Annotated in this window: 52 protein-coding genes and 1 pseudogene (2 of these 53 running past the window's edge); 5 read left to right on the top strand and 48 right to left on the bottom strand. The window is 43.7% G+C overall.

The features are described 5' to 3' along the window. The 7 genes and pseudogenes from WMO38_RS06680 to WMO38_RS06710 all read right to left on the bottom strand — a co-directional run. Positions 1-1,014 carry the 5' portion of a zinc-ribbon domain-containing protein gene (locus WMO38_RS06680; protein WP_329980356.1) on the bottom strand. The gene continues 387 nt to the left of window position 1, outside the view, so 1,014 of the gene's 1,401 nt are visible here — the first part of the coding sequence; it begins with the start codon at positions 1,012-1,014; its stop codon lies off the left edge, out of view. Between the two features lie 254 nt (positions 1,015-1,268). Next, positions 1,269-1,751: pseudogene (locus WMO38_RS06685) on the bottom strand (lysine--tRNA ligase); the annotation flags it as partial. A 173-nt stretch (positions 1,752-1,924) separates the two neighbouring features. Beyond that, positions 1,925-3,163, bottom strand: coding sequence for a site-specific integrase (locus WMO38_RS06690; RefSeq protein WP_055196097.1), 1,239 nt, complete (start codon positions 3,161-3,163; stop codon positions 1,925-1,927). 14 nt (positions 3,164-3,177) lie between these two features. Continuing rightward, positions 3,178-3,372, bottom strand: a complete 195-nt coding sequence (locus WMO38_RS06695) for a hypothetical protein (protein WP_055196093.1) — start codon at positions 3,370-3,372, stop codon at positions 3,178-3,180. Between the two features lie 96 nt (positions 3,373-3,468). Further along, entirely contained in the window at positions 3,469-3,663 is a 195-nt protein-coding gene (locus WMO38_RS06700) for a DUF6462 family protein (protein WP_172678263.1), read from the bottom strand. A gap of 186 nt (positions 3,664-3,849) precedes the next feature. Next, complete coding sequence (locus WMO38_RS06705) at positions 3,850-4,011, bottom strand: hypothetical protein (protein ID WP_172704766.1); 162 nt, start codon at positions 4,009-4,011, stop codon at positions 3,850-3,852. Positions 4,012-4,188: 177 nt separating this feature from the next. Continuing rightward, positions 4,189-4,518 (bottom strand): helix-turn-helix transcriptional regulator, encoded by a 330-nt coding sequence (locus tag WMO38_RS06710; protein ID WP_055196094.1) that lies wholly within the window; start codon positions 4,516-4,518, stop codon positions 4,189-4,191. A 658-nt stretch (positions 4,519-5,176) separates the two neighbouring features. Between WMO38_RS06710 and WMO38_RS06715 the strand changes: the two genes are divergently transcribed. The 3 genes from WMO38_RS06715 (at position 5,177) to WMO38_RS06725 (ending at position 7,440) form a co-directional block, all read left to right on the top strand. Continuing rightward, positions 5,177-5,518: a MobC family plasmid mobilization relaxosome protein gene (locus tag WMO38_RS06715; protein ID WP_055196095.1), complete on the top strand. Its 342-nt coding sequence runs from the start codon at positions 5,177-5,179 to the stop codon at positions 5,516-5,518. Beyond that, on the top strand, positions 5,467-6,870 hold the full coding sequence (locus WMO38_RS06720; RefSeq protein ID WP_055230559.1) for a relaxase/mobilization nuclease domain-containing protein: 1,404 nt from the start codon (positions 5,467-5,469) through the stop codon (positions 6,868-6,870). Before WMO38_RS06715 ends, WMO38_RS06720 begins: the two co-directional genes overlap by 52 nt. Before the next feature lie 222 nt (positions 6,871-7,092). Then, a complete protein-coding gene (locus WMO38_RS06725) occupies positions 7,093-7,440 on the top strand; it encodes a helix-turn-helix transcriptional regulator (RefSeq protein WP_055195751.1) in 348 nt (115 codons plus the stop codon). A gap of 82 nt (positions 7,441-7,522) precedes the next feature. Here the strand turns inward: WMO38_RS06725 and WMO38_RS06730 are convergent, their stop codons facing one another. The 22 genes from WMO38_RS06730 to WMO38_RS06835 all read right to left on the bottom strand — a co-directional run bounded on the left by WMO38_RS06730 (position 7,523) and on the right by WMO38_RS06835 (position 29,787). Then, positions 7,523-9,235, bottom strand: coding sequence for an ABC transporter ATP-binding protein (locus WMO38_RS06730; RefSeq protein WP_055230558.1), 1,713 nt, complete (start codon positions 9,233-9,235; stop codon positions 7,523-7,525). 7 nt (positions 9,236-9,242) lie between these two features. Further along, positions 9,243-10,601 carry a S8 family serine peptidase gene (locus tag WMO38_RS06735; protein ID WP_055195755.1) on the bottom strand — a complete coding sequence of 453 codons (1,359 nt, stop codon included), beginning with the start codon at positions 10,599-10,601 and terminating at the stop codon, positions 9,243-9,245. A gap of 142 nt (positions 10,602-10,743) precedes the next feature. Then, on the bottom strand, positions 10,744-11,022 hold the full coding sequence (locus tag WMO38_RS06740) for a hypothetical protein (protein WP_055195757.1): 279 nt from the start codon (positions 11,020-11,022) through the stop codon (positions 10,744-10,746). Between the two features lie 7 nt (positions 11,023-11,029). After that, positions 11,030-12,091: a P-loop NTPase family protein gene (locus tag WMO38_RS06745; protein WP_055195759.1), complete on the bottom strand. Its 1,062-nt coding sequence runs from the start codon at positions 12,089-12,091 to the stop codon at positions 11,030-11,032. 1 nt (position 12,092) lies between these two features. Next, entirely contained in the window at positions 12,093-13,529 is a 1,437-nt protein-coding gene (gene ccpM, locus WMO38_RS06750) for a Cys-rich peptide radical SAM maturase CcpM (RefSeq protein WP_055195762.1), read from the bottom strand. 146 nt (positions 13,530-13,675) lie between these two features. After that, complete coding sequence (locus WMO38_RS06755) at positions 13,676-13,855, bottom strand: CLI_3235 family bacteriocin precursor (protein ID WP_055195764.1); 180 nt, start codon at positions 13,853-13,855, stop codon at positions 13,676-13,678. Positions 13,856-13,970: 115 nt separating this feature from the next. Then, on the bottom strand, positions 13,971-14,762 hold the full coding sequence (locus tag WMO38_RS06760; protein ID WP_055195766.1) for a DUF6033 family protein: 792 nt from the start codon (positions 14,760-14,762) through the stop codon (positions 13,971-13,973). A gap of 227 nt (positions 14,763-14,989) precedes the next feature. After that, entirely contained in the window at positions 14,990-15,238 is a 249-nt protein-coding gene (locus tag WMO38_RS06765; RefSeq protein WP_055195769.1) for a hypothetical protein, read from the bottom strand. A gap of 13 nt (positions 15,239-15,251) precedes the next feature. After that, complete coding sequence (locus tag WMO38_RS06770) at positions 15,252-16,280, bottom strand: TIGR04066 family peptide maturation system protein (protein ID WP_055195771.1); 1,029 nt, start codon at positions 16,278-16,280, stop codon at positions 15,252-15,254. A gap of 16 nt (positions 16,281-16,296) precedes the next feature. After that, positions 16,297-17,727 (bottom strand): Cys-rich peptide radical SAM maturase CcpM, encoded by a 1,431-nt coding sequence (gene ccpM, locus WMO38_RS06775; RefSeq protein ID WP_055195774.1) that lies wholly within the window; start codon positions 17,725-17,727, stop codon positions 16,297-16,299. A 57-nt stretch (positions 17,728-17,784) separates the two neighbouring features. Then, positions 17,785-17,973 carry a hypothetical protein gene (locus tag WMO38_RS06780; protein ID WP_055230557.1) on the bottom strand — a complete coding sequence of 63 codons (189 nt, stop codon included), beginning with the start codon at positions 17,971-17,973 and terminating at the stop codon, positions 17,785-17,787. A 30-nt stretch (positions 17,974-18,003) separates the two neighbouring features. Next, positions 18,004-18,153, bottom strand: a complete 150-nt coding sequence (locus WMO38_RS06785; protein ID WP_070098685.1) for a CLI_3235 family bacteriocin precursor — start codon at positions 18,151-18,153, stop codon at positions 18,004-18,006. A 114-nt stretch (positions 18,154-18,267) separates the two neighbouring features. Then, positions 18,268-19,149, bottom strand: coding sequence for a hypothetical protein (locus tag WMO38_RS06790; RefSeq protein ID WP_070098684.1), 882 nt, complete (start codon positions 19,147-19,149; stop codon positions 18,268-18,270). Positions 19,150-19,163: 14 nt separating this feature from the next. Then, positions 19,164-20,009, bottom strand: a complete 846-nt coding sequence (locus tag WMO38_RS06795; protein ID WP_055230556.1) for a FlxA-like family protein — start codon at positions 20,007-20,009, stop codon at positions 19,164-19,166. 156 nt (positions 20,010-20,165) lie between these two features. Further along, a complete protein-coding gene (locus WMO38_RS06800) occupies positions 20,166-21,509 on the bottom strand; it encodes an ATP-binding protein (RefSeq protein WP_055230555.1) in 1,344 nt (447 codons plus the stop codon). After that, positions 21,506-22,291 carry a LytR/AlgR family response regulator transcription factor gene (locus WMO38_RS06805; protein ID WP_147581272.1) on the bottom strand — a complete coding sequence of 262 codons (786 nt, stop codon included), beginning with the start codon at positions 22,289-22,291 and terminating at the stop codon, positions 21,506-21,508. Before WMO38_RS06805 ends, WMO38_RS06800 begins: the two co-directional genes overlap by 4 nt. Before the next feature lie 257 nt (positions 22,292-22,548). Further along, entirely contained in the window at positions 22,549-22,776 is a 228-nt protein-coding gene (locus tag WMO38_RS06810) for a transposon-transfer assisting family protein (protein ID WP_055195780.1), read from the bottom strand. 3 nt (positions 22,777-22,779) lie between these two features. After that, a complete protein-coding gene (locus tag WMO38_RS06815) occupies positions 22,780-27,489 on the bottom strand; it encodes a YodL domain-containing protein (RefSeq protein WP_147581273.1) in 4,710 nt (1,569 codons plus the stop codon). Positions 27,490-27,631: 142 nt separating this feature from the next. Continuing rightward, entirely contained in the window at positions 27,632-28,246 is a 615-nt protein-coding gene (locus tag WMO38_RS06820) for a GNAT family acetyltransferase (RefSeq protein ID WP_349161962.1), read from the bottom strand. Continuing rightward, positions 28,230-28,439 (bottom strand): hypothetical protein, encoded by a 210-nt coding sequence (locus WMO38_RS06825; protein WP_055195782.1) that lies wholly within the window; start codon positions 28,437-28,439, stop codon positions 28,230-28,232. The genes WMO38_RS06820 and WMO38_RS06825 overlap by 17 nt, the downstream gene beginning before the upstream one ends. 104 nt (positions 28,440-28,543) lie before the next feature. Continuing rightward, a complete protein-coding gene (locus tag WMO38_RS06830) occupies positions 28,544-29,386 on the bottom strand; it encodes a DUF6674 family protein (RefSeq protein WP_055195783.1) in 843 nt (280 codons plus the stop codon). Positions 29,387-29,463: 77 nt separating this feature from the next. Continuing rightward, positions 29,464-29,787 carry a hypothetical protein gene (locus WMO38_RS06835; RefSeq protein WP_055230553.1) on the bottom strand — a complete coding sequence of 108 codons (324 nt, stop codon included), beginning with the start codon at positions 29,785-29,787 and terminating at the stop codon, positions 29,464-29,466. A gap of 111 nt (positions 29,788-29,898) precedes the next feature. Between WMO38_RS06835 and WMO38_RS06840 the strand changes: the two genes are divergently transcribed. Continuing rightward, complete coding sequence (locus WMO38_RS06840) at positions 29,899-30,120, top strand: helix-turn-helix domain-containing protein (RefSeq protein WP_055195787.1); 222 nt, start codon at positions 29,899-29,901, stop codon at positions 30,118-30,120. A 108-nt stretch (positions 30,121-30,228) separates the two neighbouring features. Here the strand turns inward: WMO38_RS06840 and WMO38_RS06845 are convergent, their stop codons facing one another. The 16 genes from WMO38_RS06845 to WMO38_RS06925 form a co-directional block, all read right to left on the bottom strand. Beyond that, positions 30,229-40,194 (bottom strand): helicase-like domain-containing protein, encoded by a 9,966-nt coding sequence (locus tag WMO38_RS06845; protein WP_055195789.1) that lies wholly within the window; start codon positions 40,192-40,194, stop codon positions 30,229-30,231. A gap of 47 nt (positions 40,195-40,241) precedes the next feature. Further along, positions 40,242-40,589: a helix-turn-helix domain-containing protein gene (locus WMO38_RS06855; RefSeq protein WP_055195791.1), complete on the bottom strand. Its 348-nt coding sequence runs from the start codon at positions 40,587-40,589 to the stop codon at positions 40,242-40,244. Between the two features lie 17 nt (positions 40,590-40,606). After that, a complete protein-coding gene (locus WMO38_RS06860; RefSeq protein WP_227064068.1) occupies positions 40,607-40,924 on the bottom strand; it encodes a hypothetical protein in 318 nt (105 codons plus the stop codon). Positions 40,925-41,004: 80 nt separating this feature from the next. After that, positions 41,005-43,119, bottom strand: a complete 2,115-nt coding sequence (locus WMO38_RS06865) for a type IA DNA topoisomerase (RefSeq protein WP_055195793.1) — start codon at positions 43,117-43,119, stop codon at positions 41,005-41,007. Further along, positions 43,110-43,676: an MT-A70 family methyltransferase gene (locus tag WMO38_RS06870; protein ID WP_055195795.1), complete on the bottom strand. Its 567-nt coding sequence runs from the start codon at positions 43,674-43,676 to the stop codon at positions 43,110-43,112. Before WMO38_RS06870 ends, WMO38_RS06865 begins: the two co-directional genes overlap by 10 nt. A gap of 71 nt (positions 43,677-43,747) precedes the next feature. Further along, positions 43,748-44,245: a hypothetical protein gene (locus WMO38_RS06875; protein WP_349161963.1), complete on the bottom strand. Its 498-nt coding sequence runs from the start codon at positions 44,243-44,245 to the stop codon at positions 43,748-43,750. A gap of 22 nt (positions 44,246-44,267) precedes the next feature. Continuing rightward, on the bottom strand, positions 44,268-45,926 hold the full coding sequence (locus WMO38_RS06880; protein WP_055195799.1) for a CD1107 family mobile element protein: 1,659 nt from the start codon (positions 45,924-45,926) through the stop codon (positions 44,268-44,270). After that, positions 45,913-46,185: a hypothetical protein gene (locus WMO38_RS06885; RefSeq protein ID WP_055230552.1), complete on the bottom strand. Its 273-nt coding sequence runs from the start codon at positions 46,183-46,185 to the stop codon at positions 45,913-45,915. Before WMO38_RS06885 ends, WMO38_RS06880 begins: the two co-directional genes overlap by 14 nt. A 41-nt stretch (positions 46,186-46,226) precedes the next feature. Further along, the gene (locus WMO38_RS06890) at positions 46,227-48,866 is read right to left on the bottom strand and encodes a CD1108 family mobile element protein (RefSeq protein ID WP_055195805.1); all 2,640 of its coding nucleotides are present in this window, start codon (positions 48,864-48,866) and stop codon (positions 46,227-46,229) included. A gap of 113 nt (positions 48,867-48,979) precedes the next feature. Then, positions 48,980-49,942, bottom strand: a complete 963-nt coding sequence (locus tag WMO38_RS06895) for a DNA-methyltransferase (RefSeq protein WP_055195813.1) — start codon at positions 49,940-49,942, stop codon at positions 48,980-48,982. A 16-nt stretch (positions 49,943-49,958) separates the two neighbouring features. Beyond that, complete coding sequence (locus tag WMO38_RS06900; RefSeq protein ID WP_227733632.1) at positions 49,959-52,319, bottom strand: VirB4-like conjugal transfer ATPase, CD1110 family; 2,361 nt, start codon at positions 52,317-52,319, stop codon at positions 49,959-49,961. Between the two features lie 49 nt (positions 52,320-52,368). Continuing rightward, a complete protein-coding gene (locus WMO38_RS06905) occupies positions 52,369-52,773 on the bottom strand; it encodes a PrgI family protein (protein ID WP_425599169.1) in 405 nt (134 codons plus the stop codon). 54 nt (positions 52,774-52,827) lie between these two features. Beyond that, on the bottom strand, positions 52,828-53,700 hold the full coding sequence (locus WMO38_RS06910) for a VirB6/TrbL-like conjugal transfer protein, CD1112 family (protein ID WP_055230551.1): 873 nt from the start codon (positions 53,698-53,700) through the stop codon (positions 52,828-52,830). A gap of 3 nt (positions 53,701-53,703) precedes the next feature. Further along, on the bottom strand, positions 53,704-53,790 hold the full coding sequence (locus tag WMO38_RS06915) for a Maff2 family mobile element protein (protein ID WP_118672908.1): 87 nt from the start codon (positions 53,788-53,790) through the stop codon (positions 53,704-53,706). A gap of 88 nt (positions 53,791-53,878) precedes the next feature. Further along, positions 53,879-55,549: a recombinase family protein gene (locus tag WMO38_RS06920; protein WP_158403629.1), complete on the bottom strand. Its 1,671-nt coding sequence runs from the start codon at positions 55,547-55,549 to the stop codon at positions 53,879-53,881. After that, positions 55,550-55,747 carry a hypothetical protein gene (locus WMO38_RS06925; protein WP_069432593.1) on the bottom strand — a complete coding sequence of 66 codons (198 nt, stop codon included), beginning with the start codon at positions 55,745-55,747 and terminating at the stop codon, positions 55,550-55,552. It abuts the gene before it with no gap. Between WMO38_RS06925 and WMO38_RS06930 the strand changes: the two genes are divergently transcribed. Further along, complete coding sequence (locus tag WMO38_RS06930) at positions 55,721-55,960, top strand: hypothetical protein (protein ID WP_021682886.1); 240 nt, start codon at positions 55,721-55,723, stop codon at positions 55,958-55,960. The genes WMO38_RS06925 and WMO38_RS06930 overlap by 27 nt on opposite strands. Here the strand turns inward: WMO38_RS06930 and WMO38_RS06935 are convergent. From WMO38_RS06935 to mobQ, 3 genes are all read right to left on the bottom strand, one after another. Next, positions 55,874-56,914: a VapE domain-containing protein gene (locus tag WMO38_RS06935; protein WP_435391000.1), complete on the bottom strand. Its 1,041-nt coding sequence runs from the start codon at positions 56,912-56,914 to the stop codon at positions 55,874-55,876. The genes WMO38_RS06930 and WMO38_RS06935 overlap by 87 nt on opposite strands. Then, positions 56,883-57,527, bottom strand: a complete 645-nt coding sequence (locus tag WMO38_RS06940; RefSeq protein WP_069432591.1) for a CHC2 zinc finger domain-containing protein — start codon at positions 57,525-57,527, stop codon at positions 56,883-56,885. The genes WMO38_RS06935 and WMO38_RS06940 overlap by 32 nt, the downstream gene beginning before the upstream one ends. Before the next feature lie 65 nt (positions 57,528-57,592). Next, on the bottom strand, positions 57,593-57,671 hold the 3' end of the coding sequence (gene mobQ, locus WMO38_RS06945) for a MobQ family relaxase (protein ID WP_349161965.1). 1,502 nt of this gene lie beyond the right edge of the window; 79 of the gene's 1,581 nt are visible here — the last part of the coding sequence; its start codon lies beyond the right edge, outside the window; it ends in the stop codon at positions 57,593-57,595.

Raw genomic sequence — 57,671 nt, forward strand, 5'->3', positions numbered from 1 at the left:
GCCTTTTTCCTCAATCGATCTTTCTGAAATTTTAGCTTTCCAAGAATGTCCGAGTGAGCATTTCCACCACACACTCCGCATTGAGTTCCTTGATACTTTATTTGGGGAAATGCCTTTGTTCTTTTCATAATCCCATTCTGAAAGAAGATATGCGTCCGTTGTTGCTAAATCATTATATCCTGTCATAACTGCCCGATCTGCACAAACGGGGCATATTGTTCCTCTTATCCGAGCATATACAACCGACTGCCATTCGTTCCCGCACTCTCTGCATTTCCACCAAACATTTTTACGGGATTTCTCATTTATCATATCAGGAGTAAGCGGAAGATTCCGGTCTGACCATTCCTGTGCAAGCTGCGGGTGCGTTGTGGCAAAATCATTAAATCCTTTCAGCAGGATTTGCCCACTGCAATAAGGGCACTCACTGCCACCTGAACGAGTGGAAATAAGGGTATTCCATTCGTGACCTTTGCTGCACTTCCACCATACCTTTCGATTCGCAAAAACTGTAACCATATTAGGTTTTAATGGGTAATTTCTCTCAGACCACTCAGAAGCGATTTGAGGGCGTTGTGAAGCAAGGTCGTTAAATCCCACTAAGATTTTATTATGAGAGCAATACGGGCAGCCTGTGCCGCTTATCGCCCTACTCTTAACCGTAGCTACCCACTCGTGACCGCATTTGCCTTTCCAAATTACTTTTTTATGTGAGCCTACTGTTACCATTGTCGGCTTTAACGGATCATTCTTACTCGACCATTCAGCAGCCAGTTCCGGCTTCAGCGTTGTCAAATCATTGATACCCGCTATCACTCTTGCTCCTGAGCAAATTGGACAGCTCTCGCCTTTTGAGCGAGCCTTAACGCTGGTCTGCCATTCGTGACCGCAAGAGCCTTTCCACCAAACAACTTTGTTTGATCCGTATGTAATCTTATCCGGCGTAAGCGGCAAATTCTTCTCCGACCATTCCGCAACAAGCTCAGGGTGTACCTCTGATAAAAGATTACTCATATCGAATCCCCTCCTTCCTCTGTGATTACATTATATTGGGGGAGGGGTTTTTTTATAGTTTGCGAATATCCCCCTAAACGAAAAAAGACCTTGAAAGAGGTTGCTCTCTCAAGGTCTAAATTCAAAATTATGCGATTTTTTTGCCCCTGCACACTTTCCTGCACAAAATGATGTAAATTTGATGTAGTAGTGTACTTTCAGGGCGTCTTCCGGATATAAAGTACATCCCGTTTTAACAGGCAAAACGATACATCTTAATAGAGCTTTGCACCTGCCGGAATATGGTCATCTACCATCAAAAGATGGAGCTTTTCTTCGCCTTCCTCGTGGTGTACTGCACTAATCAGCATACCGCAGGAATCAATGCCCATCATCGGTCTTGGCGGAAGATTGGTAATAGCGATACAGGTCTTGCCGACCAGTTCTTCCGGCTCGTAATATGCGTGAATACCGCTTAAAATCGTCCTATTTTCGCCTGAGCCATCGTCTAAGGTAAACTTCAGAAGCTTCTTAGACTTTGGTACTGCTTCGCAGGCAAGTACCTTGACTGCTCTGAAATCAGACTTGGAGAAAGTCTCAAAATCCACAAAATCCTTGAAAAGCGGCTCGATCTCCACCTTGGAAAAGTCGATTTTCTCCGGCTCAGCTTTTACATCATTTGAGACGCTTTCAGGAGTATTTTTTACTACATCATTTCCCGCATTTACATCTTTCAAGGGTTTCATTGTGGGGAATACCCAAGAGGATAAAGTATTATTCCACATTATCAGGTATTATCCCATATTTGCTGCATTTTCAAAACGTATTATAAGGTATTATTCCGTACCATGCAAGCAAAATTCGTAGTAACTTTGTAGTATATCAGTTATTTTGTTGTTATAATTCACACATTTAATCTTAGGACTCTCTCCTAAAATATATCAAGATTGTGTGATAAGTTTTCGATTGCTTCTTTTTTCTTTGCGTCTGTGACCTCCGCATATATATCCATTGTTGTTTCGATATTAGCGTGTCCCATGACAGCCTGAATGACTTTTACATTTGTTTCCTTTTCGCAGAACCTCGTGCAAAAAGTATGCCGCAGGTGGTGGCAGGAAAAGTTTGGAATAATGACAGGTTGCCTTCTCTCTTTTTTGGCATTTATCACTTCTTCCGCATTGTAATTCTCCAAAATCCTTTTGATTGTTCGGTTGACTGTTTGAGGATTATGGATATTACCGAAACGGTTACAGAAAATGAAGCCCGTCATACCATCAATTACAGTACTATTAAAACCATTTTCTTTCTGCACCTCGTATTCCTCTTTGAAAGCCTCATAAACCGCATCCATCATTGGAACAGTCCGAATACCCGCTTCTGTCTTTGGAAGTGACACCGCAAACTCTGACTTTCGTGTCTTGTTCCCTTCTCTTGCATAATAAGTCACGCTATGATTGATACTGATAAGACGTTTTTCAAAATCTAAATCGTCCCACCTCAGTCCAATAACTTCTCCAATTCTACACCCAGTTCCTAATAATACTGTAAATAACGGGTGCCAGTGATAAAATACCGGATTGTTTGCGGTATAATTCATAAATGCTCTCTGCTGTTCTACCGTCAAAGCGTGTCTAATGCCTTTATTCTTTCCTGCTTTTCTTTTGATTTCTGCCATAACACCGTCAGAAGGATTCATGCGTATTATTCCATCACGCACTGCCAACTGAAATGTAGGGTGTAAAACCGTATGGATTGTGTCAACCGTGTTTGCCTGCAAATCCTTTTCATTCAACAGGTAATAGTAGAAATACATTACATCGGAATACTTAATCTCTCCGATTTTACGCTGTCCAAACCCCTCCCTAACAAAATGGTCATACATATATAGGTAATTAGAGCGTGTTGTCCTGCGTAAGTCATACTTCGTTGACATATACCTGTCAAAAACATAATTCAAGGTTGCACTTCCAGCCACATAGACATCCAATCCGTCAAGCTGATTTTTAATCAAATCTGCTTCTTTCTCCCTTAGTGTCTGTAAATCTCTGGCATATACAAATCTGCGTTTCTTGAACGGATCAGTGTATGTATATACATAAGTGTTATCCGTTCTTTGGGATTCCCCCTTTCTTAAAGCTCTGCCTTTGTTATCTTTTCTTGCTTTTGCCATCTCTGCTCCTTTCTTCAAGGAAAGAGATTTTGCACCTCCGCATCCGGTGTCTTAAGCAATAAATCAACACCCGTATGCAATAATTGAGTTATGGTCATTCCGTGACTGTCCGCATAATCTTTCAGCTCTCGCAGCTCGCTGTCCGTTACCCTTAAACTTAATGTGTTCAATTTCGGGGCATCAGACTTTGGTCTACCCATTTTAGCCATCTGTATGCACCTCCAATCACTTCTATCTACCATTATACTTTCCGTATACGAAAAGTCAAGTGTTTTTACTGCAAAATCTCTCAAACCCCAAAATTGTCACACATACAATCTGAACGTTTCCAAATATTGCTCAAAAATATCACAATTTACAAGTACCAGCTTATCGACCTTATATATTGCCTTTGCATCTTTCGCCATCTGCTCAAATTTACTCTGACACATACTATACATTTCTGCACCTTCCTTGTAACGAACAAATCTCTTTCCGTTTTTCATTCGCTCCACTATCATCACCTCTTTCCGACATAAAATATGTAGCTTATTATCTGCCCATGACAGCCGCAAACTCTTTCCGGCTCTCATCAGCAGACAAATAATCTTTTCAAAAAATCCATACAGGTGGCAGCTCATTACACCGCCCACATCGGTATCGCACCGTCAATCAAATTTGACCGGAAATCTCCGGAAGTATCATTATCAAAAATATGTATCCTCGCCCCACACAACTGCTGTGCATTTTGCCAGACATTCATCGCTCCTTACCTTAACTTCAATATCAGCAATCAATATTCCCTCGTATGCACTTTCACAAAATAATGAAAGCAGGTATCTCATGGCGTGTCCGCATAGTGGCTCCACATATCTCACACGTCCTGTATGTATTTGTCTATGAAATTGTCAAGGTACACTCGCAAGCTGACGCCTGCATTTTGGATAAAATCAAATCGGACTTATCAGCCCAAAAAGCACATAAACACTCTCCCGTCTGCTATGAACGGTTCTGTAAAAATTATGTGCTTTACAAGAATGACAAGTTTAGAGTTTCAGCTTATCCGGTCCATACTTACGGATAATCTGCAACAGCACCTTCTTATGCACCCCTTCCGTCTGCTCATACATTTCACGCAAATTTTCCAGCTCCATCGGAGTAAGTGAATTGATATGCGGATTGTAATCTTCCCTTATAAAAAGCCCTCCGTTTTCTCCCGGCTTCGTGTAAATCGGATACTGTGGAGATAAAGCCTGAATATCGTACTGTATCGTGCGAATAGAAACGCCAAGCTCCTGCGCCAGCTCATTCGCTGTTGTATGCCGTCTGATAATAAGAATGTTGATAATCTCTATTCTGCGATTCATCGTATTCATGCTTCACCTCCTCTCTGTTAGTCCTCCAAATTTATTGTAAAGGCAGACCCCGCAAGAACTTTGCTTATTGTTAAAAGTTTCTTTTGCAAATTTTTTTCACTGAAATTTCATCTGCCTGTCCGTATGTTCCGGCTTATTATTTTTCTCCCTCTCCCCTGCTTTCTTTGGTTGACTTTCTCCCCTCCGCTTGCTAAAATCTTTTATGGATAAAATCACAACTTTATAAAAACACTCAAACTGCTATGAGCTTTTGCGGGCATTCCATGTCTTTGCAAGCCGTAGCAGTTTTTTATTGCTTCTGCAAAACTACGCAGCCGGACAGCCTAAAGGCTATCCGAAAAACGGGCGGTAACGCCCTTATGTGTTATAGGACACTCGCCTAAGCTCGTACAACACGCAAATTCCCTTCGGGCAATTTGCAGAAGAATAGCAAGCACTGCCTGTGTTCCCTCACAGGCACCATTTTCCCAAGTTTCTTCCGAGTGGAAACTTGAGAAAACTGGCTTGCAAGGGGCATATCCCCCTGGCCCCCTATGCGCTGCAAAAATCAGTAATTACCCCACCGGGATTTCTGATTTTTTTACGCTTATAAAAACACACCGCCGGAAACGGCATATCAAAAATTTTCTATTTAAAAAGGAAAGGGAAGGATTAAGCAATGGCAAAAAGAGAAAGACAAAATGAATTGAAAATCTATCTAAACAATGATGAACAATACATACTCGAACAGAAATTCAAAATCTCCGGTATGAAAAGCAAGTCATCCTTTATACGGCACCTGATCCTGTACGGATATGTCTATGACGTGGACTACGAACACCTGCGGGAATACAACACAATCCTCGCCCGTATCGGCAACAATCTGAACCAGATTGCAAAGCGTATGAACGCCACGGGCAATGTCTATGAAGCCGATGTAAAAGAAGTAAAGGAGCTGATGAAACAGGTATGGCAATCACAAAAATCCATGCTATCAAAGCAACCGTCCATAAAGCAGTAGACTACATCTGCGATCCGGCAAAAACTGATGAAAGTATCCTCATTTCTTCCTTTGGGTGCAGTCCTGAAACCGCAGCTTATGACTTCAAATTTGCCCTTTCAAAAACCAGTCAGGCAGACACAAACAAAGCCTTTCATCTGATACAGTCCTTTATGCCGAGCGAAGTATCTTACAAGGAAGCCCATCAGATCGGCGTGGAGCTTGCCGACAAACTACTGGAAGGAAAATACTCATACATTGTGTCCACCCACATTGACAAAGGACACGTCCACAACCACATCATTTTCTGTGCTGCAGATAACGTCAATCACGAAAAATATCACGACTGCAAAAAGAGCTATTACCACATCCGGCACTTAAATGATGAGCTGTGCAGCGAGCATCAGTTATCGGTCATTTCTCCCTCCGACAATCGTGGCAGAAAATACAAAGAATGGCTTGCCGACAAAAATAGTTCTTCATGGAAAACCAAGCTCAAGAACGATATTGACGAAGCCATACAGACCGCCGATACCTACGAGGATTTTCTTGATCTTATCCGTGCAAAGGGCTACGAAATAAAAGGTGAAACCTTTGGTGAGAATGACTTAAAATATATCTCTTTCCGTCCCCTTGACAGAGAGCGTTTTGCCCGTGGCAGCGTCAAATCTTTAGGTGCGGAATACACCAGAGAAAGGATTAAGGAACGGATTGAAGCGAAAGCTCTGGAACAGTCCCAAAAGCGTGTTCCTTTTCCCCGAAAGGCAAAACCTATTATCAAAGATTATTCCTCCAAAAAGCTCATTGACACCTCAGAGGAGAAGTTTACACAAAGTCCCGGTCTGAAACATTGGGCTGATATTCAAAACCTCAAAATTGCAGCCGCAAGCTACAGCGGAGCAGGCTCCATTGCCGAGCTTGAAAAGCAGCTTGCTGCCAAGTCTGCCCTTGCCAAAACCGCACGAAACAGCCTTGTGGAAACCGAGCATCAGCTTAAGAATTTGGGACAGATTTTAAAGTATGCCGAGCAGTACAAAGCCAATCATATCTATCATGTCCGTTATCAGAAGTCAAAGGATCAGGACGCATACCTGCGCCGACACGAAACCGAGCTGCTGCTCCATGACGGTGCCGAAAATATGCTAAAACGATTTGGCATTGACTTAAAAAACCTTGATGTCGAAAAACTCCGCAGCGATTACAACGCCTTGTATTCCAAGAAAGAAACCTTGCAGAACACTTATAAATCTGCGGAAAAGGAAATCAATGCCTTAAACAGAAAACTTGATAATCTAAAGCAGTATCTTGACCGGGATTCACAAGACCATCAGACCTCTGACCGCAAAGCAGAACGGAACCAGAATACCCTCTGATCAGGCATTAAAAAAGGTGTATTGTATTGAGGGTTTTTACCTCATTGCAATACACCACAATATGTGCAGTAAGTCATATTTGATTTTGTTTTCAATATGTAATACCTGTCTTTTTCTCTCTTTCTTCTTTTTATCATGTATTCTACTCCATATAAAATCTGTATTCTACTGTAATTCATTCCTGACGATGTGTATTGTAAACTACTAAGGAGGTGAATTATAATGCAGGACATAAAACAAAATCTTGCCGATGCAATACGGAAATCCCGTACAGAACTTGGGCTTTCGCAAGAAAAGCTGGCTGAGATTTTAGGCTTTGACAGCCGTACTATACTCAATATTGAAAACGGGCGTGGTAATCCAAAATTTGAAAAACTGTATCCCCTTGTCAGGCATCTGAATATTTCCGCAGACAGAATTTTTTATCCGGAAAGCGTAACTCCACAGCCTAACCTTCAGAAACTCTTTATCATGCTAAATGACTGTACGGAACAGGAAGTTGCCGAGCTGCTCCCAGCGGTTCACTATCTGCTTGCGCTGATGAGAAAACGGGACAATTCAGAACAATAAGAAAAACCAATAGAATCCCATTTGCGGAGCTATTGGTTTTCTTCTTTTCACAACTTCTACATTATCCCTTATATACATCTTTTTAAATATCTACATAATCATCCCTTAACTGCAACCAATATTTACTCTTTTTTACTGCCTCATATCCGCCAACTATATCTATCTTTCCATCGTCTAATACCACAATCTGATCCACCTCACTTAATACTTCTTTTTTATGTGTAATCACTATTACCGTTTTATCTCTAAGCCCAGTGTGCAGTAATGCATTAATCTGTTGCTCTGAATATGCATCGGTGTTGGAAGTAGCTTCATCAAATATAATGATAGGTTTATCATGGATCAATGCCCTTGCAAGGGCTATCTTCTGTTTCTGTCCGCCAGAAAGCATTGCACCATTTTGACCTACCACATAATCTAAGGATACTTCTTTTATAAAATCTTCTAATCCACTGTCTCTACAAGCTATTTTTAGCATAGCATCGCTTACCTGCTTATAAAGACAGATATTATTCCTTATGCTGTCATTAAAAAGATATATCTGCTGGCTGACGATGGAAACCATTTCTCTATATGCCTGTAACGACATATCCGCAATATTTGTTCCATTCAGTAATATCTGCCCATTTTCTGGTTCATAGAGCCTCGTAAGTAGGTTGATAATAGTAGTCTTGCCAGAACCATTCCTGCCTATAATAGCCGTTTTGCTTCCTTTTGGAAATATAACGCTCACACCGTCTAAAATAGGCTTTCCCTCCTCATAAGCAAATGATATATTCTTTAACTCTATATCTCCAAACTGTGGGGATGTTGTTATCTTCTGGTTACTGTTTTCTTCGTCTAGTTCCATAAACATATAGTATCTTTTTGTCGATGGAATAATCCCTGACAGCAAGTAACCGATGTTCAAGATGGCAGAAATTGGTCCTGTCACATATGAGCTGTATGTAATAAATGCAAAAATACTACCAACCGAAAGCTGCATATTGAATACTAGATTAGAGCCAACTATATATATCAGCGTTATCAACAAATGTACTAATACATCATCCGCCGCACTATTCCACTGACTAAGCATATTCATTTTCTTCTGCTTGCGAATCACTACCCTTTGTTTTTCATCAAACTCTCTGTGCTTGTTGTCTAGTATATCAAAGAGCTTTACCTCCTTTACACCGCCCACCGTATCTCCAAACCAACTAGAATATTTTTCACTGTCAAGGATAAATTCATCCATGACTTTCTTACGGTATTTTGCAAAATATTTCATAACAACAGCCTTGATTGGAATAAACAGCAATACTAAAATCGTCATACGGTAATCCAATATAAAAAGACCAATAACCCCTCCAACCATGCTGAATGCCTGTGTCACAACAAAAAATGCACTTTCATCCGCAACGGATACCATATTTGCAATATCTACACTAAGATTATTAAATATTTCCGCAGCATTTCTATCATCAAAATAATTTATTTTCATCCTCATCAGATGTTCATATGCCTGATGCCATAATGAATACTGTACTTTAGCAACAATTTCCACACGCACTTTCTCTTTGATAATATTCAAAGCTGATATGAGCATATATATAGCAAAAGAGCCTACTACCAAATATAACAAAATATTTTTATTGCCGCCAATAAATCCCTCATCCATAATTTCTTTACTAATAAACGGAATACATAAATTTAATCCGGTAGATATTAAGAGACATCCAAATATTATGAAAATTTTTCTTCTGTGCCCATGTAGCAAATATGTTAATTTATGAATTATATCCTTTTCTGTCATTCAATCATTACTCCCTTGTAAGCAGTTCAATAATATACTGCTCTGGTATACCTTTAATTTTCTTAAACACCTTGCTTTCTTCTTCACTATAAACAGAGATTTCTGCATCATCTGCATATATATATACATCAGGCTCTATACAAATTTCCGTTTGAATATCCTCTTTTGAGTAATTACCCAAATCGCAGATTAAAATATCATATTGTCCATAAAATATTTCACTGCAAATATATTTTTTTATATCAGTTCCTTTTTTCTTCTCTACCGGAATATATCTAAGTCCAATGAGTTCCCCAACAATTTTGTCAGTTATACCATATGCGTTGTAATCTTGCTCAATCATTTTGCGGCATAGTTCCCGAACCTTATTTAGCGAATCACAGCCTTTAACAAAAATTACTGGTATTTCAATATCTTCATTATCAGTATATGAGTTCAGTTCTATTTGCCTTTCCCTATTATATCTTGACCAAATATAACAATGATCGCTTGTCATTTCCAACTTATCATTTCCCAAGTATATTATATTTTTCCCTGCATCAAGATAATGCTCAATATTATCCATTTCTCCAAGAATAACCGTATCAGAACTGTCTAAATCATCTGAAACACAAAAACTGCATATTCTAGAAGGCAACTGCACATGACTAAGATACGCTGTTCTAATCCAATCAACATAAAAACAATTTATATCTATTTGCTCCTGTGAAAAAAATCGTCTAATATAAAATGGAGTAATACCCTTAAAATAAATATCAGCAATTTTAGAAGTTACATAAGGCGTTGCAATACTATTACTAGCTCTTGTCTGATGCATTTTACCATCAACAAGAACTGTATCGCTCCCATATGTTTCAACAATGCCAAATCCAAGCCCTGCACTATAATTTACTTTATATTCCCGCCTTTTTAATACATCGGATTTTCTCACTGCAATCACGTTCGTAAATCCGGCAGGATATGTTGCAAATCCTGAATTAGACAGGGCAGCCACAATAATCAAACCTGAATACGCACACTCGTTAATGATTTCTTGCAGCAATCTTCTGTCTTTGAAGTATGTGCTTCCCAAACTCAGATTGATAATATCAACAGCATTATTTTTACACCATTCCAGTGCCAAAAGCAAACTCCCTACTTCACCCTTCCCATATGAATCCAAAATAGTGATACTGCTCAGTTCATATGATTTTTCTATGTTTGCTTCTATTACTTTGGCACAGGATGATCCATGCGACAATTTATCACTTTCAGATATAACCAATCTGATTTCATTACCAACAACTTCCATATTTTTATATAAATGAACTTGTCCGCAAAATACTCCGTTATCTATAATGCATACATGTACTTTATTGTTTACCATTAAAATCACCATATTCTTTTACGTATCCAATGATACAACTTTATTTATCAAAATTTCTCTGCAATACTAAAACCTTAAAGCATATATTAAATTCGTTTTTCGGTTTAATATTCCGTCATCAATGACATAAATATGAATCTTCTTAATTGACATTCTTCTCTCCGGTTTTTCTTACAATATATCCTAATAGGCAATCATATTTATCAAAGTTTCCGTCTAATACAAGTGGATTAAAGTCAATATGAAATTCGTTTTCTAATTCCATATAAAGTTTCAATAAATCCCTTGCCTGCATACCAGCACTATCACTCAACAAACTCTTTGAACGCTGATCGTTTGTAAGTCTATTAACTAAGTAACCCATTTTTTCTATAAAAATATCATCTAACCTTTTCTTTATGCTTGTTCTGTTATCTTCCATATGCACCTCACATAAAATCTAATGAACCATATTCTTCCAATATCTCCATAACCCGCTCAAAAAATAGACCATTCATCACATCTGCTTCATTAAACAGCTTGTTTTTTGTCAGTAAATCATCATATATTTTATCTCCATGATAATATTGTATCCATGCTTCCTGTAAAGACGATTCAACAATTCCTGTATATGTAGCATAAAACAAATCCGGAACTGCACCAAAACGGTATTTACAATAACTCTTCTGTTCTTCTAAAAATTCATCTGTATATTTCAGATTATATAAATTTAATATGGATACATCTGGCTTGATTGCGGAAAAAACAATGCTGGCTAAGTACCCGAAATCCAATTTATGTTTTTGGCTCAATTCCATTGTTTCACCAGGAACACTAATCAATACAACATCCGGCTGTTCTTCCCGGCATAATTTTTCGATGTAGTGATTAATTCCATAAATTTTTTCTGAAAAACTCATGCCATTCTCAAAGAGAAACTCTGGAAATATCCTAGCTCCAAATAACACACCTTCCCTACGGGAGCTTATATATAAGGTTTTGTATCCAGCACTCACGAAGTCATTTCTAAGTTTGAGTCCTACCTGAAACTTCTGAACATATGGACCAACCCCCGCTATGCTTACAATGGGTATATCAAAGTTATGTAACACTGTACTTATATCAGCAGCGACTTCATTGCAAATAAACGATGTACACACCTTTAATTCGTCCGACATTTCCTCTATAGCCTGTCTGTCTACATCTCGATCATCCCTAGCCCAATAAATCTCTATGTTATTCTGTGCTGCTATTCTAATAATATCTTCAATAACCCTATGTTCTAAGAAATGGTAGGAATTAACAAGAACAAGCACATCTAACTGGCTGAAATCAAACTTATCAATAACATTTATAATATGATTGGGACTTGAAATATTCCAGCCACCCAATGTCAAATAATATGTTATTTTTTGTTGCCTTCCTTCCAGTTGTATCACATCATTATTCGGCAAGCGCATGAAATCCTCATCTACAGGAAAAACTGCCGCACATGGCTCATTCGTATTCATATCAATTCCCCCTCAATCCTTCTCCAAATTTTGAATGATATTCTTTTAGTACAATATAATCCTTTATACTTTCCTCTGCATTCATTTTTGAACTTTTGCATTTAGCTAATCTTTTTTCTTTTGACAGTTTATCACCATCCACCGCTGAGCGGAAACATTGGATACAGAATTGAAATGCCCAACAGTTCTTACATTCATTCTCCGTTAATTTACCAATGTTTAGCAGTTCCCTGATTCTGTCAAAATCAAATCCACTCTTAATATTACCTATCTTCGTAACATTTGCACTTTCATCAACACGCTCGCATGGGTAAAAATTACCATCCGCATTTACAAAAAATTTATGCACTCCGATTAAACAGGGTCCTCCAGGATGCGCAAATTTCTTATTTTTTTCAATTCCTACTTCCCTTTTTGCAACTAGCTTTTCCAACTGTTCAATATAGGCAACAGACAGCTTGCTTCCTATCTTATCTAATTTACCACAACTACATAAAAAATTCTTGAACATTTCATATTCATAAGCTATGGAAAATGTTTCATCCTTTTCTAATTCCTTCTTTAATCCATCTGTACTGACCAACACTCCATTTGCTGTTATACTTTTTACCGTTTCAAAGTTCATAAAGAAATCATTTGAACAACTAAAATCATTCGTTGGGTCCAATACTGCATTGAAACTGACATGCCAAGAAAAATCAGGATACTTATTTAAAAACATTTCTACATTTTTCATAACTGTCTCAAAAGAACCACTTTTTCCGTCTGCCATAACCCTATTCTTATCTTGTATTACTTGAGGACCATCAAAGCTAATGGTGACAAAAAAGTTATTTTTTACAAAAAATTTCATAATTTCTTCTGTCAATAATGTAGCATTCGTTGTCAGTGTAAAACTTAAATCTTTGCCAATAAATTTCATTTTCGCATACTCTACACATTTCTTTAATAAGTCAAACTCAAGTAGAGGTTCTCCTCCATAAAAACCAATGCCTATTGATGTAGTCATACTGCTATGTGCATACAAAAAATCAATGGCACTTTTTGCCGTTTCAAATGACATTCGTTTATTACTGTGAACCCGGTTGGAATAAGAACCCGAATAGACACAATATTTGCAGCGCAAATTACAATTCTGCGTTACCTGCAATGTCATAATCCTCATACAGTTATTTAAAATTTCTTCTAAATTCGTACCTTGCGGATATTCTATTTCATAGCCAGTATCTGTTTTACTGAACAAATCATATTTCAAAAGCCTACGGACTTCATCTTCCAATTTATGAGGAATTTCAATTTCTGCTTTTATATTTTCATTACTTTTGAAAAAATCAAATAAATCATTGCTTATATTTACAATCATTTTTGAATTTACATCATACAGATAATACTTCGTATGTAACTTAATCAAATGGATAAATGGTGCTTCTACTTTCATTTGTACCTCCTATTATTAAAGGGAGTTAAATTGTCAAAAACAAGCACAATCTAACTCCCTTTGCACATTGTAGCAAAAGCACTGAAAAAGTCATTTTTTCAACAATCTACCTATTCATTGAAAAATGACTTTACCAGTAACCTGCATTACAGCCATACAATTGTACCTGCTGAATCAGCCTTTACATCTCCCTGAAAATAGTTTCCAGTCGGATCATGACTTGTGCTTGAACATGTACATGTAATTGTAAGACAGGTACATGCCGAAGAACAATACGCAGACAAGCTATTTTCATGTACTTTTGCCTTCTTTCCTAATTTTTTCATCTTTTTCACCTCCTCTTCTATAAATTTATGGTCATAATACCTGACAAAAGTCAAGCCTTTACCATCTGCTGTTTAATTATTTAAGCATAATCAGAAAATCAAATTTCTTCCTCTATTAGATTTTAAAATCAAAATTTTTTCCAACTTCTGAAGATGTGTTGGTTGTAACAGCTTCTCTATTTTGGGCTGCATCAATAATTACCTGCATATCTTCATTGTCAAGGTACACTTCCCCATCAGTCGCATTTTCCAACTTCTCGGAAAGCAGTTTTTCCGCCCTGTCCTTCACAATTTCATTTTCATCCTGAATACCTTCAGATATTGCTATTTTTTCACCATCTTCTTTAGCTTCTTCAGCTTTTTCTTCCAGCTTTTCCGCAATCTGTTCTGCTTTCTTACGTGCATTTTCACGGGTTTTTTCAATCTGCTTTTCGGCATTTTCCTGCGCTTCTTTACGGAGTCTTTCGTTCATCTCATCTTTTCTTATCGAAACAGAAAAATGAGAAAGATTTCCGTTTTCATCAATATAATCATGCCTTACAATTACAGTGGACCCTACTGATTTTTTATAATTATCGAGCCATTTTAAAGCAGATTCTACATCCTTTAATCTCTGTGTATACTCCTTTGCTGCTTTCGGATCATTCTGCATTTTCTCCACAAGCTTGGGGTTGACATCTACAACATTCACTTTGCCGTCATTACTTGTATTAAGCCCATATCCAATTTGCAACTTCATATAGGGCACTTGCTTTTGCAAACTTTTGAGATATTCTTCATTGTTACTCTTCTTTGTGGTTTCCGTTTTTACCTCAGATATCTCGCTTGTTTCACTTTTTTTAGTCTGATTATAAGTATACAAGTTTTCATAACTATTTGTATAACTTCCTACACTAGAAATTGCCATAAAAAATTCCTCCTATCTTATAAATTTTCAATATACTTTAAACTTTTATATCAACATCCATAAATGGATGTTGAAACATTTCTCATAGTCAAAGTCTACACTTTCCAGCTTCCCCAAAAACATATCCGTTAAAAAGTGAAGAAGTGCTTGTGCCACTTGCACTCACTATATCATAATCACAATTTTCACAGAATTATTGTATTTCTCCGAAATCTTAAAAAAACTGGTCAGCAATTTTTCAATTCCCTTTTCGCTAATAGTTCATTTGAAATATTTTTCAGAGTAAAAAAATCCGGATTATTTATTTTTTCTTTATCGAATACTACACCATATCGTTCTTCTATTTCGACTAGAAAATAAACAATATCTCTTGCATTCATTGCATACTTTCTGGAAAAAAGGCATTCATCATCACACAATTCGTCTAGTTTCTTTCCCGAAATATTTTCCAACATTGGTTTCAATTCTTCCACCATATACTTTTCCTCCTTAGAGTGTCGGATAGTTGTCATATCCCACCAATGTATTAATTAATTGCTCGCTAAACTGTTTAATACTATCTGAATCATACACAGAGTAAGCATTACATTTCCTTACTTCTTCATCAATAAAATTTTTATCCAGTGTTACATAAGTAAGAGTATCCAACGATTCTGTTACATCCCAATTAATAGAACTATTCCCAATAAAAACCGCATCCACATCATATTCATATTTATACCGCAACGAATCAACGATAGCATTGATATAATCCCTATTATAATCTACATACGTTGTCGCCAATACAACATAATCGGGAACAACAGCGTTTGATACCATAAAATTCAAATAGCCAAAATCATTATTATATTTCTCGCTGTAGGGCATTAATCCACCAGGCACACCTATAATGATAACATCAGCATTTTCAGACTTAGACAGCTCATAAATATAATGATTGAACCCAAGTATCCTGTCCGTCACCTGCAAATTGGAATACATAAAATTGGGGAAACTGTGGAAACCTAAATATTCACAATATCCTTTTGTTCCTATTTGCGAAACAGTATATCCTTTTTTTTGAAAGCACTCTCTTACAATCAACTGGATGTCAAACTTATTTGTCCTGTCCCCAGTTCCAATCACAAGGACAACAGGCTTATCTATTTTCTTAATCTCTGTTCCATACAGCTTATCATCTCTTTTTAAGCAAACGTCATTTCCATTATTCCTCATATCAATAATTTCAATATTCAAACTTTTTGCTTTATCAATAATTGTTCTGAAACATTTATCGTCTAATGATATAATTGATGGCATAAGGAACAGCTTTTCAATCTGATTGAATTCTATTTCCTGTTCATGCTTCACTATAATACCTGTTTCTATTCCTATCTTACTTCCAGCATCCTTGCCTACATACCCCCAGCCATTTGGTGATGCCACTTCAATAATTTCAAAATCTGGAAATTTGTGCATAATCATATGTAATAGCGATATATCATACGGATACATCAGTGCCCTGCTTGCAGCTGCCATCTATTTCACTCCCTTCTCAGTTCAAATAGATCACATCATCGTCCAATCCACTCATTTCATGCAAAAGACAATAATCTTTAAAATCATTTTCTATGCTTTTTCTTACTCCAGCACAATGTTTTTGTTTTAATTCTCTTGATAACCCATCGCCCTGATCCAAATGTGCAGTACATATATAACAATATTTTGCACACCAACAGTCCCTACACTGTTCCTCAGTCAGTTTTCCAACATTCAAAAGCGTCTCAGCCTTATCTAAATCAAATCCCTTATCTATATTCCCTATGATTGTATCTGCCGAACACTCACAAACTTTCTCACATGGATAAAAATCACCCTTTACATTGACAAACAGCTTATGTGTACCCGGAATGCATGGTCCTCCGGGATGCGAAAAATCTTCAACAAAACTGCTCATTTTTCTCTGTGCATACACAGTTTTGATTTGCAAATAGTATGACTCCACAACCTTTGATACATCTATTCCTTCTATTTTTTCTGATTTGGAATAGAACATCTTAAACAACTCATATTCGAATTGTTCAAGATAATCTTTATTAGGAACAAATTTATCATTATCCTTAATCCCTTCCCTCGAAAGAGAATTGAAAAGAACCCTATATTCCTTAAGCATATCTTCATTCATAAAGAAATCATTTATACACTTTATATCTGATGTGGGATCAAGCACACAATTAAACTGGACATTATCTTTTTTCTCAGGATATCGTTTATATAATCTTTCAATATTTTGCATTACTATATCAAACGAACCGCTATCATCAATTCTGTGCCTATTGCGATCATGATAATTCCTCGGTCCATCCAAACTTATTGATAAATTAAATTCATTCTCCATTAAAAAATCAATTACTTCTTCTGTAAGAAGAGTCGCATTTGTAGTCATAAAATACATTATTTTTTTGCCAAAACATTTTTCTCTACAATATTCAACAATTTTGCGAATCAAATCATATTCTATTAAAGGTTCCCCTCCATAAAATCCAATATGAGCAACAGGAATATCAAAAGAATGTGCAATATAAAAATCAATTGCTTGTTTAGCTGTTTCAAATGACATATGCCTGTTACTATGCTCTCTATTATAATAACTCCCTGAATAGGGACAATAATTACACTTTAAATTACACTGCTGTGTTACCTGTAAAGTAATTGATTCCACAGAACTATGCAAATATCTATCCAACATCTTAGTTGCAGGATGTTCAATCTTGGTCCAATGACGTTCCGACAGAAAACCCGCTCTTTTTAGTTCATCTATTATATTTCCACATTCGGATTGCGAATTAGGACAATCCTTGTTTTTTTCCCATTCATTCAGAAAATCATATACACTTTTATTAATTCGGACTATTGCATTGGTATTAAAGTCATAAAAATAATATCCTTTCGGAGTATAAAAAGTATGAATATAAGGTACTGACATTTATTTTTTCTCCTATAGCATTGCGGCATCCAAGATTAGATGCCGCATGTTTTAAACTTAATTTGTTGGTGTCTTTCTTTCTGAATCAGATGCCTTTGCATTATAGCTACTCGTGCCTGAAGGACATGTCCCCCTAGCTTGCTCATCTTTGTCATCTTCTTCCGTAATCAGAAACCTCCGCTCTATCATCGCTCCAAATGCCATACGCATAGGTACTGAATATATGCTTCCCTTCACATATGGCATCTAGAGTTTAGATGTCGCCTACTTCAAGCCCTAATTCGTTGGTGCTTTTCTTTCTGAATCAGATGCCTTTGCGCTATAGCTGCTCGTGCCTGAAGGGCATGGGCAATTTGAACATACGCAGAACTTGTATGCCTGCAAGGACCTCTTATCCAGAGTAACCTTTTTTCCTAACTTCCTCATCTTTGTCACCTCCTTCCTACTACAATATATTTATGGTTAATATATATTGTATATCAAGCCATTGTGATTAGCGCAAACTCAATCTTTCTCATCGCTTTTTTATCTGTCTTGGATTTAAGAAGTTTTATCAGAACTCTTATCTTTCTCTTTATCCTTGTTTTTGTCCTTGACCGTATCTTTATCTTTGAACTTATCACCCACTTTTTCATCCACGGTACTACCAAACAGCTTCGACAGCGTGTCGGAATAAGCCCCGCTCTTATTGTAGGTTTGATCCACTCCCTTTGTCCTCGCCGCAGCGCTGGATATCGCCGAAGCTTTCTGCTCAATCTGGCTAGCAAATGAGCCATACCCTGTAAACAGGGATTTTAAAGTAGAAATATTGTCAAACTCAATACCGCTTTCTCCTAACGTTGTTTTTTTCTTCAAGCCTTCCTCATCAAACTCCAGCTTATTGCCCTTTCCAATGGTAATGCCTACTTTCGAGAGCAGATTGCCCGCCTTCTCCGTTATACCGGTCATCCATGCCGCATTGCGCAGCACATTCTTCGTTTCTGAATTTCCTGCCTGTTCTACCACCGAATTGTAATCGTCAACAAAGGTTTTAACCGCCTTTGTGATCGCATCCCAGTCATAATCCTCGACCTCGATTTCTTCTCCGGTTTCCTCGTCCTTTTTCTTGAATTTCTTTTTCTCATAAAGCGAGACATCGCCCAACACTTCCGCAGACTTTTTCAGCGAGTCCGCACTGGAACGCATCAGCGTCAGTGTTTTGGAAGAATCACCGAACTGTGACAGCTTATCCGCATCCTGTTTCGCATAATAAGCCTTCATCAGTTTTCCATAGCTTCCGTTTTTAATCATGGCATAGTCCGACACATTGATCCCGCCCATGCCATTATCTATATAGGGAGCACCGCCGCCAAATAACGAAGAATAATCCATATTTGTGTTATATTTACTTGCGTAGTCGCTGAAACTGTTTATTTCTGACATAAGCCTTACCTCCTTTACAAACGGACATCAACATGGGTATAAACTGCTGGCTGTGCCGCCGGAGTTTCTGGAACGGCTGTTTGGGCAGGCTGTATGTTCTGTGCCTGTGCGCCGTTATCCTGCTGCACATTTTCTATATTTCCTGTCTGTGCATCTGCACCTGATATGCCATCCTGCGCTTTCTCTCCTATTGCACCGCTGTCTGCTGTCTTTTCGGTCTTGCCTTCTGCCTGTGCCTCTTTTTCCTCTTTTGCATCAGAAGTTTTCTTCTCAGTGCGTTCTGCTGCTGCAGCTTCGCTGACAGCCTTATTAGCCTCTGCAAGTGTATTCATCTGTGAGGCTGTTGCATTTACGGCTTTCTGTTCCAAATCCGCCAGCTCCGCTTCCTTAGCCTCTGTACTTCCACTCTGCTTTATTTCTGCCTTTAAAACATTCGCTCTGCCCTGCATCTGTGTTGCCACGCTGCCCTGCACTTTTGCCTGCTTCATGGAAGAATCTGCGGAAATCATTGCCTGCATACTTGCCTGTGACAGCCCGCTTCCCTTATTTCCCGACTTTGCTGCTGTTCGATTTCCGCCGAGCATATCGTCCATAGATGCACCCTTAGACTGCTGTTCTTTTCTCTGCTCAATCTGATGCTGTCTAAGCTGCATATTCAAGTCGCTGATCTGCTGTTGAATCTCCTGACGCTTCTTCATCTTTTCTTCTAACGTCATTTCCTCGTTGGAAGAAAGCTCCTGTAACTGTTTCTGTGCATTGGCAATCTGGTTCTGAATGTTCTTGCTGTAAGAATCCATTGCCTGATTCATCCCTATCTGCGCTGCCTGCGTATTTGCTCCACTAATTCCGTTAATTGTCATTGTTTCGTCCTCCTTGATAAATAAATTTGAAATTCCTTTCCCAAGTAGCCTATAATTAATGTTATAGATTTTCTATTCTCTAACAAATTTATCGGAAAATTACTTGTGCTAATCAACCGATATGTTGTGAACCGCCCTTATTTCGTTGTAAACCATTTATACAATCTGGAGCATGATTCCCACCGTCACCTCATCCCCATTCTGCTCAAATGACAAGTCACCCATATATTTTTTTGCCACTCTACGCATATTTTTCAAGCCGATTCCATGCTCACCATTCTTCTTGGCAGTATACGGAATTCCCTCTGCCGGGTCAATCCGAAGCCTGCCCTTAAAACTATTGCTGATGATCAACATAAAAATACTGTTTTTACGGAACGCATGGACTTTGATATAAGGTTTTTCTCCATTTACCGATTCCATGCAATTATTTAATGCATTATATAAGATAATGCAGACATCAAAAACATCCAGCTTTGTATTTTCCGGATAACGGAAGTCACATTCAAACCGGATTCCACGCATCTGTGCTTCGTTGCTTTTTTCCAGAAGGATCATGTCCGTAACCGGATTACCTGTCCTGATCTCTGGCGTAAGCTCCTGCCATTCACTTTTCAGCCTTCCGAGATATGCAAAAGCCTCGCTGCTGTTATCCGCACCCATCAGACGCTCTATCATCTGGATATGGTTTCCCATGTCATGGCGCATAGCACGGAGATCTCCATACAATTTTTCAACTTCCTTAATATGCATTTTTATATTGTTTATTTGGCTTTCCAAAAGTTCCTGACCTAACTGTTCTTCCTGTAAGCTTTTCCAGTTCTGAAAGAATACAATTATCACAAGGATTGCTATTATGGACATTAAATAATATAGGAAACACAGCACATCATAAAATCCTGTCATTTCGGATTTTACCTGATAAAAATGAAAAATCATATAGCCAACCATGCCTAACAACGATGGCACAATCAGCATCAAAAGTTCCTTTTTTCCCATATATCTGTTCTTGTACTCATAAGCTCTATTGACAGCCTGAATGGACAACAGCAAAAGTAGCGAACAAAACAGTATATCCATAATTCTTGTCATTACATACAGTCCATAATGCAGCCATGACATCGCCGCTATCGCCGAATTGAAAAGAACAATATCCAGAAAGAAATCTATAATCCCTGCCATAGAAGAGGACAGCCAACGCAGCGTAAAGAAAGTGACCGACAAAAATATTTTTTGATTTATATTCTGCCTGTCCTCCACATACATCACGGCAAATGCCGCCACTGTTCCAATGAAATATGCAAGAATATTGTCTATCTGTGGCGGCATGATATATAAAACCGTCATTACCACCCCATACACACTTCCCGTCTTAACTGCTTTATCTCTGCCCTGCATATAGGGTAATACAAATACTCCAAAACAAACGCCGGCAGCGATAAGCTGCACAATAATTGATATATAAGATGTGATATTCCAACATAATTCTATCGGACTCACTTGATTTCCCTGCCTTTCCTCTGATTATATTTCAAATACTGTTTCACAAATTCAGGATAATTCTGTTTAGCGATTAACACTGTTCCCTTTTCCATAGTAACAGATGCAGCATCATATCTATGTACAAATCTAAAATGAATAAGATATGACCGATGCGTTCTAAAAAAATCCTCCCCTGCCTTTTTCTCAAGATTTGACAGATTGCCATAATATTCTGTATCGCCGTTTACGGTATGGATAATGACTTTTCGGTTGAACACTTCCGCATAGATAATATCCTTCAGCAGTATTTTCGTATGGTCTCCTCCTGCCTGTATCATCATATATTCTTCATCAAGTTCTCCATTTCCTTTCTTCCTGCTTTCAATCTCCTGAACCGCATTTTCAAAAACTTCACAGAATTTATCATCTGACAAAGGTTTGACCAGATAATGAAATGCACCTACATCAAACGCCTGAAAGACATATTCCGGAGCCGCTGTAACAAATATGATGAGTGCCTGTTTCCAATCTCTACGAAAAAGCCTTGCCGCTTCCATTCCGTCCATCTCCGGCATCTGTATGTCTAAAAACAGAATATCTATTTGTGTTTCGCTGTCAAGCAGTTCCTGCGCCGAAAAAAATTTGCATACTACCGCATCCGGCAGCATCTCCTTGATTTTTTCTTCAATCATATCACACATAAACTGTTCATCATCACAAACTGCAATGCAAATTGCATTGTAAACTGCATTATTGCCTGACAAGCCAGAAAAAGCGTCTTTGGCAATCGTATGCTCCATATGCATCACATCCTTCTATAATTTTTCTTAAATTATATCACACAATTCCGCATCTGCTTATGTATGTTGTAAACAACCCTTATTTTGTTGTGAAAAAAATTCCTCCGGCAATAAATCATTTCGGGGTTCAATTTATCGGCTTGAATTAACCGACAATATTCTCTGCCTTGCCTGCTCCCTCTGCTCTTATTCAAAGATATTCATACAATAAAAAAGCAGAACACAGCCACAAAAGCCATGCTCTGCCCATTCAAATTTTACTCTGCTACTATAAACTCCAGCTCCGCAAATTCCTGATCCGTCAAGTCAATCAGTTTTACAATCACCCGAAGCGATAATTCCATCATCTCATCATCTTCCAAATGCTCCATTGCATCACTGATACTCTTTATGACCTTTGCCCTGCTTCCCAAACCGGAAGCTGTACCTTCTTCCGTATAAATACTGATTAAATTGCTTTCTTCCACGGTAAATTCATTTTTCATTGCTTACATCTCCCTCTGATTATTTTTACTGTTTTCCTGTGCATCATGGTCTTGATTCTGTCCTGCCACCTGTGCTTTTTTCTCGGCAAGGCGGGCTTTTAGAGAAATCCTTGCGGCAGGCTGTTCTTGCTCTCTCTTTGCCGCTTCCTTCTGTGCTTTTTCACCAACACCGTTATTAAAGGAACTGTCCCCAGTTCCTTGCACATCATCGACCATGTTATAGTTCTGTTCTTCCATGCCATTTATGGCATTTTCTTCAATCTTGGCAAGGGGCGTATACTCTGCCAGCTTTTCAAGCAGTTCTTTTGCCCGTTCTTCTTCCTCCGGTGCAGCTCCTTCAGAAATCGCTTCATTTAGCCATTCTGTGATATGTTCCGTATCTCCCTGATTTAACATCTCTGTAAGCTCCGCTATATTCTCGGTCATACTATGCACATCATTACGATAACTATATATATCATAATCATACACAAAACGGTCAAGCTCTACTGCAAGCTGCCCCGCCTTATCCAGCCCCGGCATACGCAGTTCCCAAACCCTCGCTTCCATTTCCTCTGACATCACACCGTCTATCTCCATTTCCGGCAGTTTTGCCACAAGCTGTGCAATAACCTCCATAGCCTTCGGATTGTTCTTAATATCAGGGATATGCTCTAGGATTTCAAGGTCTATCCGTCTGCCCGATAAAATGTCAATCTCACTATCCTCATAGGGTTCTGTTCCCGGTAAATGGACATTGATACCGATTGCGGGTATGGCGTTCAAACGCTCCGGCGGTATCTGCTTCCAGATTGCAATGGCTTCCTCCACGGTGGAAATATTCTCATAAAATTCCCCGTAATTATGAAATTCGCTGCACTCCGATACCATTAAGGTTACTTCTACTTCTTTTTCTGCCTGCTCCCTTGCCATCCTGATACCTTCAAGATACTCCTCCACCTGTGGAAGATAGGTTTCAAGGCTTCCCGTCCTTTGTTCAGTAATCGGGTTAATATCCACCTTTATCCCGCCGATATGAAGTCCGTCCTCATTAAAAGTGTTAAATAAATCGTCCTCACGCTCATTTGTGGAAAGCTCCACTACCACATCAAGGTCAGAGCCTTCACGCTCCAATCCCCGGCATCTGCTCCCGACTACTGCAGCATCCACTATTTGTGCATCAATGCCATATTCGTCTATTTTCGCCTGCACATGGACTTTGACGGTTTCCTCAATCTCTGCCGGATTCATCTCGCTTATTTCATGGAACAGCTCATCCGTCTTTGCCTTAAAATCTGCCACCACACTGCTCTGTGTGTTCTGCATATTCGTAATAGTGGAGCCTTCCACACGGTCAGCGTACATATTTTTAACAAGCAGCTCATCAAAATCCATCGGTATCAGCTTGCTGTCTTTCTCAATGTTTCCCTTTGCACCGTTATGATCCGGTTCCGCTTTCAAATCCTCCACTATGTCATTCAGTGCTTCCCTGATACTAATATCAGGATTGTCATACACGCCGCCGTCTATTTCTTTATAATCCATACCCATAATGGAATAATCATAGCCGCCCTCTGTTTCCTGTATGGTGATATAGCGGTCTGCTATCTGAAATGCAAGCTCTGTTTCGTGAGGTTCCTCCTTATCTTCCATTCCCGGCTTCTGGACATCGTGTCCAGAGGTGTCCTGCCTTTCTCCTTGTGCCTTTTTCATCTCTGCAAGCACCTGTTCCCTTTCCTCTCCGAGATCAATAATTTCGTCCCCGTCCTCTATGCTCTCCGTTTCCGGCTTTTGGACACTCTGTCCAAAAGTGGCATCTTCCGCAATTTCTTCCTCCTGCTCCTCAGTGGCTCTTGCCTGCTCAACGTCTTTGTACTCTCGTTCAATCAGACCGAGAAAAGCCGTCCCCATTTCTTCATAGGAAATCTGCTTTTTGGCATTCCCGAAAGTGACAGTCACCGCATCATTCCCAAACACTGCAACGGCATCATCTTCGCCTATTCCCATTACCCGTTCATATCCGCCGATAAGAGCCTTTGCAAGCTCCTTGCGAATATCCTCGCCGCCATGCATACGGCGGGCTATATCATATATTTCAGGCTCCGGCACCATGCCATCGCCATACAACGCTTTTTCGCTCGGCTCGAATCTGTCGATATACCCGTCCTCAAAAAAACGATACCCCAAATCTTCAATCTCATCCCATGCAAGAAACTTTTTCGCAATCAAAGGTGCATTGTCAGTTTCAAGGAATTGTTTTTCTTCATCGGTAAGCTCCATTTCCGCTTTGTCTGCTTCCTGCGTTTTTTCGCCCTCCAGCGTCCTTGTAAATTCCGGAAGCTCCGTAAATCCAAAGGAATCTACAAAATGGGCAGTATTTTCCCCGTCCTCATGCAGCACCACGATGTCGCTGACGGAAAGGGAATGTCCCTTGTAGTCTGTCGGGTGATCTATATTAAACTTTTCAAAGACTGCTTCCAGCGTTTCCCCCTGCGTCTGTCCTTGCAGTTCGGACAGTTCACCCACATAAATCAGGTTGTAATTCTCCCGTTTAATGGCATCAAAATTGTACTTTGTAATGCCCATGCGTTTCAGTGCTTCCGTCCCCTCAAAGCGGAATTGTCTTAGCTCCGGATCATCTTTTAACTGATATATCCCGTATTTATCCGTGCTGCCATACAAAAGCCGGGTTTCCTTTGCCGCTTCATTCTCCGAAAGCTCCTCCTGCATTGTGAGGAAATTTCTCTCATTCTCCCAATCCTTTTTTTCAATGCCAAAGATTCCCTCATGCTCCGTTATCTGCGTTCTGTCCTCCACGGTTGTTTCAGAACCGTCCTCATGCAGTACATATATCGGTAAATCATGCTCAAATAATTCCAATGCCCTCTCTTTCGTAAGCGGCAGCATCTCATTCCATGTATATCCGTAATCCTCCATTTCCGACAAGCCGATCATAGGGTCGGGAAGTGCATCAATCTCTGCCTGTGCATCAATGACCGCAAGGGCTGCTCCCTGATTGCCTTCCGTTTCCTCATAATAGATATGTTCCGCAAGCTCCCTTGTCTTTTCCATATCATTCAGCTTATAGGCATAATTTACAATCAAGTTACGCTCATCATCGGAAAAAGCGGTCTTTGCATATTCCAGACGGTTGATGATACCCTCCGCCTGCTGTGCCGGGGAAAGGTGGTTCATCATTACTACCTCTTTTTTATTCAGGTCAATCTCAAAGTCATTAAACTGCGGCATACCGGAATTTCTGCCGCCGTCCACAATGATAGGGATATAATCAGCCCCATAGCTTTCCAGACAATCATGGATATTCTTCCTGTCCTTTTCTTCCAGCTTTGTAAGCGCACCCATGATTTCCTGTACTTCCTCCGGTGTCTTATTGGTAATGCGCTCTATCTCAAAACCTTCCGCATGGGTAATCTTCAAAATCACATCATCCGCCCCGATTGGCTCCTTTGCCCTTTCTTCCCATGCCATTTCTTTCTTTAAGTCAATTATCTCATTTGTATCGGTAATGTACCGGACATCAAGGTGGTACTCCCCAAATTCCCTTGTTTCCTCATTGGCAATCTCCGTAGTCCATGCACCTCTACTTTCCAAATATGCAGCAACACTCAGCCTGTCATCATCGTTCATGGCAGAGAGAGCTTCCATAATCTCCGCCGCATCCATTCCCCTGACATTTACAAGGCTGTACTCGGACAGATCACTGTTCTGTATCAGCAGACGGCTCTCCTTTTCCAGTCCATTTATGGACTTATCCTGCATCAAATCCCGGTCACGCTGTATTTCCTGAAGCTGCCCTTCAATGCCCTTAATAAGCTCCGATGAAGTTCTGCGGATTGTATCAAGGGAAGATTTCAGCTCTTTCATGTCCTTTCCGCTGCTCCACCCGGCAATATATCCGAAAGAGTAATCTGACGTATCTATGCCGAAGTGCTGGCAGACGGTATAAGCGATGCTCTCCGCTTCCACCTCTTTGGTATTCCTGTCCTTTACAGGTGCGTCAATATCCTGGCTGATTTCCTTGTTATGCAGCATAGAATGTGCGGTTTCATGCACCATTGTTTTCAGTGTCTGGCTCTCGCTCATGTTCTCCTGCACCGCAATCCGGTTTTCCGTTGTATGAAAATATCCTTTGGAATCTCCGGGAATGTCCTCAAAGCCAATGGGAACCGGAGCCACATTCATAAGTGCCTGCACAAAGTTCTCATAGCCTTCCACTGCAGACAAAAGCTCCTGCGCCTCCAGCTCCGGTATGGGCTTGCCGTCCGTCTGTGACACGTCAAAGACAGATACCACACGGAATGCCGGGATTGTAACCTCCACTTCCTCTTTCTGCGGCATACCGTTTTCATCAAAGGTCATTTCTCCGGTCACAGGGTCTAACTTATCCCGTTCCTCCTTGATCTTGTAAGGCATCGGGGCAAGAATACGGATTGCTTTTTCGCCTTTGTTGACGTGTCTGCCAAAATTTTTCTGCCACGCCTTGTAGCCTGCCACTAAAGTCGCCTCCGGCTTCTGCATGGCGATCAGAAGCGTATTGTTAAAGCTGTAATTGTGGAATTTTGACATAGTGGAGAGGTAACTTTTATACTTTTCACTCTCAAAAAGCTCTTTTAAGCCTTCCTCCAGTCTGTCGGTGATCTCTTTTACTTTCTGTTTCTCGGTCATATGAACTGTGTTCGTGTTGATGACCGTGTTTGTATTATTATCTACCATAGTTTTTCCTTTCCAGAGCTTTTACTCTTTTTGCACGCAAAAATACCGCCCTGTAAATTCACAAGACGGTATTCCTGAAATAAAAAAGGTGCATGGCTATTGATACTCTTTCCATACACCTTTTAGTTGCTATTAAATTGTATTAGAGCAAGCGCAGCAGCTGCACAAGCTCATGCGGTTCTGTTGTTCCCGATGCAGTCTGACGTGTATCAAACTGTGAGAAACTGTTATCCCGGTAAAACGATAATAATTTTTCCTCTTTTTCTGCTTCTAAGAATGTTACCATTCCGCCAAACATATATTGTGTTTTTTCAATTATCATCCAAGCCAGTTCGATAAGCTCTTTTCCGGCAATCTCTCTGTTCCTGCCATCTGCATAATTTTTCCCAAGCTGAGCTATAAGATAAGCAGACATGGTATAGGTATCCGACTTTACATCTAATTCACTAACCCGCAGCAATTTTCGTTTCGTGGTATTGCTTACTGTTTCACCACGGATTGTCAACGGCTTTAATGCAAGCGTAAAATAACCTAACATTTCTCCATTATCCTTGGAAAAAACAAGATATGTAACCGACTGATTTTTTTTGGTAAACTCTATTGCTTTTTTTTTCAAAAAATGTTCTACATCCGGATTCTTTGGACAAGAAAATCCGGAGAGCAATTGAATAAGCGCAGACTCCCCGGCTTCATGGTCATCTCCCAATGCCAAATACTTACGGATATTGATTGCAAAAAACTTATCCGTTATTGGCATTTAATTTCTCCTTTGCTTTCTTTTCTCTAAACCTCATAAACTCTCTCAATTCATCCTCAGTTTCAATGAATTTTACATTTACCGGAGTACGGACAGGACGGTTTTTGGCAGATTCTTCAATCGCATTGACGAACATCTCCACCTGCTCCTTGCCGGAAATGACAAAATTCTTCGTGATACTTGAAGTTGCCATATAAACACCTCCTTTATTAGTATGGCTCATCTTCGGTTAAACATACTTCTCTAACTATATTTTATTATCCAACTGCCGTTTTTGCAACAAAATTTTTATGAATTTTATATGACTGCCTCCTTTCCCTTTTCTTTCTTCTTTTCCATATCCGGCTGCCTGTTCTGCGTTCCTGCCTTTTCCTGCATTTGTGCCAGCTTTTCTTTTAAGGAAGTTCTTGTACCCTTTTCCGCTGCTTTCTGTGGCTCAAGCCTGCTGTAGATTTTATCCAATTTTTCAGACATTCTATCAATACTGTCAAGATTCTCTTCCAGCCTAGCAATGGCTTTCTTTACAGGCTTATTAACTGCCCTTGTCAGGGCAACGCCTGACTTTTCGTCAGACGCCTCTTTTGTGCCTTTTCCAGCCAATAGTCTGCCCACGTTGGAAACGCTGTTCCCAATCTGCTTTAATTCATCTCCAATACTGTCTATCTGGTTAGCTGTCTTTTTGTAGTCCATCATCACATCAACCAGATGCTCCCGGCAGTCTGCAAGCACTGATTTCACGCCAGAAATTCCTTTTTGTAACACTTTGCACATTTCCGCCTTTCCTTTTTCCTTAAAAGCATTGAATGCCTGTGTTGCTGTTTCTGCTAAATGATCTTTTACTGCTGACAAGCGTTCCGACAGGTTTGCGATTTTCTCCTGAAGGTGTGTCACCTTATCCACAAGGCTCTCTGTGACCGTTTTGGGCTGGTTTTCCCGCAACTGTGAGAGCTGCTCCTTGACACCCTGCAGCTCGTCTGTCATCACGGCAAGCTGTAGCTGCATACCTGCCACATATTGAAAAAGCTCCATAAAATCTTGTGACTGTTCTCCCATGCCCTGCCGGTTAAGCAGTCCCATGAACTGCTTTAGCGCATCATTTTCCTCTATGTTCTGTTGTGTATTCTGTTTTGCTGTTTCCATTCCTGATACCTCCATCTGTTTTTATTCACAATAAAAGCAGCCATTTCTGACTGCTTTTTTCGTACTGCCATATTTTTTTAACACTCTGCAACACCCTTTATCTTTTCTATCCTTGACATAAACTGCTCTGAAAAATCCAGTTCCTTTAATAAAGACTCGTCATGTGAAACAAATCTGTCCCTGTATCTGTTCATAATGTCCAGCATCATTAAAAAGCAATCCTGATGATACAGGAAACTTATCAAGCAGAACAGATCACTTTCTTTCAGTTTCCCTATTCTGAAATAATTTTCAAAATCATATTCATTTGCAAATTTGCAGAACACTAATTGTTCCAGCAGTATGTCCTTATCCTCTTTCGTCTGTGAAAATAATTGTTGCAATATTTGTTCCTTTTCCATATTTTCTCCTTTTGCATAATAATCTCCGATTTTGGTAACTATAATCATCTCCATTATAGGAGCATAATAAAACATATTCAATAGAAAACCGGAAGGAAAATATCGCAAATAATGATAAAATTCGACAAACTCTTTAAAACCTTAAAAGAAAACGGTATAAGCCAGTACAGTCTTTACACCCATTACGGTATCAGCAGGGCGCAGATTCAGCGGTTGAAAACCAACCAGTCTGTCACTACCCACACGCTGAATGTGATACTGAATATTTTAGGCGAGGGATTTACCCTTAATGATATTGCAGAGTTTACGCCTGATGAAAAAGAGGAAGAATAACTGTTATAAACATTCTCCCTCTTTTTATTTTGCTAATGTATGTTCTCTTTCTCCCTCCTGTCTGCTTAATGGAAACGGCAGCTTTTCACAGCTACCCGTTCAAAATAATTATAAAATTTCTGCTTTATCCTTTGCTTTTTTTGGCGTGGCTTTATCTGCATCTCCCTCGGCAGCTTTGACTTTGAACGCTTCCAGCTTTTCCTTTAAGGATACCCTTGCTGCAGGTACATCCGTATACTGCCTGCCGCCTTTATTCTGCCCCGTATCCGTCAGTTTCTCCGCAAGCGGGATATTCTTTGCAGAACGGTCTGCAACCTCTCTATCTCCCTCTGACGTTTCCGGCTCATCTTCCATGCCGATCCCGTCATTGCCCTTTTCGTCCATGTTAAGCAGGGCATTTAAGGCAGACAGACGGTCTAACTTTTCCGCTAATTCCTGCTCCTGTGAAAAAGGCTTCTGCACTTCCGCTTTTGCTGTTTCAAGCTGATGCTCCACGTTTTCAAGTTTGGTCTGCGCTTCGGCAAGCTGTTTCGGCATAGATTCCAGAGCGTGATTGATACGGGCAATGTTGCCGAGTGGGTCTGAACCGATTTCCAAGTTATGGCTTAACTGCCCTTTTAAGTTCATCACAAATTTGTGGTTGAACGAATCAAAAGACACCGCCATTTTAAACCCGGCATATTCCCCGACTGTTGCAGGCACATTGACTGTTTTCATTTCCTTGCACATCTCCACAAGTGCAGCTCCGGCTTCTTTTTTGTCCGTATAAGCCTTATCCCCGACTTTCATAAAAAACTGCTCTTTATCTGCCGGAAGTTTTGCCTTTGCGGTCTGAATGTCCGCCTGCATACCGCTGATACGCTCCTTCAGAATGGCGATCTGCTGCGGATAGTGCTTTGCGATATTGTCCTCCAGACGGTACTTCTGGCTGGTGTGGTTGGCTTTCATCAGCTTCAGCTTTGACACCTGAATATCGAGATCCATCTTTTCTTTTATATAGGGATTGCCCGTTGCCAGAGCCTTTACTTCCGCATAGGTCAGTGCAGCCTCGTCCACGTCCTCACAGCTTCTGACCGGGGATTTGCTCGTCATGATCTGCCCGATGAATTTCTGCTTGTTTTCGATGAGCTGCCACGAGTAGCTGTCAAACGTATTCTCTGTCACATACCGGTAAATCTTTACCTTTGGATTCATGTTGCCCTGCCTTAAAATACGCCCCTCCTGCTGTTCGATGTCGGACGGACGCCACGGTACATCGAGATGATGTAAGGCAATAAGCCGATCCTGCACGTTGGTTCCGGCTCCCATTTTCTGCGTGGAACCCAATAAAAAACGAACCTGCCCGCTTCTTACTTTTGCGAACAGCTCCGCTTTCCTTGTTTCCGTATTTGCATTATGTATGAACGCTATCTCCTCCGGCGGTACTCCTTTCCCGATCAATTTGTTTTTTATGTCATCATATACATTAAATGTGCCATCCCCCTTCGGTGTGGAAAGGTCACAAAAAATTAACTGTGTGGACTTCTGCTCCTTTGTCTGCTCCCATATCTCAAATGCTTTTCTGACACAGGTACTCGCTTTTGAGTTTTCATCATCAGGAAGCATATCGTTGATAAGCCGCTGGTCTAACGCTAACTTTCTCCCATCGTTGGTAATCTTGAGCATGTTGTCAACCGCTGCGTCCACTTTCCTGTCACGCACCGCCTCCGCACGTTCCGCAAGCGATGCCACCATATCCTGCTGGTATTCACTCGGCTTTAACACCACGTTTTCATACTCTGCTTCCGGCACAGGCAGCTTTAACATATCCGGCGTCTGAATATCTGCACTTTCTTTGAATAGGGAAATAAGCTCCGGCAGATTGAAGAACTTCGCAAACCTTGTTTTCGCCCTATAACCTGTTCCCTCCGGTGCAAGCTCTATGGCTGTCTGTGTTTCTCCAAAGGAAGATGCCCAGCTGTCAAAATGCCCAAGCCCCAGCTTCTGAAGCGTGCCATACTGGAGATAGCGCATATTGGTGTATAATTCCGTCATGCTGTTGCTGATCGGTGTGCCTGTCGCAAAAGTAACTCCTTTGCCTCCCGTTATCTCATCGAGGTACTGGCACTTTGCAAACATATCCGAGGACTTCTGTGCCTCTGTCTGTGCAATGCCCGCCACATTCCTCATTTTAGTGTAAAGGAACAGATTTTTATAGTTGTGGCTCTCGTCCACGAAAAGCCTGTCAACGCCTAACTGCTCAAAGGTCACTACATTGTCTTTTCTTGATGTATCATTGAGTTTTTCAAGCCTTGTCTGGAGTGCTTTTCTTGATTTCTCCATCTGCTTGATTGTGTAACGCTCCCCATTGTCCGCTTTTGCCATTGCAATCGCAGTTTCAATTTCGTCTATCTGACGCTCGATCATTGCCGCCTGCCTTTCCTGTGACAGGGGAATTTTCTCGAATTGACTATGTCCGATAATGACCGCATCATAATCTCCCGTGGCAATCCTCGAACAGAATTTTTTCCGGTTGGCAGGCTCAAAATCTTTTTTCGTGGCGGCTAAAATATTAGCTCCCGGATAAAGGCGCAAAAAATCACTCGCCCACTGCTCTGTCAGGTGGTTCGGCACGACAAACAGGCTCTTTTGACATAAGCCTAACCGTTTGCTCTCCATTGCCGCCGCTGTCATTTCAAAGGTCTTTCCCGCACCGACACAATGCGCCAGTAAGGTATTATCCCCGTATAAAACGTGTGCTACTGCACTTTTCTGATGTGGCTTTAGCTCAATGTCCGGTGTCATGCCGGGAAATTTCAGGTGTGAACCGTCATATTCCCTCGGTCTGGTGGAATTGAACAGCTTATTGTACTTTGCCACTAAGTCCTGCCGCCTGTCCGGGTCACGAAAAACCCAGTCCTTAAAGGCTTCCCTGATGGTATCCTGCTTCTGTGCAGCAAGGGTGGTTTCTTTCTTATTGAGGACTCTCTTTTCCTTCCCGTCCTCCTCTATGGTGTCATATACCCGGCTGTCTTTCAGATTCAGCGAATCCTCTAAAATCTGGTAGGCGTTCCTGCGGCTGGTTCCATAGGTCATGTTCACAAGCGCATTTCCGTAATCCGCATTTTTGCCCTTTACGTTCCACTGCCCCGTCACGTCCGAAAACTGTACGCCCATGATGTTCCTGTCAAATAAGTGCTGCGGCGTTTCAAAGGTGTCACGCATGAAATCCTCCAGATACTCCGGCTTTATCCATGTTGCCCCGATGCGCACCTCAATCTCGCTTGCATCAAGCTCTTTTGGCTGTACCTGTGTAAGTGCCTGCACGTTGACGGCATATTCCGGGTGGTTCTCCGCATAGACTTTTGCTGTTTCCAGCTTGTCACGGACATTGCCGCTTAAATACTCGTCCGCAGTTTCCCATTTGTCCGTTACGGGATTGTTAAAGATTACCCCGGTCAGTTCCTCTTTTATCGTGTCAGTGCTTTTTCCTGACAGCTCCGCCATATAGTCAAGATCAACCCTCGCCTTTTCCGACAGCGAAACCGCAAGGGCTTCGGCTGCGGTGTCAACGCTTGTGACAACCTCGGCTTTTTTAATGGTACGCTTGGTGAACATATCCGCTTTACCCTTAAAATTGCCCTCATCGTCCAGCTTTTCCAGCGAACAGAGCAGGCAGTAGCTGCTGTCCTGGTTAAACGCCCTTTTGTTGGTCTGTGAATTGATAAGTCCGTACTTTTTGGAGAAAGCATCATACAGTGAATTTAATTCTGCCTGCTTCTCCTTAATGACGGTATCCGGATATTCCTGAAGCTGCACATTGATCAGCTCCTGCGTACAATCCCTGATGCCCACCATTCCTTTAATACGCTCCAGCATGGAATCTTTCATGTCCACAGGCTTCATGACGGAGTTTTCACGGTAATAAACCTTATCATCCACAAGCGTATAGCTGTAATTCTTCACGTCCGGGTCTGCCGGAATGGTCTGGTCTGCCATCTCTCTGTCAAACTCATCAAGCTCCATTTCCTCAATTTTCCCGTCAATGCGGCTTACCGCTTCCCTTAACTGCTCTGCAAAGGGTCTGGTGGTATCGGGTGTGCAGGTGCTTTCCATGCCGTATTGCCCGCTTACCATTTCCATTTTTCCCACGATCATCTCCGGATGCTCAGTAAAATAGCTGTTCATGGCAATGCCGTTTTCATCTTCCGACAGATGCACCCACTCCGGCTCCAAGTCCATTACCCGGTCACGCTTCTTTAAGAATAAAATATCGGAAGTGACTTCCGTTCCTGCGTTCTCCTTAAACGCTGTATTGGGAAGCCTGACCGCACCTAAAAGCTCCGCCCTCTGTGCAAGATACTTTCTGACCTCCGGACTTTTCTTGTCCATTGTGCCCTTGCTTGTCACAAAGGCAACCACACCGCCCGGACGCACTTTATCCAAAGCCTTTGCAAAGAAATAATCGTGTATCAGAAAGTTATTTTTGTCATACTGCCTGTCTGCCACCTTATACTGACCGAAAGGCACGTTGCCGATTGCAATATCAAAGAAATCGTTTGGATAATCCGTTTTTTCAAAGCCTGTGATTTTAATATCTGCTTTGGGATAAAGCTGCTTTGCAATCCTTCCGGTAATTCCGTCAAGCTCCACGCCGTAAAGCCTGCTTTCCTGCATCTTCTCCGGCAGCATACCAAAAAAGTTGCCGATGCCCATAGAAGGCTCTAATACGTTGCCCTTTTCAAATCCCATGTTTTCCAGTGCTTCATAGATGCTGCGGATAATCACGGGGCTTGTGTAGTGGGCATTTAAGGTGCTTTCCCTTGCGGAAGCATATTCCGCATCGGATAAAATCCCCTTTAATTCCTGATATTCATTGTGCCAGTTCGCTTTGGTTTCATCAAAGGCATCGGCAAGACCGCCCCAGCCAACATACTGTGATAAAATCTCTTGTTCCTCCGGCGTGGCGGTGCGGTTCTCGCTCTCGATTTTTTCAAGGGTGCGTATGGCTTCCACATTCCTGCGGAATTTCTCTTTTGCACTGCCAATACCGAGGGCATCGTCCGTGATATGGAAATTGACTGCATTTTGCCTGTCGGTCTTTGGCTCCTGCTTTTGGACATTGTGTCCTAAAGTGTCCGGTTCTGACTTCTGGACATTCTGTCCGGAAGTTTCCGGCACTTCATGCGAAACACCAGACAGCTCATCATTTTTACGGTTAAAATCTTCCCATACTCTCCCTGATACGGCAGAAAAATAAGGAGATTGGTTTTCCATAATGTCAAACTCAATCTCTTTCAGTTCTTCAAGGCTTTCTGCCCCTGCGATTTTGTTATGGAGCTGGTAATATAACGCTTCCCTGCCAAGTATGCCTTCCAGCCTGCTAAGCTCCGGCTCCGGCATACGCTCCCAAATATCATTTTTTTCGGTATGAATGGTAAAACCTTCGCCGTCATCATGGTATTGTAAGGTATATTGCAGTTTGTCATGCTCTCCACGAATATCACACTCAAAATCATATACCGTAGTCCGGGAACCTCTGTTATAATCCTGACTGATCAGTACAAGATTCTGTACGTCCTCCGCTGTCAATGGCGGTTCTGCATTTTCATAAAAGGGCGTCTTGGCAGCCTCCACATAACTCCACTCGGCAGCTTCCTTTTCCGATACTTCCTTTTCAACCTGTGCAAGATATTCCTCCGCTTCTTTTCTGTCAGCAAAGGTATGTACCGTTCCGTCCCCATCGTGATAATACTCCTCACGGACATCATCCCAAATGGCAAAATTCTCCCCCGGTGCAAAGGCGTCGCTTGTTTCTGTTACGGAAAATCTCTTGTATGGCTCAACCTCGTTTTCCTTTGCAGCCTGCTCCGCAAAAGCAAGCATGGCATCCGCTTCTTTGTCAGCTTCTCCATTCTCCAGCTTTTCACGGACTGCATCGGTGTCAATATCAGGGAAATCATCACTGCCCTCAAAGCGTGAAAATACTTCCGCTTCGTGTCGGTCAATGTCCCTCATGGCTTCGATGTCTATGAAATCATCTTCTATTTCCTCCCTGTCCGGCTTATGGTCATATTCAAAATGCGTATTCCCGTTTACCTCTGCATAGAAGAAATCGCTGTCCTCTGTGGAATTGCAAAGCAGATAACTGTCCTCACCGGACTTCCATTCATCTATTTTTATACACTTCTGCCCGTCAATGGAAATGGTTTCCGGTTCCAAATCCTTCCGCATTACAGAAGGATTGACATCATGTCCATAAGTTTCCTTTCCTGCCTGCTCCCTTTTGTATTCGCCTTGTTTCTGCATAGAGCTGAATACCATCTCATCATATCCGATCACATCAATCAGATCTGCATGGGTATCTATATATTCCTGCGCCAGCCCACGATTGATAAAAAACCTGTTATGCTCCGGGTAGGGTACAAGAAGCCCGTCCTCCCCCTGTGTCACAAGACGGTAACGCACTCCATCCCTGCCATCTGCATATTGGTGGGTATAAAAACCTATCCCCGGCTCTGAATAATCCTCTGACGATTCCAGCGCAACTGTGGTTTTCTCCACTTCTTCTACATCAACAGCAGCAAATTCTAAGGCGTAATCTTCGCCGCTTTCCTTTGCCCCATCCAATGTTTCCGAAACAGTAACCGGGCTTGCATCTGTATGGTGGGTATTATATAAGGCATACCCCTCCGCTTCCTTGTCAATCCATAGAAATTCCCCGTCAGGCAGCTTTGCGCTCCACTCCGTAGGCTGTCCGTTTTCATCATCACCCTCATGTATGATATGCCACTCTAATTCCCCTTCAGAAATATCCAAAACATCATTCTGCTCCGGTTCCTGCACCTGCTCTGCTTCTGCCTGTACCGCAATCTCCTTTTCATGCTCAATATATCTTCTTGCCTGATTGATAAAGCCATTCAGCACAGCAGGGTGTGAAGCGGCAACAATATCCCGGCTTTCATACATTGCATAAGGCGTGATAGACTTTGCCCATTCTTTGTTTTCCGGGGAAATCCTGTCCTCCTGTCTGCGGTGCATGACAGTATTTGCAAGCACATAGCTGACACGTTCTATCCCGTATTCCTTTATGACACCCTCCGCTGTTTCCTTTGGCAGACGGTATCCGTCAAAGTTTTCAGTGATTGCCCTGTCTATGGCATCTTTACAGGCAGCCTTTGTATCACGCTCTATTTTTTCCTGTGCCTTTTCAAGCTCTTTCTGCGCCTGTTCTTCTTTATATGCCGCAAATGCTTCTTTTCCCTTCGGGGATAAATACTTATCTTCCTGAATGAGCTTACGGATACGTTTCTCCACCACTTTCCAGGATAACAGCACCTCTGAATAAGGTTCTGATAAATTTCCTTTTTTCAGACTGATGCCCTTGGAATCGTGATCCTCCCAACTGTGGTCAGCCCCGGCAAGCGCATGGGAGCTGCCGCCTATTCCATACTCATGTTTTAAAAAATCAGCAGCATCTTTGCTGTTATGCCCCTCCATAAAATAATCATAGATACGGAATGAGCCATGATGATAACCACTCCCCCTGCCGAGCCTGTGGTCTATCTCGTCCTGCGTGATGAAATCCTCTTTTTTCACTTCCACCCGGTCATCTGCCGGAAAAGTTTTCTTTTTCAGGAGCAGATTATCAAGCTCATCCCGCAGTTCCTCTTTGGGCATGACAGAACGGAAACGCAGCTTCTTTTCCCCCATTTCAAGCTGGTGCAGTGCCTTATCCATGTACGAAGCTGCCATATCCACACCCTCCGGTGTCGATAGAAGCTCCACTAATCCTGCATGGGAATCCGGATAATTTGCAGCTTTCAATTCCAGTTCTTCCGGCATTTCCTCCATACCGTCACGGAAAAAGAAATACAAGTGGTTTGCAATGCGCCCACGCTCCGCCTCGTCTACAAGGTAGACTTCATTTGCACTCATATAAGTGCCGTTCTCCACCTGTGAACGTATCTGTGTTTCCAGCTCCTTCCAGCTCATGGTAAACCTGGGATTTTCCAATGCCGATGTGCCATATCCGGCTGTCATTCCCTGCTCATCAAACCATACCGCTGTCTGTTTTCCGTCAAACTCAAAGCCTTTTCCGGTGGTTCCGTATTCCTTTTTCAGAAATTCCGCCATTTCCTCCGGCGTCTTGCCCTGACAATACTTGGCATAGATACGTTTCCGACTGTTGTCCCTGCCGCCCCCGCTTCTAAGGATTGCGTCAAGCTGCTCCTGCGGTATCGGCATTGCAGGCGGCACTTTAGACACTTCCTCAGCCTGCTTCATGGCGATATTTCCTACCTGCTCGCTAAACATGGTAAAGAGGTCAAGCTGTTTATACATTCCGTCCATATCAATCTGCTCCGCCACTTCTCCCGGCAGTAAATACACACCGTCCTCCATATAGGAATTGACAAGGAAACGGGCATCTTCCCATGACAAAAGCGTTTCATTTTCTGCCCCGGCTTTTCCCGTCATGTTGATGTAAAGCCCTTCTTCACCGGCATGGAAACCTACGGAAGTACCAGCCACATCCAGCGCATAATATGTGCCGAATGGAAAGCAGTTCCTAAAATATTCCGTTTGCAGCCTTGTATCCTGCTCCATTGCAAAATAGCCTGCAATCTCCGGTCTTTTATGGATCAGAAATTCATCAGAACATAAAATGCCTTTCCGAAGCCCGGTAACATCTTCATTTGGAACAGCCTGATCGTTATCCAAAAAAGAACCGGATAATGAATTGTTTTCACTATCCGGCTCCTGCTGTTCTTTATTCTGTTGTGTACTGTTTTCTAACTGTAGATCAGCTCCGTCAGCACGGTTTCCTCCGCTGAATGTCTGATGCTGTTCATCAGTCCCACCCATTTCATCTGATCGGCTGCTTTCAGTGCCTCGTCCACTCCCTCTGCTTTTGCCATCTGCTGTGTCAGGAAGTCCATTCTCTGCTCTGCCTGCTCCTGTATCTGAAGGCAGTGTGCTTTCAGCTCGCCCGTCAGCACCATGCCCTGATAAATCCCTTTCCGGTGTTCCTGCAAGAATTTCTTTCTCATCAGCCCGTACTTCGTGAGTGCCTGTTCCGGCTCCTCGTTCGGCATCAGGTTCGGGATCAGATAATCCCCGTTCTTCTCGTATGTCAGTTTCATTGGCAATGCCCTCCGTTTCTTTATGGTCAGTAGTTTCCGTTTCATTTTGTATCTGTGTTTCGCTTTCACGCTTTAAAGCATTATAGTCCGCTTCTGCTGTATTTGCAAGCGGAATTTCATCTAAATTTTCGGCATTTTTTAAAATAGTGCCGGACTGCTCTAAAGCCGCTTTTTCTTCTGCCCTTTTCCGGGCAGTCTGACGGTCATAGGCTCTGATTGTATTACCGATTTCCATAAGAAGCGGCTTGCACATTTCCGTTGTGGCACTGCCAAGCACGGATAAGGTCTTTGTGGTATTAAATTCGCTGATATTGTCAAAATCAAGCTCCTCTTTCCACTGCTCCATATCCGCACCGCAGCGTGACAGAATGGTATAGGCAATGCTTGATGCAAGCGTGTCACGCAGCCGGATTCCCACATTCAGCTCGTCAAGCTCCTCTAAAAAACTGCCCTCTCTGACATAACCGATTTCCGGAAGCAGCTCCTCATAATAGTCGGACGCTATCCGCTCCGCAAGCTCTATCAGCCTTTTTTCAAAGGGCATCTGTGCGTCTGTTTCTCCGTAAATATTTTCAAGCCGAGCAAGCACCACATCCTTATGTTCCTCCCTAAGTTCCCACAGGTATGGATCACGCCCGATTCTCCTTGCTTTATGCACATCGGATACATCAAAGACATATTTTAATCTCGGACGCTCGCTGTCCGTGTCAATCAGGGCGATCCCCTTTGCCCCACGGTTTACCCAGCAGTTCATTTTTTCATTCCATGTTTCAAGGGAAGCGCAGGCACTCGCATCGGGTCTTTGGGCATAGATGAGCATCTGCTCGTTAAAAGGATATTTATACAGCCTTGCAGCCGTATCAAGATATTTCATCCATTCCTGCCCGTTCCTTGCGATCTGCTTTGCGGTTTCCTCCGCCAGCATGGAAATCATCTGATATTTTGTTGTCATAGGCTTTCCTCCAAAAAATGACGGCGGGACTGCTCCCGCCGCCCTGTTTAATCATAAAATCCGTTTTCCTCAATGCCTTTTTCCAGAATGGAAGCAATCAGTTCATCCGGTTCCACTCCGTTGATCTCACTAATCACAATCAGCTTTGCAAGGGTATCCTTCTTTATGAAAACCGCATACTGTTCCTCATCCGGACACAGCTCACGCACGCAGATGCCGAGTGCGTCCGCAATCCTGCACGCTGTCCCGATGTCCGGCTCCTTTATCCCGGCAAGGATATTTAAAAGGGTATTTTCGTGGATGCCGGACAGCTCCGCAAGCCCCGGAATACTCATATCCATTTCTTTCATCACATTTAAAATCTTATCCCCTGTACTGTAAACTGCTGTATTCATACCGCTTATCCTCCTTCTCAATTTTCCTGCCCTGCCTTATTCCCAAAGGAAAAGGCTGCATTTTCCTTATTCTTTGTTACGGTAAATTTTGCTTTTACCTCTGCCACCTTAGACTCCAGCACCGAGAACATGGCTTCCACCTGCTCCGGCGTATACTCATAAGCCGACCTGTTTGCAAGGTTCTCTATCCTTCCAATCGCATCAATCGCCTTATTCATGCGGTACTCCCCAAGACGGATAAATTTATCCGCTTTGGTTTCCTCTGCCTTTGCTGCAGGTGTGCGGTCTGCAATTTCCCCGCTGTTTAAAGCTGCATTTTCCATAGTTTCACTCATATTCAATTCCTCCGTTTTTCCTGAAATTTAAGGGCATACAGACTGTTCCCGTATGCCCTGTATGTACTGTTATTCTGTTTCTATTTCTTACGCTTCGGAAATTCCAGCCTAACCTTATACTGTGATCCCCTGATTTCCTTCCCGTCTTTGGTGTAGGAATAGTCCTCAATGCCTTCCGGGATAAGATAGGCATCATAGGTGCCTTTTTTCCCTTTTAAGCCTTTTACAAGGGTCTTTTTCCCCTCCAGCATACTCTTAATCTGGCTGTCGGAAAGAACGGCTCCCATTGCCCTTCCAACATTCATGCCACATTTATTCTTACAGTAGGCTCCAAACTTCCCTTTTACCACATCACCGCCGCACTTCGGGCATTTGCCTAACGCAGTTCCTGCGTTGATTCCCTGTGCGCCGCCTCCGAACATGGATTTCTGCTCCTCGCTGACACTGTGATAGGTCTGCACAAGGTCACGCACCATATCCTCAATACCGCCCATAAATTCCTGCATGGAATATTCACCTTTTGCCACAAGGGTAAGGGCATTTTCCCAATCCGCTGTGAGCTTCGGGGACTTCACCACATCAGGAAGCACGGTAATCAGCTTCATGCCGTCCTCCGTGGGGAGCATCTGTTTTTTCTCACGTTTTACAAAACCGTCCTTCACCAGCTTCTCGATAATGTCGGCTCTGGTGGCAGGCGTGCCAAGCCCTTTGCGTTCCACATTATCGCCCATGTCCTCTGCTCCGGCTCTCTCCATTGCAGACAGCAGGGAATCCTCCGTGTAATGCTTCGGCGGTGTCGTGTAATGCTCGCTGATCTTCGTCTGCATGTTCTCAAAGGTCTGTCCCTCTGTAAGCTCCGGCAGCTTCTTTTCTTCGGTGCTTTCTTTTTCCTCTATGGTCTTAAAGGCACGCTTGAAAGCATCCTCAAAATCTTTCCAGCCGTTATGCGTGACCGATTTACCGGAAGCATGAAAAGTATGACCGCCGCAGGAAAGCTCTGCCTTTACCGTTTCATACAGATGTTTTTCCCCCGTAGCACACAGTAACCTGTTGGCCACAAGGGATAAAATCTTTCGCTCCGGTTCCGGCAGCGTGGAAAGGTCAGCCTTTGCAATCTCCATTGTGGGAATGATCGCATGGTGGTCTGTGACCTTTTTGCTGTTCAGCACACGCTTGATGTTCGGATTGAACATCACATCTTCCTGAAAAAGAATGGAACCAAAAATTGCTTCGATCACGCTCTTTGCAGTCTGCTCCATATCATCAGATAAATACTGGCTGTCCGTTCTTGGATAGGTGGCTAACTTTTTCTCATAAAGGCTCTGCACATACTCTAAGGTCTGCTTTGCGGTAAAACCAAACAAGCGGTTAGCGTCCCTCTGAAGCGTGGTAAGGTCATAGAGCTTCGGAGGGGCAATGCTTTTCTGCTCCTTAGCTGCGGAAGTTACAACTGCCTGTCCGTTTTTGCACGCCCCGGCAACAGTTTCCGCTTCCGCCCTGCTGTTAATCCTTCCCGTGGCTGCGTCAACACCGCCGCAGAGGATATGTGCCATGAAATACTGTTCTTTCCTGAAATTCATGATCTGTGTTTCCCTCTCAACCAGCATGCCAAGGGTGGGCGTCTGCACCCTGCCCACCTTTAACACCTTGCCGCCATACAGCACCGTAAAAAGCCGTGTTCCGTTCAGTCCCACAAGCCAGTCTGCCCGCTGCCTGCAAAGGGCTGACTGATACAGACAGTCATAATCGCTGCCCGGCTTTAGATTTGCAAAGCCGTCACGGATTGCGCTTTCCTCCATTGAGGAAATCCACAGCCGCTTCATGGGCTTATTGCAGCCTGCCATCTCATAGACCAGACGGAAGATAAGTTCTCCCTCACGCCCTGCATCGGTGGCACACACCACGCTGTCCACTCTTGTATCGTGCATCAGCTCCCTTAACACCTTATACTGTGCGGCAGTATCCCGTTTGACTTCATGCTGCCAGTTCTCCGGTATCATGGGAAGGCTCTCATACGTCCACTTTTTCCACGCATCAGAATAGGCATCCGGCTGTGCTAATTCCACCAGATGCCCCACGCACCACGAAACGATAGAGCCGCTTCCCTCCATGTATCCGTCTTTTCTCTCCTCTGCCCCGATGACACTGGCAATCTGCTGTGCCACGCTGGGCTTCTCTGCTATCACTAACTGCATAATCTGTTTCCTCCTTTAAATTCAATGTCTGAATCCACTTCATTTCCCCACACGTCAAAGCCTTCCGCTTTTCTGCGGGCAAACAGCTCAATCTTTGGTACATCGCCCATGAGCCTCCTGATGCGCTCATGGACTTCTCCCGGTTTGCGGCTGTGTTCCTCGATATGGGAAACCACAACCTGATGCACTCCCGCATCCACCCGTTTCGGGCTTCCCTTTGTGGCAAGGATACAAAGCTCCACATTGCTGCGTGTCCAGTACCCCATGCCCCAGAACAGGGAATCGCTCTTTTTATTCTGCTTTACCCACACAAACGCTACTGTTTTATAGGTAAAGCCCCATGCCCTTATGACTTCAAAGCCTTCCAAAAGGCAGGGGAATGTCACCCAAAGAAATAAGGCACAGTCCTTTTCTGCTATGTCAGCTACGGGAAGTGCCTTAATGTCCTCAATATTCATGGTGGGATAGTGGCTTTCTGCACTGCGTCCCAATCCTTTTTTGGAATAAACCTTGTACTGCCACGGCGGGTCTGCCAGTATCACTGAATATTTCTTCATAATTCCTACAGCTCCGCCTCCTTAGATTTACTTTTACTCTGCGTCTTTTGGGCGGGCTTCTGCGTGACAGCTTACGCTTTCTTTTCTGCAAGCCTGCCCTTTACCGACTCCCTCGGACGCTCCTTATAAGCCTCCACCATTTTCTTTAAATCGGCATTGGCAATGCTGTTTTTCTCTGTCCCCCATTCCTTTTTGCCGTCAGGCTTTTCTCCGACCACAACCGGACGGCGCAGCGTTGTATGCCCCTCCGCCGGGAGCTTGATCCACATCCCTTTACCAAACTTATCCTCGTGGACATGGTTTGCCTTTACCACAAAAGTCTGCCACGGTCTGTGATCATTCTTATCGGGATTGGGAACGAGTATTTCCTTGTACTTATTCCCGTCCTTCCCCTGAAATTCCTCCCCGACACAGCCCTTGCCGAATTTCATCGTGATCTCCTTAAATTCCTTCTTGGGGCTTGTTTCTCTGTTCTCCTGCCCTGCTTTTTCCGATGCCGCAGCCCGCTTTGCGGCAATGTCATCAAGCACGTTGTCCACCGTTTCTTTCATTCCTGTTTCTTTTCCCATTCAATGCTCCTCCTGCTTTTCCTTATTCCGTGGTATCCGCCGCATCGCTTTCCCTGTCATCGTCAAAGAAATCATCATCGGAGCTGTCCTCCTGCTCCTCATCTTCATTCTCATATTCTTCCGTATCTTCCTCGTCCTCATCTTCGTCCTCGATGAAATCCTCTTTCTTCCTGCGGACTACCTTAAAATAATAAGCTCCGCCGATAAAGGCAATGGCAAGGATACCTATGATGATATAAGAAGCAATAGGGCTGGCTTCCTCTCCGGCTTCTTCCTCCGGTTCCGTTTCCTCCGTGCTTTCTTCTTCGGTACTCTCTGACTCCGTATCTTCCTCCGGCTCGCTCTCCTTATCGGTATTGTTGTTTGGCAGTGCGCTCTCCGTTGTCGGGATTGCAGATTCCAGAGCAGCGGAGTTTTTCGGTAAGGTTTCGCTGTTGTCGGAAGTGGTGTTCAGAAGGTCATTTTCCGTAATCTCCGTCAGGAAATAAACCATTTCCTCCTCCCCGTCCCTGTCAATAATCAGATAAAATACTTTATCCGATGCGGTCTGAATAGTGTAAAACTCCTTGCCCTGTTCAGACTGTTCCTTATCACCGCTTTCTGCCGCTTCCGCAGCATCTGCTTCAGCAAAAGCCTGTTTCTTCTGTTCCTCCGGTGTCTGTGAAATGGTATTGCCGTCACTGTCCGTCTTTGTATGCTCTGTCACCGTTCCCGTGGCACTCCCCGGCTTGGTGGCTTCGGCGTTGACCGGGAGCTGCTCTGCCGGATTCTCATCACTCTCATCGGCAGGGTCTTTGTAATACGGATTTTTCGTCTTATAAACTTCCGACATATTTCCGGCATTGTCCATTGCGGAAATGGTAAAATACTCGTATCCTGCATCAAACTGCTGTAAGCGGATATTCAGGGTTCCGTTTGTCAGGTCTGTAAACTCATAACCGTTGACATACACCGCCTTTGCGCCGGAATCCGTATCATGCACCTGAATACTTAACAGTCCGTCACTGACCGCCGCATTGAGGGTGGGCTTCGTGGTGTCAAAACATTTCATTGCCCGGTTTCTCTCATATGTATTGCCTTTCTGGTCTGTGACCTGCACATAGACGGTACAGTTTTCAGAAATTTCCAGCTTCTTATCTTCCGTCACGTCCGTCCAGCTCCCGTTCTGCCCTACTTTTGCCTGTATCATGGCAATTTCAAAGTTGCCCGTGTGTGCCGTATCGGATACGGTAAACGTAACTGTTGCCCTTTCGTTGTACCACCCGCCCGGACTGTTGATGTTAATGACTACATTCGGAGTCTTGTATTCACAGTCCCTGTAATCTGCGGCGCATACTTCACAATCCTTGTCATAGTCATATGCGCTGCACTTTTTCTCACAGGTACACACCGGCTCTGTTACTTCATTTCCGGAAACCGTACCGTTTTCCGTACTTTCCTCTGTTGTATTCTCCGTGCTTTCTTCCGTGCCGCCCTCTGCACTCTGCTCTGTGTCGGCTTCCGTCTGCCCTGTGCTTTCCGCAGGTTCCTCTGATACTGCTTCCTGCTCTTTGGAATCCTCCGCATGGACATTCACTGCATAATTCCCGTTCAGGGCAAAGCCCACTGCGGGCATACAGAATAATACTGCTGATAAACCAAGCGATAACACCGCTTTAGTTGATAACTTAATTTTTTTCATGGCTTACTGCCTCCCTTTCTGTTTGTCTTGTCTGTTCCTCCTGCTCCTTCTGCTTTAACAGATGCAGGATTTCTTCCTCACTGACTTTATTCAGCAGAATCAGCCTGTCCAAAGAGATTTTATTCTTCTCAATGAATTTCATCTTTTCTGCGTCCTCTGCCATCTGAAGCTGCTCCTCCAAGTCCTTCTGCCTTTCCTGCAGCGTTGCAAGCTGCTGCCGGACTTTCTGAAGCTCCTTTTCAATCCTTTCCTTTGTCACATCATTTCTCCTTTCCATGCCCCGTTAAAGGGCATTTATTTCTAATTCAATCTGCCAAACGCATAAAAATGGCTCTGCCAGTACGAGGTATTGATATTGGAATACTTAATCGGATCGCCTGCATGTATCATCACACCGTTTCCGCAGTAAATTCCCACATGGCTGACTGCACCGCCTGAATTGTATGTACCCGTAAAAAAGATAATATCTCCTGCCTTTGCGTCCGCTGCCGGAACCGGAGTACACTGGTCATAAATGCCCTGTGCCGTGGTTCTTGGAAAATTGTGTACGCCGCTGTTGGTAAATACCCAGCAGACAAAGCCGGAGCAGTCAAAGCTCGTTGACGGTGACGAACCGCCCCATACATACGGATAGCCTAGATATTTTGCTGCTTCCTCCATAAGTGCCTGTACGGTTTCATCATTATAAGAATCAGGCGGTATGGCACCTCCCCCGCCGCTTCCGCTTCCCGGTGTTTCCCCGTACAGCGTTTTTTCTCCTGCTTCAAAGTAAAATAACGGGTTATAATATTCCCCGTTATACAGACATTCGATATGAAGGTGGCTTCCGGTGCTGCTCCCCGTGTTTCCCGTTGTTCCGATTACCGTTCCGTGTGTAATGTCCTGTCCGGTACTGACGCTTAACGTGTCCATGTGGGCATATTTCGTACAGTATCCTTTGCTGTCCTCAATTACCACATAGTTGCCGTAGTAATCATCGTAAGCGGCTGTTGTGACGGTGCCGTCCATCGCCGCATAGACCGTGGTTCCTGTCGGCACTGCAATGTCAACGCCCCTGTGAAGCTGCTCCTGCCCCGTGACCGGATTGATGCGCCAGCCGTAATAGCTCGATACATAGTTGTACCAGTAAAGGTCAAGCGGTGTGTAAAACTGCTGTACCAGCCCGTGTGTTTCGTTATAAAAAGCATAAATCTCTTTCTGCTCCTCATTCATGTGTCCGGCTGCCACCACACCCAAATCCTTTGCGGTAAGCGTGACCTCTAAAATACTGACTTCGTACTCATATTCCTCCTCTGTTTCCTCCCCCGTTTCCGGGTCTGTGACCGTTCTTGTGCCTGTCCTTGTTTCCGTGGTCGGATTCAGGGTCAGCTCATACATCTCGTCAAAAAGGCTTTCTATTTCACCCTGCACCTCTGCCGCCGTAAATTCCGTATAGACTGCGGATAAATAGCTGATTAAGGCAAAGGGATCATGCCCTATGGCATCCAGATTGTAGCGGTATTCGTCATAATCCGGATAATCTGTTTCTATGGCATCAATTTCTGCCTGCAGGTTCTTTTCCAGCTCGGAAAATGCCAAATCTGCCGCATCCATCTCCGCCGGGACGCTCATATAGCTCCCTGCCAGCGTGGTACTCATGCCGTCCGAAAACATCGCCCCGCAGGACGATATGGAGGTCATAATCATAATCAAAAGCACCGCAAAGGCTCCTATCGTCACAAGCAGGGCAGCGTGTTTCTGTGCGGCTTCCTGTAACTTCTTTGCAACCGTTGTGGTAAAGTTGGCAGATTTTACCGCCGCTTCTTTTGTGTTCTTCGCCGCCTGCCCTGCCCGCCTTGCCTTTGCATACTCACGTTTGATGCGCTGTTTCTGCAGTCTTTTCTGCAGCTGCTTCTTTAACGTCTTTTCCTGCATTTCCGGGTTTTCTTCCAAAAACTTCCGGTAACGGAAATTGACCTCTTTTTGAAACTGCTTTTTCTCCAGCTTCGCCACTTTCTCACGCCGCCTTTGCAGCCTGTTTTTATGGTGCCGCTTCACAAAGCGGTACGCATCTTCGGCTTTCTGCTCACTTTTGTGTGCGCCCTCCACGCCTGCGTTTTCCTTTTCCACTTCGGCAACCTTGCCATGTGCATAATTGGTAAACTCTGATCCGGCTCTGCCCGCCATCCTCTTTACCGGGCTGTCCGGTTTAAAGGGCTTTTCCTTTTTTACGGCGGTCAGCACATACTTTGCCCTGCCTGTCTTTTCATCAAAGACACGCTCAAGGGAATACTCCGTTTTCTTTGGCAGCTTCCGTCTTGCCGCTTCTGTCTTTCTTCCGGCTTTCTCCGCTTTCTTCTGTAACTTATCCAGCTTTTTGCTGCCCTGAAACTCCGTTTTTTCTCCCTCTGTAAAGGCATTGTCTTTTGTATTGAAATCCTGTTCAAAATCAGAGGTTTTCGTCCGTTCCCTGTCCGTATGCTCACGCTGTTTCCGCCTGCGGTAATGCCCCCTTTTCTCTGCCTGATGATAGGTGTCCCTGCGGCGGTAATCATCGCCGGACTGCCTTTCTTCCTGCGCTGTGCCATTGTCCTCCGTAAAGGTACTGTTTTCCTTTGTAAAATCACTTTTCTTCTGACTTCCGGCATCCGCATTTTCAGACATTTTGTCACTCTGCCCAAAAGCACCCTGCTTCCGGTGCTGCTTTCTCTGCCCGCCTTTTGCCTTCCTGCTGTCAGATGTTTTTGTCTGCTTTTGGACATCCTGTCCAAAAGTTTCCGCCTGTCCCGACCTTTGGACATTCTGTCCGGAAGTGTCGTCTGCATCTCTCGGCTGGTGTACGCCGGACTGCTTCTGCTGTGCCTTTTTCGGTGCGGCAGTTCCCTTTACGGAGCTGCCCCCGGCAAAAGCATTGCTATCCTCTGCAAACCCAGCCGCCTGTGCTTTCTTTATCTCTGCCATTAAAATTCCTCCATGTCTATCTGCTATCCAATGCCTGCCCCTTTCTGTACCGCCTGTGTCATGATTCTTAAAATCCTTTACGGAATGAAACAGCCTCTTATCGTTTACTCATGTCAATCAGCCTTATTTTCATATCCGCCTCCTATCCGTTCTCCTGCAAGGACGCAGTATTCCTCATTCAGTTCAATCCCGATATAATGCCTGTCGTTTCTTACTGCCACAAGCCCTGTTGTGCCGCTTCCAAAAAACGGGTCAAGTACAATGCCGCCCTTTGGACAGCCTGCAAGGATGCACCTCTCCACCAGCTTCGGGGGATACGCTGCAAAATGATTTCCCCGGTAAGGCACTGTGTTGATCAGCCACACATCCCGGCAGTTCCTGACAGGAGAAATGTCGCTTTTCTTAATTTCCCCCGCTTTCCGTGGCTTGTTGAGCTTCTGTATTCCTGCCTGCCCCGGCACTTCGCCGGAATATTTATGGCTGCTTCCACGTCCTCCCATGTACCGCCTTGCCGTATCCGCCGCTATCGGCTCCGAAATCGCCAGCGCATCAAAATAATATTTCTGTGACTTGGCAAGCAGGAAAATATGCTCATAGCTGCGTGTCAGCCTGTCCTTTGCACTTTCCGGCATGGCGTTCCCTTTCTGCCAGACAATATCATTTCTGAGATACCACCCGCTGTTCCTGAGTGCAAATGCCAGCATCCACGGGATGCCGATTAAATCTTTATGTTTGCACCCTTCCACATTCCGGACTATGGAAACATTCTGACCGTTCCTGCCTTCCGGGTTCTTCGGGTCTTTATAGCCCCCTTTGCTCCCCGTACCGCAGTATGTGTCGGAAATATTCAGCCAGCAGGTTCCGTCCGCCCTGAGTACACGGTAAACTTCCGAAAAAATTTCCGTCAGTTTCCTTATATACTGTTCCGGCGTTGCTTCCCTGCCGACCTGCCCGTCCATGCCGTAATCACGCAGCCCGTAATAAGGCGGCGATGTGACACAGCAGTGGACGCTTTCAGAGGGCATATCTTTTAAGGCGTCAAGACAGTCATTATGGATAATTGTGTCTGTTTCCATCACTTTCCTCCTCCGTTCATACATTATTTTCCTCCTGCTTTACGCTTTCCTCCGGCTTGGTATTCATGATCGCATAGGTCTTGGTGTCCTTCGGGTACTTATCCACAAACGGGATTACCACGTTGTCAAACAAAATCAGTCCGCTTCCCGGCTCAGAGTTTGTCACATGGGCAAGCTGCTTTTCGGAAAGCCCCAGCTTGTCTGCAAGTATCGCCTGATCCTTTGCGTTCTGATTCAGTAAATAAACAAAATCAGAGTTGCCGAGTATGCCCTCGATTTCCTCTGATTTCAAAAAATCGCCCACGTTCTGCGTCAAGCCTGTCGGAATGCCGCCCCACTTACGAAACCGCTTCCAGATTTCCACGCTGTAAATGGCTGTCTGCTTTTCCTTTAAGAGAAGATGGAACTCATCACAGTAATAGCGGGTGGCAATCCTGCGCTCCCGGTTCTGTGAAACCCTGTTCCAGACCGCATCCTGCACGATTAACATTCCAAGCTCCTTTAGCTGGTTGCCCAAGTCCCTGATGTCAAAGCACATGATGCGGTTATGGCTGTCCACGTTGGTGCGGTGGTTAAAATAATTCTGCGATCCATGCACATACAGCACGAGGCTGTTTGCGATACGCTCCGCTTTTTTGTTCTTGTGCTTCAAGAGGGCATTATACAAATCTTCAAGGATCGGCATATTTTCCGGCACGGGATTTTCAAAGTAGCCATCGTAGATATGACGGATACACTCGTCAATGATGCCTTTCTCATCGTTCTCCAGCCCGTCCTTCCCTCCGGCGATCAGGTCACATAAGGTAATGATAAAGTCCGATTTCAGCTTTAACGCTTCCTTGTCCCCCTTATGGGAAAGCTGTATATCCATCGGGTTTAAATAATCCTTTGAATTGGTGGCAAGCTTTACCACCTGCCCGTGCAGTGCGCCCACGAGGGCAAAATATTCTCCCTCCGGATCACAGATAATCACATCGTCCCTTGTCATAAGAAAACAGGATAAAATCTCACGCTTTGCACTGAAAGACTTACCGGAGCCGGGCGTACCGAGTATCACGCCGTTTGGTGTTCTTAAGCGTTTCCGGTCTGCCATGATCATGTTGTTACTGAGGGCGTTCAGACCGTAATAAATCGCCGGAGCAGGCATGAATAACTCCTGCGTACAGAACGGAACAAGGATAGCGGTACTCTTTGTGGTAAGCACACGCTCTATCCCGGTTTCATTGCAGCCTATCGGTGCGGAAGCCATAAGCCCCTGCTCCTGCAGATACTGTAAACAGCGCAGGTTGCAGTTTGCCTGCTGGATAATGCCGGACACCCTCTGCGTGATGTTCTCAAGCTCCCGCTTGCTCCTGCCGTAGCAGGTAATCAGGAATGTCATCTTGATGATCTTCTGGTTGCTGGTATTAAGGTCATCCAAAAGCTCCAGCGTGTCCTTTTCATAAGTGATGATGTCCGTGGGTAAAATATCCATGTCATAGCCGGAGCGTACTGCTTTCTTCTGTTCCTCAATCTTCATCTTCTGAATATTTGTCAATGCCCCTTTTAACATCTTGATCGCCTTTACCGGGTCAAAGGTCTGCATGTGCATGGTAATGGTTAGGTTATCATCAATGTCAAGGAGCTTCTTTAGCAGCTCATCATTAAATCTCGGTGCAATGATGTCCAGATAGTGGACGCTGCCATACATCTTCCCCGCTTTAAAACGGCTCGGATAACGGAAGTCAAAGCCCGGCGGTGCGATATAGTCCTTTACGCTTTTACCGGATTCTGACAGCTCCTTAAAGGAAAAACGGAAAGGCTCCATTGTATCCTGGTTGAAATATTCATGCAGGATACGCAGCCGTTCCTTTCCGTCAAGGCTTCTGGCGTGTGTGCCAAGATTTAAAAAGTTCTTTATCACATCGGCTTCGATGCTTGCAAGTTTCGCCCTTGCTTCCTTGAAGCCTTTGCACTCAATACCGAAAATCAGGTATTTCGATTTGATGATGCCGTTGTTTCCCTTTGCTGCCTGTTTCTTTAACATTTCCGTATATTCCTCACGGATATCGTCAAATTCATCTCCCTGCAAAGGAATGTCAAACTGCTCTATCAAAGTCTGTTCGTTGACCTGTCTGTTAAACAGGAACAGTTCAAACTTAATAGACGGATCAAAGTAATTGATGAGCTTGCTGTACTCCTCTAAAATCTCCCCCTGATCTTCTATCTCTAAAAGGTCATAGTTGATGTCAAAAAACTCCACCATTTTCGTGTAGAAAGTGGAAGTCACCTGACAGATACCGTCCTGAAACATCTTTTTAAAGGTAATGGTATTCTGTGCCGTGGTTGGCTTTTCCTGTTTTTTGCTGTTTCCGGAGAGAGTACGTTTCAGCTCCATAAGCCTTTTCCTTTCTGAAAAGCTCAATCCTGCTTTGGGCTTTGCAGCTCTAACCTGCCTGCCCTGCGTTTCTGCCTGCGGCTTTTTCTTCAAGATAGCGCACCTCCTTTTTCATTCTCTCTTTCTCCTCCAACTGTCTGTAAAGATTTTCTGATTTATAGGGACGGATTCCCGGCGTGAGGATTTTCTGCCGTAACATAAAATACAGAATCTTCTCTGCGGGGAACCCGTCTTTTTCATACATTGCCAAAAAGAAAAACGGCAGCATGAGGGCTACCATGATCAGTGCCGATGCCTGTGTGCCGATAACCCCTTTTGTGAAAATATAAAAGGGGATGCCCACCGCACCCGCACTTCCAAAGCAGACAAGCTGGCGTTTTGTTAAGTTCATTGCCACCTTTGTCTTGATGCCGCTTAGATTTTTTGGCACTGCTACTGATATAGCCATAAGCATTGCAGCCGGAAACCATCTCCCGGCTGCACCTCCTTTCCCGTATGCAATGCCCCTTTAATGGGCATTGAAGATTGATTTGCTAAGGGAGCCTGTCTTAAATAAGCTGAAGCATAGGATTACGGTGTAGGCTGCCACCGACCATAAAGCCGAGTGAAGATTGCCGGCAACTGCCACGCCGGATACCAGCACGGAGTAAATACCTACGCACACCATAATGAAAAATCCCTGAAATGCCAAAGCACACAGTCCCTTGATATAGTTGCTTCCGATACTGCCCCATTCCCGGTTGCTCAAAGTCGCAAACGGAACCGGAGCCACTGAAACATAAAGGTATATTTCTATCATGCGCCCATATAAAATGACGGTGATTAAGACGGACATGATTTTCATACATAAGCTGACGATCATGGTTTCTATCCCAAGCCCTATCAGTTCGCCAATGCCCATAGTGGAAAGCTGGGTGTTGAACATGGTCTGTAAAGTGGCTGTCACATCTATGCTTGCATTGCCCGTGATGACACCCGCAGCCTTTGTCACGATATGGTTTCCCACATCAAAAATCGCCATCGTGATGTCAAAGGTATAGCTGACAAACAGCACTGCAATACATGCCTTTACAAGATAACGGAAGAAAAATTCGCTCCCGATCTCGTGCATGTTGTTCTTGTCCATTACCATTGTAATCAGCTCATAGCAGAGAATGGCACTGATGATCATTCCCGCTATGGGAACCATGACGTTTTCTGAAAGGCTCTGTATCATGGAAAAGATACCGGAGTTCCAAGAGCTGGGTGTTTTCCCCACCTCCCCGGCGATAGTCCCGACCTTATCATTTACGTCCGTGAACATCGTGGAAAGATTGTCAAGCACCCAGCCCTGCAGCATTTCCTTTATAAATTCAGTGATTTTGTCAATGATCGCTCCCATGAATTATGAGAAAAGGGAAGTGAGCTGTGGAATCACCGTCTGCGCCACAATGACAATGCCGCCGCCCGCCATGAGCTGTTTTATCCCCAATTAGGTGTAAAAACTCTGCTCGATGGCGGGCGGCGGCGTACAAAAAATCTATATGGTGTTTTTAAGAGAACCGTCCCGGTAGGACAGGTCAGGCAGTGACCTGTTCCACCTCCGGGATGGGTTTGAGATTAAAATGAATTTCGATAGAAATGTGTCTTGTTTTATCTTCGTCAATGCGCTCATGCACGACGATTTCTTTGATTAAGCGGTTGAGGGTGGCTGCGTCCAGCTCTGTGATGTTGGCGTATTCCTGAATGGCTTCCACCCATTGTTTTGCGTCATTGGCAAGCTGTACTTCATCGGACAGCCGCTTTCTGCCCTCGGACACTTTTGTTTTAAGCTCCGTCTGCTCGGTCTGTGTCTTTTCCAGCATGGTGCTGAAATTCTGCTCACTGATACGCCCTGCAATCATATCCTCATAAAGCCGCATGACCATTTTGTCCAGAACCTCAATCCGTTCCTCGTCCCTTGTAAGGGAGCGTTCCATTGCTTCCCGCTGTTCCCGCTGCTCTGCTTCACAGGTATTGGTCAGGCGGTCGGCAACCGCTTCCCCGTCCATCAGGGCAGCTCTGGCACATTCCCGGATTTTCCGCAGCACATGGCTGTAAAGGGTGTCATAGTCAATCCGGTGCTGGGTGCAGTGGTTCTTTCCAAAGGCATTGTAGGTCTTGCAGGAATAAATCTGCTGGGGATGTTTTGCGTTTGTGTAGCGTATCGTCAGCGACTTCCCACACTCGCCGCATTTTATCAGTCCGGCAAACAGGCTGATTTCATTGGTCTGCCCCGGACGCTGGCGGGATTTCAGCTTGTTCTGCACAATGTCAAAGCTCATGCGGTCAATCAGCGGTTCATGCTGTCCCTCCACCACAATCCAGTCCTCCGGCTTCTTTTCCCCAATCGTGCCGATTTTGAAACGGTAGTCTTTTTTCTGGGAAGCAATCGCCCCGGTGTAGACGGGATTCATCAAAAGGTCTTTGATAACGGAGAAGTCCCACATATACCGTCCTTTTTCTGGGTCTTTCTTTTCCCATTTGGTGCGGGTATTGCGAAGCCCCCGTTCCCGGTTCCACCATGTGGGGCAGGGGATTTTTTCTTCCTCCAGCCGTCTGCGGATATAGTTCGGACCATGACCGTTCAGGGCATATCCGAAAATCAGTCGCACAATCGGGGCGGTTTCCTCGTCAATGAGCAGATGGTTTTTGTCCTCCGGGTCTTTCCGATACCCAAACGGGGCAAGACACCCGGTAAACTGTCCTTTCTGCGCTTTCAGAAGATAAGAGGAATGGACTTTCTTGGAAATATCCTTGCTGTACATCTCGTTCAGGATATTCTTGAACGGGGCAATATCGTTGTTATCCCGCAGGGTGTCGATACCGTCATTCATGGCGATATAGCGGACACCGTTTCTTGGGAAAAAGTCCTCAATCAAATGCCCGGTTTGCAGATAGTTCCGCCCCAGTCGGCTGAGGTCTTTCGTGATGACAAGGTTGATTTGCCTGCGCTCAATGGCTCTCAACATTCTCTGTAAATCAGGACGCTCCATATTAAGACCTGTGAAGCCATCGTCCTGATAGACTGCCACAACCTCCCATCCCTGCTTTTCGCAGTATTTTTCCAGCATATCACGCTGGTTTGCGATACTGGCACTTTCGCCTTGCAGGTCATCGTCCTTTGACAGTCTGCAATAGACTGCCGCACGATAGCCCCCGGCAAGTGCCGAACCGATTGTTCTGTATTCCATTTCGTTCATCATAGCCATTTACCCACACAATCCAGACGGTATCTGGCTCTTTTGAACCTCATCTTCATTATACTTCACATCTTTCTTTTTAGCAAGATATTCTTTTGCATTTGTCTTTCCGTATTTCTGGGAAATCAGGCTGACGAACACATCGGTTGCATCCAGCTCCCCGTCAAATACAGTGGTCACATGAATCTCTGTTTTGTTTTTTGCCATAGGCAGTTATCCTCCATACATGAAAATAGCCAGACAGAGGGTGTCGGCAACGAAGTCCGGCAACGGGCTTCAAAAGACCTTGCAAACAATCTCAATCTGGCGATGGTTACTATTTATACTTTTCTTTTATTTTTCTGTTGTTTTGGTTGTTATAAGGGAGAAAAGCCCGGAAACAAGGGGTTTTCCCCGGCAACCGGCTCGGCAACGGGATAGCAACAGGGGGTGCAACGGGCTGTCATTTTCAGAATGGAAGCTCCATCTGTTCTGTGACCTCCACAAAACCATCCATCGTTTTTTCAGACGGGTTGCCGGAGTCCGTTGCCGGGTTTTCACGCTCCCAGCCCTTTTGTCTGCCATATTCTGAAAACATTCTTGGGTTCGGGAAGTACCGCCAAACACGCACTGACGTGGGCGGTCTGCCGGGTGGGTTTCATAGGGTATCTTGTAAACCTCTTTCTGCCGGCTTAAAAACGACTTGATTTCTTCGATGCTCTTGGCGTTTGCGGTTGCCATCATTTCCGACATTTCGATAATCCAGTGACCTTGCAGCTTGCGGTACACATTGTCATCGTCCAGCTTCCGCAAATCATCGGAGAACCACTCGTCCCGGACTGCCAGCAGACGGAAGAAGGTGGACTTGCCAGCCCCCTGACCGCCTACCAGACAGAGCATGATTTCAAATTTGCACCCTGGCTGAAAGGCTCGTGAGATTGCACCCAGCAGGAACAGCTTCAACGCTTCATAGGTGTAATCGTCTGCGTCAGCCCCCAGAAAGTGCCGCAGGCAGAAACGGATTCGTTCTGTCCCGTCCCACACAAGGGTATTGAGATAGTCCCGGATGGGATGGTACTTGTTTTCATTCGCCACAATCCCGATGGCGTTATCAATCTTTTTCTCATTGGTAAGCCCATAGGTTTCTTCCAGATAAAGAAGCAGATACTTCATGTCCGTATCGTTCAGGGCGGTGCTTTCCCTGTGAAAACCGATGGGCTTTATGATGTCCTTGCGGTTGGTCAGAATGTTGTATGCGATAGCCCCGGAAAGCAGCGGGTCACGCTGGAATACGGTCAGGCAGTTCCGTATGCTCTGACGGACACCGCCTTTCTCGGTAGTTTCCAGCCCCGCCTTGATTTCCTCAATGTTCTGGGGTGGCTGCATGGCGTTCATGGTGTTTTTTAGTTCTTGCTGCGTCTGCGGCTGCAAGCTCTGCCATTCGCTGTTCAAGCTGTATCACATCCTTTCCGTAGTCCGTAATCAAAGCCGCTTTTTCCTCTGTTTCCCCGAACAGCAGCACATCCAGCTGATATTCCACATGGGCTTGCTTCTGTAAGGCTTCCACAAACCGGGGATGAAAGGCTTCCTCCGGGGAGTGTGGGGCGTAGTCCGTTCTCCATGCCATAAGCAAGTGGAGATAATCGGCAAGAATACGGAAGCAGCGGTTCTTTGCTTCCTGAAACTGTTCCTCCTGGGATTTCTGCCGGGGCTTGGGCTTTTTCGCCTTTCCCGGCGGCTTCCAATCCTCATAGGAAAGCCCGAAGTCCTGTGCCAGTTGTATGGCGGCTTCTTTCTTTCCCAGCCCATACAGGGCGGCGGCAAAATCAATCACATCCCCATCCGCACCGCAGCCGAAGCAGTGGTAACGCCGATCCAGCTTCATGCTTGGGGTTTTATCGTTATGGAACGGGCAGCAAGCCATCCCGTTCCGACCTACATGGATTCCATAATGCTCCGCAGCCTGTCTTGTTGTAACGGACTGCTTCACAGCTTCAAATACATTCAAATCTATCCCTCCTTAAAAATAAGAAAAGCACCTGACATTCTCTGATTGAAAATGGCAAGTGCCTGTTAAAGCTCCATATCCTGTTGTCTGTGTTTCGCCTGTGCCGGGGCGGTTCTTTGTGCTTTTTTCTCGTCTGCCTTATCC

The organism is Lachnospira hominis (ex Hitch et al. 2025) (genome assembly GCF_040096395.1).
In the GTDB taxonomy this organism is placed as follows: domain Bacteria; phylum Bacillota; class Clostridia; order Lachnospirales; family Lachnospiraceae; genus Lachnospira; species Lachnospira hominis.

What these genes read in the sequence shown, in the direction of transcription:
- WMO38_RS06690 (WP_055196097.1), bottom strand. Translation starts at nt 3,163, where the DNA reads ATGGCAAAAGCAAGAAAAGATAACAAAGGCAGAGCTTTAAGAAAGGGG.
- WMO38_RS06695 (WP_055196093.1), bottom strand. Translation starts at nt 3,372, where the DNA reads ATGGCTAAAATGGGTAGACCAAAGTCTGATGCCCCGAAATTGAACACA.
- WMO38_RS06700 (WP_172678263.1), bottom strand. Translation starts at nt 3,663, where the DNA reads ATGATAGTGGAGCGAATGAAAAACGGAAAGAGATTTGTTCGTTACAAG.
- WMO38_RS06710 (WP_055196094.1), bottom strand. Translation starts at nt 4,518, where the DNA reads ATGAATACGATGAATCGCAGAATAGAGATTATCAACATTCTTATTATC.
- WMO38_RS06715 (WP_055196095.1), top strand. Translation starts at nt 5,177, where the DNA reads ATGGCAAAAAGAGAAAGACAAAATGAATTGAAAATCTATCTAAACAAT.
- WMO38_RS06720 (WP_055230559.1), top strand. Translation starts at nt 5,467, where the DNA reads ATGGCAATCACAAAAATCCATGCTATCAAAGCAACCGTCCATAAAGCA.
- WMO38_RS06725 (WP_055195751.1), top strand. Translation starts at nt 7,093, where the DNA reads ATGCAGGACATAAAACAAAATCTTGCCGATGCAATACGGAAATCCCGT.
- WMO38_RS06730 (WP_055230558.1), bottom strand. Translation starts at nt 9,235, where the DNA reads ATGACAGAAAAGGATATAATTCATAAATTAACATATTTGCTACATGGG.
- WMO38_RS06735 (WP_055195755.1), bottom strand. Translation starts at nt 10,601, where the DNA reads ATGGTAAACAATAAAGTACATGTATGCATTATAGATAACGGAGTATTT.
- WMO38_RS06740 (WP_055195757.1), bottom strand. Translation starts at nt 11,022, where the DNA reads ATGGAAGATAACAGAACAAGCATAAAGAAAAGGTTAGATGATATTTTT.
- WMO38_RS06745 (WP_055195759.1), bottom strand. Translation starts at nt 12,091, where the DNA reads ATGAATACGAATGAGCCATGTGCGGCAGTTTTTCCTGTAGATGAGGAT.
- ccpM (WP_055195762.1), bottom strand. Translation starts at nt 13,529, where the DNA reads ATGAAAGTAGAAGCACCATTTATCCATTTGATTAAGTTACATACGAAG.
- WMO38_RS06755 (WP_055195764.1), bottom strand. Translation starts at nt 13,855, where the DNA reads ATGAAAAAATTAGGAAAGAAGGCAAAAGTACATGAAAATAGCTTGTCT.
- WMO38_RS06760 (WP_055195766.1), bottom strand. Translation starts at nt 14,762, where the DNA reads ATGGCAATTTCTAGTGTAGGAAGTTATACAAATAGTTATGAAAACTTG.
- WMO38_RS06765 (WP_055195769.1), bottom strand. Translation starts at nt 15,238, where the DNA reads ATGGTGGAAGAATTGAAACCAATGTTGGAAAATATTTCGGGAAAGAAA.
- WMO38_RS06770 (WP_055195771.1), bottom strand. Translation starts at nt 16,280, where the DNA reads ATGGCAGCTGCAAGCAGGGCACTGATGTATCCGTATGATATATCGCTA.
- ccpM (WP_055195774.1), bottom strand. Translation starts at nt 17,727, where the DNA reads ATGTCAGTACCTTATATTCATACTTTTTATACTCCGAAAGGATATTAT.
- WMO38_RS06780 (WP_055230557.1), bottom strand. Translation starts at nt 17,973, where the DNA reads ATGCCATATGTGAAGGGAAGCATATATTCAGTACCTATGCGTATGGCA.
- WMO38_RS06785 (WP_070098685.1), bottom strand. Translation starts at nt 18,153, where the DNA reads ATGAGGAAGTTAGGAAAAAAGGTTACTCTGGATAAGAGGTCCTTGCAG.
- WMO38_RS06790 (WP_070098684.1), bottom strand. Translation starts at nt 19,149, where the DNA reads ATGTCAGAAATAAACAGTTTCAGCGACTACGCAAGTAAATATAACACA.
- WMO38_RS06795 (WP_055230556.1), bottom strand. Translation starts at nt 20,009, where the DNA reads ATGACAATTAACGGAATTAGTGGAGCAAATACGCAGGCAGCGCAGATA.
- WMO38_RS06805 (WP_147581272.1), bottom strand. Translation starts at nt 22,291, where the DNA reads ATGGAGCATACGATTGCCAAAGACGCTTTTTCTGGCTTGTCAGGCAAT.
- WMO38_RS06810 (WP_055195780.1), bottom strand. Translation starts at nt 22,776, where the DNA reads ATGAAAAATGAATTTACCGTGGAAGAAAGCAATTTAATCAGTATTTAT.
- WMO38_RS06815 (WP_147581273.1), bottom strand. Translation starts at nt 27,489, where the DNA reads ATGGTAGATAATAATACAAACACGGTCATCAACACGAACACAGTTCAT.
- WMO38_RS06820 (WP_349161962.1), bottom strand. Translation starts at nt 28,246, where the DNA reads ATGCCAATAACGGATAAGTTTTTTGCAATCAATATCCGTAAGTATTTG.
- WMO38_RS06825 (WP_055195782.1), bottom strand. Translation starts at nt 28,439, where the DNA reads ATGGCAACTTCAAGTATCACGAAGAATTTTGTCATTTCCGGCAAGGAG.
- WMO38_RS06830 (WP_055195783.1), bottom strand. Translation starts at nt 29,386, where the DNA reads ATGGAAACAGCAAAACAGAATACACAACAGAACATAGAGGAAAATGAT.
- WMO38_RS06835 (WP_055230553.1), bottom strand. Translation starts at nt 29,787, where the DNA reads ATGGAAAAGGAACAAATATTGCAACAATTATTTTCACAGACGAAAGAG.
- WMO38_RS06840 (WP_055195787.1), top strand. Translation starts at nt 29,899, where the DNA reads ATGATAAAATTCGACAAACTCTTTAAAACCTTAAAAGAAAACGGTATA.
- WMO38_RS06845 (WP_055195789.1), bottom strand. Translation starts at nt 40,194, where the DNA reads ATGACAACAAAATATCAGATGATTTCCATGCTGGCGGAGGAAACCGCA.
- WMO38_RS06855 (WP_055195791.1), bottom strand. Translation starts at nt 40,589, where the DNA reads ATGAATACAGCAGTTTACAGTACAGGGGATAAGATTTTAAATGTGATG.
- WMO38_RS06860 (WP_227064068.1), bottom strand. Translation starts at nt 40,924, where the DNA reads ATGAGTGAAACTATGGAAAATGCAGCTTTAAACAGCGGGGAAATTGCA.
- WMO38_RS06865 (WP_055195793.1), bottom strand. Translation starts at nt 43,119, where the DNA reads ATGCAGTTAGTGATAGCAGAGAAGCCCAGCGTGGCACAGCAGATTGCC.
- WMO38_RS06870 (WP_055195795.1), bottom strand. Translation starts at nt 43,676, where the DNA reads ATGAAGAAATATTCAGTGATACTGGCAGACCCGCCGTGGCAGTACAAG.
- WMO38_RS06875 (WP_349161963.1), bottom strand. Translation starts at nt 44,245, where the DNA reads ATGGGAAAAGAAACAGGAATGAAAGAAACGGTGGACAACGTGCTTGAT.
- WMO38_RS06880 (WP_055195799.1), bottom strand. Translation starts at nt 45,926, where the DNA reads ATGAAAAAAATTAAGTTATCAACTAAAGCGGTGTTATCGCTTGGTTTA.
- WMO38_RS06890 (WP_055195805.1), bottom strand. Translation starts at nt 48,866, where the DNA reads ATGGCAGAGATAAAGAAAGCACAGGCGGCTGGGTTTGCAGAGGATAGC.
- WMO38_RS06895 (WP_055195813.1), bottom strand. Translation starts at nt 49,942, where the DNA reads ATGGAAACAGACACAATTATCCATAATGACTGTCTTGACGCCTTAAAA.
- WMO38_RS06900 (WP_227733632.1), bottom strand. Translation starts at nt 52,319, where the DNA reads ATGGAGCTGAAACGTACTCTCTCCGGAAACAGCAAAAAACAGGAAAAG.
- WMO38_RS06905 (WP_425599169.1), bottom strand. Translation starts at nt 52,773, where the DNA reads ATGCTTATGGCTATATCAGTAGCAGTGCCAAAAAATCTAAGCGGCATC.
- WMO38_RS06910 (WP_055230551.1), bottom strand. Translation starts at nt 53,700, where the DNA reads ATGGGAGCGATCATTGACAAAATCACTGAATTTATAAAGGAAATGCTG.
- WMO38_RS06920 (WP_158403629.1), bottom strand. Translation starts at nt 55,549, where the DNA reads ATGGCTATGATGAACGAAATGGAATACAGAACAATCGGTTCGGCACTT.
- WMO38_RS06930 (WP_021682886.1), top strand. Translation starts at nt 55,721, where the DNA reads ATGAATCTCTGTTTTGTTTTTTGCCATAGGCAGTTATCCTCCATACAT.
- WMO38_RS06925 (WP_069432593.1), bottom strand. Translation starts at nt 55,747, where the DNA reads ATGGCAAAAAACAAAACAGAGATTCATGTGACCACTGTATTTGACGGG.
- WMO38_RS06935 (WP_435391000.1), bottom strand. Translation starts at nt 56,914, where the DNA reads ATGAACGCCATGCAGCCACCCCAGAACATTGAGGAAATCAAGGCGGGG.